We start from the raw sequence: 57,671 nt of genomic DNA on the forward strand, positions 1-57,671 counted from the left end.
GCGAAGGCGAACAGGTGCTTGTCGAGGAGGTAGAGGTCCTGTGTCAGCGGTGCGGGTTCCCGTTCCTCCACCCACTTCTCTGCGTAGGCCCGGAAGCTCACCGCTACGGCCAGTTCGTCTCCCGAGCATGAACCTGACGCACCTTGAGTTCCACTCTGGCGAATTTTCTACGGCGCCAGATGCTGGTACATACAAGGCGCCCGCATCAGGCCCAAAGCCACAGGCCGCGCAGTCCATGCGAGCGCTTGTCTGGACTCCTGATGCGGTGCTCAGGAACGAGCGCCCTCCCGGGCCGTCCTCGGGCCGTGGAAGGGCGCTCAATGGTGACCGACGTCGACAACTGCCGACAGCTCGGCAGCAGGTCAGAGCGTTGATCGAGTAGGCGGCCGCAGGTCACGGCCGCGTGATCAGTTGGGTGATCACTGAGACGCCTCACAGGCTGACGACGACCAGGGCGGTGTCGTCTGTGACGCCTTCGGCGGGGATCAGGTCGTTCATCACGGCATCGGCGAGCGCACCGGGGGTGGTGAGTTCCTTGTGGCGGATCAGGGCGTCGGTGAGTTGGCTGAGTCCGGTGTCGATGTCCTGGTGGCGGCGTTCGATGAGTCCGTCGGTGTAGAGCAGGAGGGTGCCGCCGTCGGTGAAGGCGGTGGTGGCTTCCGGCCGAGGACTGGACTCGAAGACGGCATCCAGCGGCGGATCGGTCGCCTGGTCCAACAACTCCACTGTGCCGTCGGTACGAAGAAGGACCGGAGGGGGGTGGCCGGCGCTGGAGTAGGTGATGAGGTGGCGACTGAAGTCGATGAAGGCGGTCACCGCGGTGGTCGACTCGGCGCCGGTGACGCAATGCGCGTACCGGCCGAGGACCTCGAGGGCCTGTGCGGGGCCAGTGGCGACCAGGGAGGTGGCGGACAGGGCACTGCGGAGCTGGCCCATGATGCCTGCCGCCTCCAGACCGTGGCCGACGACATCGCCCACGGCCACGGCGATCTTGTCGCCGTCCTGAAGTTGGACCAGGTCGTACCAATCGCCACAGACATTGAGGGAGCCGACCGCGGGCCGGTAGCGGACGGCGAACCGGTGAGGGCCGATCGGGGGCGGAACGGGGAGCATGGCGCGCTGCAGGGCGAGGGCGACCTCACGCTCGCGGGCGTGAGCGCGACGCAGGCGCTCGTTGATTTCGTGCAGCTGACGCATCCGGCTGAAGAGCTCGGCCTCGAGCTGGAGTGGGCCGTCCGGCCCGCTGCTGGCGCGCAGGAGTTCAGTAACTTCCTCGACGCGGTGGATCACCAGGGCGATCTGGCCGTCGGGCGCGAAGACGGGCGCGTTGACCACGCTCCAGTAGCGTTCCTCCCAATGGCCGGGGCGCTGCGCGGATTCCACGTCGTAGCGCTGTAGGTCCATGTCGATCTTGCGGTTGGCCAGGACCTCGCGCAGGGATGCCTCCAGGTGGCGGGCATCGGAGGCTGCTGGGTCCCGCGGGCTGCCGGGGAAGGCGTCGAAGAGGTAGCGGCCCACCACCTGGTCGCGGCTGCGTCCGGCCTGGCGCAGCCACGCGAGGTTGGCGTCGGCGAAAACCAGCTCGGGCGTCAGCAGAGCGACCGCGCCCGGCAGCGCTTGGAACACTGACGCGTAGTCGATAATCATGGATTCAGAATATGGACACATGGTGCGATTCACGCTTACCGGCATCCTCCTGATGGAGACCCGGGCCTTCCTGCGTCGGCGACAACCCGATCAAGAGGCTAAGGCCAGTCGCCCATGAACGCAGGTGAACGCCCCCGTACGGAACCCTCGACCCACTACGAGCCGGCGCCACGCACCACGGCCTGGGCCAGTACCAGCTCACGGACCAGTGGCGGAAGTGGTAGCCCGCTCACCGACGCGACCCTTCTCGGGGCAGCTCGGCTTCGACACGGAGCCAGACGCCACCGAAGGACGCGGCGCCACCGACCTCAGAGAACTTCTGGTTGCATGCCGATCACCATGCCGACGGGGCCAACCCCATGGGGTTGATCCCGTCAGGTCCTCGGCGGCCGGCTCACCGCTCGTGGACTCGGATCCTCTCGGCAGGAGCTTGGGCCCTACTCAACGGTCGGCCTCATTCCTCGAAATCCCTCATCACCTCGGACGGGCCGCTCTTGCAAACCCTTTGTGAACCGACTCGCTCCGGCGATGTACTGACGTCCTCCCGTGAGTCTGCCGAGTGACGGAGGTAGTTGCTGTGACGGGTTATAACGCGCTTGCCGAGGTGTACGAGTGGCTCATCTCGGACGAAAAGCTGGCCCCGGCCGACTTCGCCGCGTCGTTCGATGACGTCCTCAGTCTCCTGCCGCCGGACGCGCACGTCCTCGATTGTTCGTGCGGAACGGGACAGTTGGCGGTCGGACTCGCCGGTCTTGGCATGCAGGTTGTCGCAACTGACGCCAGTGAAGCGATGGTTCGCCGGACTGCCGAGTTGTCCGAGGAGTTCGGGGCATCGGTCCGGACAGTGCGGGCGGACTGGCAAGAGTTGCCCGAACACTTCGATGACGCCACCTTCGACATGGTGTTCTGCGTTGGCAACTCGCTGCACCATGCCGTGGGCGCGAGAGGCAGGGTTGCTGCTCTGGAGTCGATGTCGCGGCTTCTGCGCCCTGGCGGGCGCTTGGTACTCACCTCCCGTACCTGGGAACTCGTGAGGGCCAGAGGTTCCCGGCTGGACATCAGTGACCGACTCGTCCGCCGGAACGGTCGCAATGCCGTCGTGGTCTACCGCTGGGAGATTGCGCCGCATTGGGAGAACGAGCACCACATCGAGATTGCGATTGCGCAAGTTGATGCGGCTGGGCCGGTTCTCGTCCGCTCGGAACTGCTGTCGTGCTGGCCGTACCGATACGACGAACTCGAAATCGAGTTGCAGAGGGTCGGACTCCGGACGGAAATGAGCACGTTCAACCCTGATGCCGAGAACTACATGGTGGTGGCGAGCAAGGTGGAGACAACGGGCTCGCAGTCCCTGGCCGGAGCGCGCGGTTGCTCGCAGGAGGCTTGGTCGATGTCGCGGCCGAAGGACGACGTCACGGTGCCGCCGTCGTAGGAGGAGTACCAACTGCCGCCTTAAAGACGGCAGCCTGCGCCGACCGTGGGCGGCTCGACGGCTTCGTGGAGGAGGACCTCCGCGCGGGCGTGGCAGCCGTCCGTTGGATCGTCGCCGGCGATTTGGTGGCGGAAGCTCGCACGGATCTGCGCAGGCACAAGCCTCCCTCAGACCCCGGAGCCAGGTCATCCGCGGGGAAGCCGGGTGGCGGGCATGAATCGCTGTGTGCTGTGTGCTGTGTGCGCGGGGACGACGGGAGCGGCCATCAGTCGTTCGCCCCCGCCGACGTTCGCCGTGCCGCGCTCCGCGGCGAGCGGGAAGCGTGAAGCGTGAAGCGATCGAGGCGGAAGGATTTCTGGATCTTCGCAGCAACCTTTTCGGCCTGGCTGACCACTCAGTGCTGTCCGGCCAAGTGGTCCGGTCAGACGCGACGGCTGAAGGAGAGAGCACACGCATGTCCCCTGAGGGAGAGCACAGTCATGTCCCTCGCCCACCCACGTCATCCGCGGCGTCCCGCGCCGGCGGCCGCCGCGCCCGTGGTCGCGCCCGTGGTCGCGCCCGTGGTAGCCGCCCGATGCATCGTGGCCGTCGGTTGTTCGCGCGTCGGGGTTTCTGGGCGGCGGTCGTCATGGCTGTCGTGGCCGGCTCCGCCGTTGTGGTCAACAGCGCCTCAGCGGAAACCCTGGATCTGAAGACGTGGTACGTGCTGGTCAACCGCAACAGCGGCAAAGCGCTGGACGGCCGCGCCTTCGCCAAGAACGACGGCGCGGCCGTGGTGCAGTGGAGCCGCCACGGCGGAGCCAACCAGCAGTGGCGGTTCATCGACTCGGGTGACGGGTACTACCGGCTGCAGAACCGGAACTCCGGCAAGGTGCTGGACAACCGCAACTGGTCAAAGACAGCCGGTTCCGGCATCGTGCAGTGGGGTGACCTGAACGGCACCAACCAGCAGTTCAGACTGGCGAAGTCGTCGGACGGCCACGTGCGTTTGGTCAATCGCTTCAGCGGCATGGCCGTCGAGGTCCGCAAGGCCTCCAAGGCTGACGGGGGCGAGGTCGTCCAGTACAGCGACCGGGGCGGCGCCCATCAGCAATGGCAACTCGTCCCGGCCGGGAAGGTCGACAGCGCCACGAGCCAGGCTCCGAGTGCCTCGCGCCCGCCGGCGTCGGCTCCTGCGGACGGTGGCGGCAGCTCGACGACGCGTTTCATGGGCAGCAGCAAGGTACTCATCGGCGGTTCGATGTCTGACGCCTCGGCGGCCGCCGCGCCGTTCGACGTCCGCTACGCCTATGTGCACAGCCCGCCCGCGCCCTCGTCGGACTACTACTCGGCATCGCGTTGCCGGGATGAGTGGAAGAACTGGTGGGGCTGCTGGGGCGGTAGCACCACGGAACCCGGCAGTTACGTGACCTGGTCGGACAACCAGGCGGCCAAGGCGACTTACCAGGGCAGCCCGCGTCCGCAGAAGTTCTTCTGGACGTGGTACTCACTGCGCGACCTCGGGGACCTGGCAGGCGAGGGCGACGGCCCGGGCGAAGTCAAGGCCATCAACAGGGTCGACCTGCTCACCCGGTACATGAACGACTACCGCTTCTTCCTCCAGAAGATCGGCGACTCGCCCGACATGATCGACCTCGAGCCCGACTTCTGGGGCTACGTCCGGTCGCTCGGCGATCCGCACAAGGTTTCCGCGCAGGTCTCGGCCGCGAATCCGAAGGATTGCGGATCGCAGGAGAACAGCGCCGCCGGACTCACCCGCTGCCTGATCTCGATGGCGCACAGGTACGCGCCGAACACCACCGTGGGGCTGCACCTTTCCTGCTGGGACTGGCAGAGCAACATGCAGAAGTGCGGCCAGGACTACGCCAAACTCGGGGCTCGGGGCGCCGACTTCCTGGTCGCCGACGTGTCGGACCGCGACGCAGGCTGGTACGCACAGCCGGCCAACGGCGGCCATGACAACTTCTGGACCGACAAGAAGGCCGAAGCCGCGCTGGGGTTCTACAAGACGATGGCCGAGTCCGTGGGCAAGCCGGTCGTCCTGTGGCAGATCCCCGTGGGCAACATGACGCAGAACAACACCCTCAACCACTACAAGGACGACAAGGTGGACTGGTTCTTCGCGCACATGGACCAGGTGGCGGACGCGCATGTCGCCGCCCTGCTGTTCGGTGCGGGGCACCATGAGCAGACGTCGGTCGAGACCGACGGCGGAAACCTGATCCGCAAGACGACCGCCTATCACAACTCCGGTGGTGTGGCGCTCAAGTAGGCGCCAGGACACGAGGTGCGAACCCGGCCCCGTCTCTTCGACGGGGCCGGGTTCGTCCTCTTCGCCGGGCTGAGGACCTCTCGGCCGGTGCCGGCCGTGCTGCCGTCGGTGCGGCGCCGACCGGGTCGGAGTCCAGGCGGCCTTGGCGAAGGAGACGACCGTGTTCGTCCTCAGACAGTCGCCAGACAGTTGCCAGACAGTCGCCAGGCAGTCGCCAGACAGTCGCCTACCGCACCAGGCAGGGGCGCTTGCCGTCGAACTGCCAGTCGCGGATGAGGTATCGCATGGTGACGGCATCATCACGTGCGCCCAAGGCCTTCTCCCGGTAGAGGTCGTGGGCCGCGAGGAGCCGGTCCATGTCGAGGCGGACGCCCAGCCCGGGGCCGTCCGGGACGGCGATCTCGCCACCGACGATGCGCGGCGGGTCGGTGGTGAGCCGTTCCAGTCCCTCCTGCCAGATCCAGTGTGTGTCCAGGGCGTTGTACTCGCCCGGAGCCGCGGCGCCGCAGTGGGTCACCATGGCCAGGGAGATGTCGAAGTGGTTGTTGGAGTGGCAGCCCCAGGTCAGACCCATCGCGTTGCACAACTGCGCTACGCGCACGGAGCCCTGCATCGTCCAGAAGTGCGGGTCGGCCAGGGGGATGGAGACCGACTGGAGGGCCAGGGCGTGGGCCAGCTGGCGCCAGTCGGTGGCGATCATGTTGGTCGCGGTGGGGAGCCCGGTTGCGCGCCGGAACTCGGCGAGGATCTCCCGTCCGGAGTAGCCGCCTTCGGCTCCGCAGGGGTCCTCGGCGTAGGCGAGCGTGCCGACCAGGGGCCGGCACAGCTCGATCGCCTCGCGCAGTGACCACGCGCCGTTCGGGTCGAGGGTGATCCGGGCCTCGGGGAAGCGGCTTTTCAGGGCGCGTACGGCCCTGACCTCCTCGGCACCCTCCAGGACGCCTCCCTTGAGCTTGAAGTCCCGGAAGCCGTAGAGGTCGTACGCTGCCTCGGCCTGACGGACGATCGCTTCCGGTGACAGGGCCTCCTCGTGCCGGACCCGGTACCACTCCACAGGGGAGTCGGGTTCACGGACGTACTCCAGATCGGTCCGGTCCGGATCGCCGACGTAGAAGAGATAGCCCAGCACCTTGACGGAGTCCCGCTGTTGGCCGTCGCCCAGGAGCGCCGCGACGGGCACGTCGAGGTGCTGCCCGAGGAGGTCGAGCAGTGCCGACTCGACGGCGGTGACCGTGTGGACAGTGGTCCGCAGGTCGAAGGTCTGAGCGCCCCGTCCGCCCGCGTCGCGGTCGGCGAACCGGTCGCCGATCTCGCGCAGGACGCGCTTGTAGTCGCCCACCTTCGCCCCGACGACCAGTGGCTCGGCGTCACGCAGCGTCTGCGTGATCTTCTCCCCGCCGGGCACCTCGCCCAGCCCGGTACGTCCCTCGGAGTCGGTGAGGACGACGACGTTGCGGGTGAAGTAGGGGCCGTGCGCGCCGGAGAGGTTCAGCTCCATGCTGTCCCGGCCGGCGACCGGGTAGACGGAGAACGCCGTGACGGTCGGCTGTCCGATGTTCATCGGGTGCCCTTCTGCGGTGAGGTGGTGCGGGGGATCGGAAGTTTCCGGGTCGGCGGGTGGCGGGCCCGGGAGGTTCGCGCGTTCAGACGCTGAGGACGTCAAGGGCCCACTCGGCCACCAGGACGCCGCCCAGGCCGAGGACGGCCAGCACCGTCGTATAGGTGGTACGGACCTTGATCGCTTCGATGACGGAGAGGTTGAAGTACTCCTTGAACAACCAGAATCCCGGGTCGTTGACATGGGAGCAGGCGATGGAACCGCAGGCGACGGCAAGCACCATCATCTCCGGGTGGACCCCGCTGTCCGCCAGGAGCGGCAGCACAACGCCGGAGGCCGTGACGACGGCGACCGTCGCCGAGCCGAGCGCTATGCGGAGGATGACGGCGACGAGCCAGGCGAGGACGATCGGCGAGATGGACCAGCCGTCCGTGGCGTCCTTGATGTAGTCGGAGATCCCGCCTTCGACGAGGACGTTCTTGAAGGCACCGCCGGCGCCGATCACCAGGAGGATCATCGCCATCGCCTGGGCCGCCGAGGTGCAGGAGGCGCCGACGTCGTCCAGGCTCCGGCCGATCCGCGGTCCGAACGCCCAGACCGCCAGGCACAGGGTCAGCAGCAGCGCGATCGGTGCCGAGCCGATGAAGGCGACGAAGTGCAGGAACGGGCTCTCGGCGGAGGTGGCCATGTCGGTCACGGCGGCGGCCACGATGAGCGCCACGGGGAAGAGGGCCACGAACAGCGACCAGCCCAGCCCGGGCATCTCCTCGTCGGTGAACTCGCGTTCGCTGACCAGGCCCTTGGGGATGGAAGGGGTCATCGCCTTGATGAACGGAAGGCGAGGCCAGGTCAGGGCGATGAGCGCACCGGCGGGAACGGCGATGAACAGGCCGTAGAACAGCGTCAGTCCGACGGAGGCGTGGAAGGTCGCGGCGACGGCGGTGGGGCCGGGGTGCGGCGGCAGGAAGCTGTGCATGGTGGACAGGGCGATGGACATCGGCAGGCCGACCCACAGCAGCTTCGCCCCGGTGACCCTGACCAGGGTGAACGCGATGGGCACGATGATGATGAAGGCGACCTCGTAGAACATGGTCACGCCGATCAGCATGGACGTGACCACCATCGCCACCTGCACCCACCGTGGGCCGAAGGCGTGGAGGAGCTTGCCGGCTATCCGCTGTGCGGCACCGGAGTCCCCCATGACGCGGCCGACCATGGCGCCGAGTCCGATGGTGAGCATGGTGTCACCGATCTGGTCCCCGATGCCTTCGGAGAGGACGTCCGGAATGCTCGCCACCGGGATTCCCCGGACCAGTGCGACGCCGACCGCCACGAGCAGCAGGGCTGCGAAGCCGTTGAGTCTCAGCCTGGTCATGAGGAGAAGCAGAATCAGAACGCTGATCCCGACTACGAGGAGAGGCATGGCAGTTCCCCTTTGAACTGGTGATTGAGCAGTCGGAGACTCCGTCGGTTCTGCGTACGGTCCGATCGGTGTCCGGCGTGATCGGCCGCACGCCCCGGAGGAGCGGTAGGGCGCTGACGCGTGGCAGTTGCGGGGGTGATGCGAGCGGCACGGTAGGGCGGCGGCCTGTGGGTGCCGGCCCGGGGAGAAGCGAAGGCGGACGGGCGGGTGGCGGCCCGGGGCTGCTCCGGATCCGGCTCCGGTCCAGGCCCAAGGTCACCTGGCGGGCGCGACGGGCGCCCGCGGGTGCGTCGGGCGGGCACGAGGGGTGCCCGGGTGCGTCGGGCGGGCACGAGGGGCGCCCGGATCCATCAGGCAGCCACGCGGGGCGCCCGGATCCATCAGGCAGCCACGAGGGGCGCCCGGATCCATCAGGCAGCCACGAGGGGCGCCCGGATCCATCAGGCGGATCACCGTACGGCGCCGACCAGGCTCAGGCCGTGGTCCAGCACCTTCTCCAGGTCGGCGAGGTCGATCGGGCCGGGGTCGGTGAGCGGGGCGCGCACCGGGCCGACCGGCAGGCCACGAAGCCGGGCGGCGGCCTTGACCAGGGAGACGGCGTAGCCCGGCACCCGGTCGCGCAATTCGACCAGCGGAACGTAGAACTCGCGCAGGAGCCTGGTCACGCCCGGGTCGTCCTCGTCCCGCAGAGCGGCGAGGAAGGCGTTCGCGATCTCGGGTGCGAAGGCGTGGACCGCGGACGAGTAGGCGGGGACGCCGACGGCGGCGTACGCGCGGGCCTGGATCTCGGCGGTGGCGGCGCCGTTGAAGAAGAGGAAGCCGTCGGGCGCGGCGAGCGTGAGGCGCTGGAGCCGGTCGAGGTCGCTGTGTCCGTCCTTCAGGCCGACGACGGTGGGGATCCGCGCGATCCGTCGCAGGCTGTCGGCGGTGAAGGCGACCTGGCCGCGCTGGTAGGCGATGAGTGGCAGCCGGGTACCGGCGGCGATCCGGCGCAGCTGCTCCACCAGACCGTCCTGCGGGGCCCCGACCAGGTAGTGCGGCAGGACCAGCGCGGCGTCCGCACCGGCTTCCTCCGCGATACGGGCGAACCGCAGCGCCTGCGCCCAGCCGTAGCCGATGCCCGCGACCACCGGCAGCCGCCCGTCGGCGACCTCGACCGTGGTCCGCACCACCGCCCGGTACTCGTCCTCGCCCAGCGAGAAGAACTCTCCGGTCCCGCAGGCCGGGAACACCGCACCAGGTGCGGTGGCCAGCCGGTCGGCGAGGTACGCCCGGTACGCGTCCAGGTCGAGGCCGCCGTCCTCCCGGAAGCTCGTGAGGGGGAAGGACAGCACCCCGCTCGCCATTCCGTCTCGGAGTCGCTGGGCGACCCCGGCGACCTCCGCGCTGATCCCTGTCATGATCTCATCCCTGTATGCAGATGGCGTCCACGTATGAAGATGGAGGTTAGGTTGGTGAACAGGACGGGTCAATGGGCGGTGCGTACACGGATGGACGCGGATTTACGATGGGCCCATGTCGGAGGGGAGAGGCGTCCGCGGCGTGAAGTCGGCGGCCCGGACCGTCGCGCTGCTGGAACTGCTCGCCGCGCGGGGTGAGCAGCCCTCGCGGCTGGACCAGCTCGCGAAGGACCTGGGCGTGCCGCGCAGCAGCATGTATCAGCTGCTCCAGACCCTCGTCGACTGCGGCTGGGTCCGCACCGACGCCACCGGCTCCCTCTACGGCATCGGGATCCGCGCGCTGCTCACCGGCACCAGCTACCTCGACGGCGACCGGCGCATCCGTGCGGTCCGCCCGTACCTCGACGAGGCGTCGGACGCGCTCGGCGAGACGATCCACATGGCGCGGCTCGACGGCGCGGACGTCGTCTACCTCGCCACCCGGGAGTCCCACGAGTACCTGCGCACCATCAGCCGGGTCGGCCGCCGCGTCCCGGCCCATGCCGGCGCCCTCGGCAAGGCGCTGCTCGCCGAGCGCGCCGACGACGAACTGCCTTTGATGGACGAGCCGTTGACCGCCCTCACGGAGAACACGCACACCGGCCGGGCCGCACTGCTCGCCGACCTCGCCCAGGTGCGCGAGCGCGGCTACTCCATCGACCGCGAAGAGACGGTGACCGGGATCGCCGGCTTCGGTTTCGCCCTGAGGTGCGACACACCGGCCACCGACGCCATCAGCTGCTCGGTTCCGGTGGCCCGGCTGACCGGTGAGCACGAGGTCCGCATCGTCTCCGTGATGCGGGAGACCCGAGCGAAGATCGAAACTCACCTGCCGCCCGTCTCAGGCGCACCCGACTGGCGCTGAGGCGGCGCGTACGCCCGGTCCTCGCCCGGCCGCCCGCATGCTCAATCCGCGCCACCACCCGGCACCGGCCGAGCCGCGTGCCGGGCCGTGGAGTTCATGGCCAGGTGCGGCGGGTCGCTCGCCCGGTCGATCGCCGTCTCGACGGCCGCGATCCGGTCGGCCAGGAGGCCGAGCGCGGCGACGGCCCGGGCGAGTTGGCCGTCCTCGGGGCCGCCGAGGGCCTGAGCTCGGACGTGGGCCGCCTTCAGCTCGGTCCAGCGCGCCGCCTGCTCGGCGGTGAGAGTGCCGCGCAGTTCGGCCAGCTTGAGGAGATTGGCTTCGGCACCGGTCGTGAGGGTCTGGGCCTCGGCCCGGTACTGGTCCTCGACCAGCGCGGCGAGTTCGACGTCGTTCATGACGGGCTGGACGCGCTGGGCGATCTTGTTCATGGTGCGGTAGGAGCCCTGGAGCCGGAAGGGCGGTTCCGTGCGGGTCGTGTCCGACTGGGCCGCTGAGGCGATGTACGCGGCGTTCACGGCCAGGACCGTCTCCCGGGCGGTGAGCAGGTGGCGCAGGACGGCCAGGATCCGTTCCAGTTCCGCGGGGGCGTAGGGATGCGTCAGGCGGTCCGCGCGAGCCGTCGGGTCGTCCTGGGCCAGCCGGATGAGCTGGTCGAGGTCGGCGCGGCCGCGGCCGGCGAGCGGGGCGAGGACCGGGTTGGCGGTGAGGGCGTTCTCGATGAAGGAGGCCGCGAAGTGGTCGTCCTTGCCGGTCAGGACGTCGCCGAGGTTCCACACGTCGGCGCGGTTGGCGAGCATGTCGGGCACCTGGAAGCGGCTGCCGGACTCGGTGTAGGGGTTGCCGGCCATGCAGACGGCGAAGCGTTTGCCGCGCAGGTCGTAGGTGCGGGGTGCGCCGTCCCACACGCCGTCGATGCGGCGGGTGGCGTCGCAGAGCGGGATGAACTTCTGGAGCAGTTCGGGCGAGGTGTGCTGGATGTCGTCAAGGTAGAGGAGGGTGTTGTTGCCCGCCGCCAGCGCGAAGTTGATCTTCTCGACCTCCTGGCGGGCGGTGGCGTTCGGGGCCTCGGCGGGGTCGAGCGAGGTGACGGTGTGGCCGAGCGCCGGGCCGTCGACCTTCACGAGGATCATGCCGAGCCGGTCGGCGACGTACTCCATGAGGGTCGTCTTGCCGTAGCCGGGCGGGGAGATGAGCAGGAGCAGGCCGCCGGAGTCGGTGCGCTTGGACTCGCCCGTGGTGCCGAGCTGCCGGGCGAGGCTGTCGCCGATCAGCGGGAGGTACACCTCGTCGATGAGCCTGCCGCGTACGAACGCCGGCATCACGCGGGGCCGGTGGTCGTCCAGCCGGAGCCGGGCCCGTTCGGCGTCCACCAGGGCGGTTCGGCGGTGCTGGTAGGCGCGGTGGCCGGGGACGTCGTGGGTCCGGAAACGCCGGGTGCGGGCCAGGAGTTCGTCGATCCGGAGCGTGAGGGCGCGGTCCGTGATGCGGGGGTGGGCGCCCAGGAGGCCCGTGACGGTCTCCGTCAGCGGTGCGTCGGACGCGTAGCGGGTCAGGCCGGGGCAGAGTTCGGCGGCCGCCGCCTCGGCCAGGTCGCCGGGGGTGAGGTCGGTGCCCGTGGCGGTGGCGTACGCCGTCAGCCACGCCTCGACCAGTTGCCCGCGGGCAGCGGGGTCGGTGAGGGCGGTGAGGTCGTCGTCGTAGGCCGGCGTGCCCACGGTGCGGCGGAACTTGTCCAGGAGGGTGCGGGTGCCGGCGCTGATGACGAAGCCGTCCGGTCCGGTGGTCAGTTCCTCGAAGAGGTAGGCGGCCGCGGCTTCTCCGCCCGCGACGTCCGCCAGCTCCCGCCGCAGGTCCGCGATCGCGGGCGTCGGGCCGAAGGTGTCCCGGGCCCGGGCGAGGGACACCGCGCGCCGGGTCCAGCTCTCGCGCTGCTCGGCCGTCGTGCCGTGCGCCCAGAACAGGTGGGCGGCGGCTCGGGCGGCCGGTTCGTGGCGCAGCGGACCGGCGCCCTCGTGCAGGCGCAGCAGCGCGGTGAGGATCACGGTCGCGTCGTGGTCGTGCACGCCGCGCTCGTAGCCCTCGTCGTACGCCGTCTCGGCCGCCTGCCGCACGAGGGCGGGCAGGTCGGCCTCGGCGAGGGCCTCGGGCCCGTGCTCGTCCAGCAGGCGGGCGGCGAGGTACTCCGCGCGGTAGACCTCGGGCGACTCCGAGGGCAGGGGACGGTCCCAGTACGGGCGCGTGGCGGTGAACGCCGGGTCGGTGACCGGGGAGCGGTAGTCGGTGCCGGTCAGGGCGAAGGCCAGAGCGCCGCCGTGCGGGACGAGGGTGAGGTCGAGGGGCTGGGTGTTGACGGCGAAGCGGTGGGTGCCGAGGCGGATCGTGCGGCCGTCGTCGGCGTAGAGGTCGGTGCGATCGCGCAGCGCCCGGAGCGCCTCCTGGCGGGTGGCCTTGAGGCGGCCGTCGAGCTCTTCGGCCCTCACCTGGTCGCCCAGGTCGCGTAGTTCGCCGGCGATGCGGCGGACCTTCGCGGGCAGCGGGTCGGAGGTGAAGTACGTGGCGACGGCATCGGCGTCCGGCTGAGCAGCGGCCCGGCGGGCGACGGTCCCCAGGACGCGGGTCGCCGAGTCGGCCAGGCGCTCGGCGCGCCGGGCGCGGGCGTCGGCCAGGGTCTGCTTGCGGGCGGAGAACACCTCGTGGATCTCGTCGCGCCTGACGGCGAGGGTGGCGAGGAAGTCGTCGAACTCGGCGAACCGGGACTCCAGGTTCTCCACCTGTACGAGCAGGCGGGCGAGTTGCTCGTCGCATGCATCCGGGCTGCCGGCAGCGGCGAGCGCGCCGCTGACGGACTGGCCGAGCAGGGCGAACTCGGCGGCGAACTCGGCCCGTCCCTCTTGGTCGAGGAGGGCGCGGCGCCGGCCGTCGAGGGCGGCGCGGGCGCGGTTGACGCCTGCGAGGACGGCGGCGACCCGCTCCAGGATCGCGGTGCGGACGGTGGCGTCGGCGATGTCGAGGCCGGCGACGACCTCGGTCACCGTGCGCAGTCCGTCCGCGAGTTCGTCCATGCGGGCGGCGACGGGCGCCGCCTCGGCCACGGTGGTGATCTCCCCGGCGTCGGTGAGGAGCCGCTCGACCTCCGCGTGGTGCTCGGCGAAGGCGTCCTCGCGGGCGAGGTGCGCCGCGGCGCGCCGGCCGAAGGCGGCGACGTCGGACGCGGTGGCGGCGACGAGGTCGTCGATGCGGGCGGTGTCCGCGTACCGCATGTCCTTGAGGGTGAGCAGCCGGCCCTGCGCGTGACGCAGGTCGGTCAGGCCGGTCACCCAGGCCGCCGCGCCGCGTGGGGCCTCGCCCCGCAGCCTGCGTACGACCTCGGCGACTCGCGCGGCGGCTTCGGCGAGTGCGTCCTCGGCCTGCTGGGTGAGGGCCTGGACGGTCTCGAATTCGGTCAGGACCTGTCGTGCCGTGTCGCGCAGGTGAGCCAGCGGGGTGTGGAGGTCGCCCAGACCGGGATCGGACAGCCAGTGGTGGGTGTCCGCCGCCCGGGCACAGGCGGCCAGCAGCGCCTCGTACACCTCGCGCGTGGGGCTCGTCCCGGCGACGGCGCCGGTGATGGACAGGCAGTCGGAGATGCCGCGCACGAGGTCGGCGTTGCCGACACGTGCCAGAGGGCCGGTGCCGACCGGCTGGGCGGCGGCGTGGGTGTCCGAGACGTACGGGGAGTTCCACAGCTGCACGGGGTGGACGCGCTGCGGTTCGGCGGTGGCGGCCCGCAGGAGCACGAGCGCGCCGTCGTCGAAGAGCGCCCAGCCCCGGCAGGGAAGGGGGCCCGCCATCTCCTTGCGGATCGTGTTGTAGGGCAGGAGGAGGCTGCGGCCCTCGGCGCGCCCGTGGAAGGCGTAGAGCACGTCCTCGCCGTTGGGCGAGCGGATCTCCCGATCGAACTCCAGCTCCGCCGTGTCGAGTTCGTACGTCTTGTGGGTGCCCGCGGCCAGGCAGTAGCCGCCCGGGAAGACGATCCCCTGGTCCTCGGGCAGGCGGCGGCAGGCCCGGCCGATGCCGTCGAGGCGGACCACGGTTCCGGTGAGGGTGTTGAACACCAGGTGGCGGTCGGTGTCCTCCTTGTAGGGGCGCACACGCAGCAGGATCAGAGGACCCACGCGCGCGTGCGCGATGTCCGCGTCCGCCAGGGACTGCAACGGCTCGTCGACGGGCTCGGTGTAGACGCCCTCCGGCACTTCGGTGTCGTCGTCGGTCTTGACGGTCAGCACGCCGCCGACCGTGGAGACGAACACCTCGCCGCGTACGCGGACGTGCGGGTGCCGTCCGAGGACATGGTCCTCGCGCGTGCTGTCGGTCCATTCGACGTCGTGGGACGGCGGCAGGACATGGTCACGCTCGCCCCGCGCGTCGAGGAACGTGACCTGTCCGGCGTCGGACAGGCTCCAGCGCAGCACCCGCGTGTCGTCCGCCTTCTCACCGGTGCGGAAGACGGCGAGCAGCCGGCCTTCGGTGCGCATCAGCCGGAGCAGGCGGGCCTGGCGGTAGTAGCGGTGCAGCGCGGCGAACTCCCGGCGGAACGCGGGGTCGTCGAGCAGGCCGGGGACGGCGTCCTCGGGCAGCCGCTCCAGGTCGCGGTCGTACAGGGCCAGGACGTCGCCGACGCGCGTGTCCGCCTCCCGGCTCGGGACGGTGGTGCAGCCGAAGAGCAGCACGTCGCCCACGGCGACGACGTCCCGGGGCAGCGCCGCGTGCTCGGTGCCCAGCCGCTCCGTGCCGGCGAGCTCCAGCCGCGTCGAGCCGAACTCCTCGCCCCTGCGGGCGTTGAGCGCCTCGGCGCGACGGGCGAGCTCGGCGGCGTGCGCGGTGAGGCGGTCGCGCAGCACCTCGTACGTGCCCGCGTCCACGGGGTCGTACGTGCCGGTGTCCGGGACGGTCGTCATGCCATGCCTCTCAGGATGTCGGGGAACCCGGTCCGCAGCCGCCGTCCCCTGCGCGGCGGCTGCGGACCGAGAGGACGGGTCAGGCGTGGGCGGCGCTGCCGTTCAGGGCGCTGAGCGGCCTGTCAGCCAGACCCAGCTCGCCGGCCCTGTCGAGCAGTCGCTGGAGCTGCCCCGCGTCGGACCCGCCGGTCTTCATCAGCTTCATCAGCAGGGCCGAGACGGTCAGGTTCTGCACGTCGGCCGTGGAGACCGGGCCGAGGACGCGGCCCAGGTCCTCGGTGAAGCTGGAGGTGCCGTCCAGCCAGGGCCGGGCCAGGGCCTGCACGGTCTCAGAGTGCTGGACGAACCCGTCGACGCCCTTGCCGAGCGCGATCGAGGACATCAGCCGGTCGAAGAAGACCGACTCGCCGCCGACGATGTTGATGTCGGCGCTCTCCAGTCCGGTGGCGAGCACCGTCGCCTGCGCCTCGGCGACCTGCCGCTGCACGTCGAGACCGGCGAGGCGGATCTCCTTGTCCGCCTGGAGGCGCAGCCGGTACTCCTCGTGGCCCCGTGAGGCGTCGTCGAGGGCGGCCATGGCGGCGGCCTTCTGGGTCAGCCCCTCGGCCTCGGCCTTGAGCTTCTCACCGATGGCCGCGGCCTCCGCGAGTGCCTGGGCCTGCGCGCCTTCCGCCTCGGCCCGCAGCCTGGCCTCGGTGGCGGCGGCCTCCGCACGGCCGGCCTTCTCGATGACCTCCGCTTCCTTGTCACGGACCTGGACGGCGGCGAGCCCCTCGGCGGCCGCCTCGGCCTGGACGCCCTCGGCGAGGCGGAGCTTGGCCTGCGCGTCGAGGTCGGCCGTCTTCAACCGGGCCTCGGCCAGCGTCAGTTCCTCGGCAGCCCGGTGCGTGGCGGCCTGTTCCGCGGCCTCGGCGGCCTTGATGTCCTTGACCAGCTTCTCCTGCGCCTCGGCTTCGGCGGCGATGATGACGGCCTGCCGCTGCCGCTCCGCCTCCTCCACGGCCCGCAGCTTCTTGATGGACTCCTCCTGCTCGGCGACCGTGCGGTCCACGGCGACCCGCTCGCGGATGACCTCGGCGATGTCCCGCTTCTCGGCCTCGACCTCCTTCTCGGCGGCGATCCGGGTCAGCTGCGTCTCCCGTTCCCGGCCGATGACTTCGAGGAGCCGGTCCTTCTCGATGCGCTCGCTCTCGACGGCGATGACCCGCTCGCGGTTCTTCGCGGCGACGGCGATCTCACGGGCCTGGTTCTCGCGCTGCACGCCGAGCTTCTCCTCGGTGGCCAGGAAGGCGCCCTGCGCCCGCAGCCGCTCCTCCTCCACCACCCGCGCGGTCTCGGCCTCTTCCCGGGCCCGCACGGTCGCGATCTCGCGCTTCTGCTTGATCTCCGCGTCCGCCTGCCGGCGCTCCAGCTCCAGGATGGCCTCGCGGGCGTCGACGTTCTGCCGGGTGATCTCCTTCTCCTCGGTGCGCTGCGCCTCGTTGGTGCGTACGTGCTCCACGGCCGTCAGCTCGGTGATCTTGCGGATGCCCTGGGCGTCGAGGACGTTGGCCGGGTCGAGCTGGGCGACCGGCGTCTGCTCCAGGTAGTCGATCGCCGCGTCCTCCAGGTGGTACCCGTTGAGGTCGACGCCGATGACCTCGATGATCCGGTACCGCAGCTCCTCACGCTTGGTGTACAGGTCGGTGAAGTCGAGTTGCTTGCCGACGGTCTTCAGCGCCTCGGAGAACTTCGCGTGGAACAGCTCCTGCAACGTGTCCCGGTCGCTCGCCCGCGCGGTGCCGACGGCCTGCGCGACCTTGATGACGTCCTCCACGGTCTTGTTGACCTTGACGAAGAACGTGATCCGGATGTCGGCCCGGATGTTGTCCTGGCAGATCAGGCCGTCCTTGCCGGTCCGGGTGATCTCGATGGCCTTCACCGAGATGTCCATCACCTCGGCCTTGTGCAGCACGGGCAGCACGACCTGCCCGGTGAAGGTCACGTCGACCTTCCGCAGTTTGGAGACGATCAGTGCCTTGCCCTGCTCCACCTTCCGGAACAGCCGGGAGACGAGCAGTACGGCGAGCAGGGTGACGGCGACGAGCACGCCGACGCCCAGGAGGATGACAGTCATGACGAACGTCCTTGAGGCGTGAAGGAGAACGAGACGGGAGGCGTCGGCGGCGGGGCCGACGGACACTGCTCAGGCGGCGTGGTCCAGGTGGTCCCGTACCCGGCCGCGGGCGGACGGGACGGGTTCGTCGGGGAGGAGCCGGTGCAGGGGGCGTACGAACAGGCAGGTCAGTCGCCATGCGACAGGCAGGGCCGCGACGGGCAGGACCATGCGCAGCAGCCCGGTGGCGGCACAGCGCGGCGCGCACACGGCCAGCAGGAGGACGCCCCCGGCGCTCAGGATCCAGGCCACCACCGTCAGCACGGAGACGGCCACTGCCACGGGTACGCCGCCCATGCCCCAGGCACGGAGGTCCACGTCCGCGTCGAAACTGCCGGCCGAGGTGAAACCCGCGGCGACGAGGAGCCAGAAGCACAGCACCACGACGAGGGCGGTGGTCAGGAGGATCGTGGGCGGGCCGGTGATGACCGACAGCAAGGTCTGCATGCCGTACCCCCTCCGTCCTCATGGCTCCTCGACCGCACTCGGCGGCGCACCGCTCGCCCGGGCTTCCGGTGCCGGATACCGGCAGGTGTCCGGCACCGGAGTTCCCCGTGGTGCTCCCCGCAGCCCATGCTGCATCTCCAGCGCCCGCCCGCGCATTGCCGGTTTCCGGCAGTGTTGTCTAGGCTCTGCATGCCGGTCAGCCGCCGGGAGTCAGTCAGCGGCGCGTCGAGAACTCGGGGGCACCGTGTCGGAGTTGGGGATTCCGGAGCAGTATCTGGAGGGATACGCCCGGATACTGGCCGAGGTCGCGGCCTCCGGTCGGCGCCTCACACGCGAAGAACTCACCTCCCGCCGGGCCCTCGGAGAGCAGGCGGCTGACGCCGGCCACGGACTGCGGGCCCTGGTCAGCGCCCATCTGACCGCCGCTCGCGCGGCCTGGCCGGCGACCGCCGCCTCGGCCGACAGCATGCTGGCCACCGTGCAGCAGGTGGTGGACGCCTTCGCCGAGGGCTTCGAGCGCGCCCAGCGCCAGGCCGTGCGGCAAGAGGAAGCAGCGCGCCGGGAGTTCATCGACGACCTCCTGTACGGCCGCAGCGACCTCGGACGCCTCGCCGAACGCGCGGAACGCTTCGGCCTGCGCCTCTCGCACGCTCACGCCGTCGCCGTCGCCGAGGGCCCGACCGCCTACGAGGAGGGCGATCCCGTCCCGCGCCAGGTGGAGCGTGCCCTGATCGCACGCTTCGGCGACCGCAGCATCCTGCTCACGACCAAGGACGGGCGGCTGCTGTGCATCGCCCCCGGCCCCCAGGACGAGGTCCTCGCCCACTTCGCCAAACAGGCCCACGCCGCCACCGGCGGCGGCCGGGTCGCCATCGGCCGCCCCCAGCCCGGCCCCGGCGGCGTCGTCCACTCCTACGAGGAAGCGCTCAACGCCCTGGAGATCGCCGACCGCCTGGAGCTGGAGGACCCCGTGCTGCGGGCGGCCGACCTGCTCGTCTACCCCGTCCTCACGCGGGACCGGCAGGCCATGGCCGAACTGGTCATCGCCACCCTGGGCCCGCTCACCGCGGCTCGTGGCGGCGCCCAGCCGCTCCTGGACACCCTCACCGCCTACTTCGACTCGGGCTGTGTGGCGGCGGAGGCGGCCCGCCGTCTCACCCTGAGCGTGCGGGCGCTGACCTACCGGCTCGAACGCATTCACCAGTTGACCGGCGCCAACCCGGCCGATCCGGCCCACCGCTACATGCTCCAGACCGCGGTGATCGGAGCACGGCTGCTGGACTGGCCGGTGCGGGAACTCTGACGTGCCCCGCGGACGCGGTCAGGTCCGCGCCAGTTCGGCGGCGCCGAAGGAGACGTCGAAGCGGTCGCACCAGATGCTCACGCTGGTGAACCGGGACAGGTCGACGTCGGCGGGCACGGTGTAGTTCTGGCTCCCCTTGTTGCCCTTGAGCTTGCCGAGGCTGACGTACGCGCCGTCGTCGAAGACGTGCCAGCCGGCCCGCCCCTCCTTCACCGGTGCGTCGGTGAGCCACACGCGCAGGTCCGGGCCGTTGCTGGTGTCGAGGTTCTCCAGCCGTACGACGTGGGAGCCGTCGGCGAGCCGTACGAGCTGCACGCTGCCAGAGGTGGCGTGCTCGTGGCTGATCAGTTCACCGCCCGCCAGCGTCCGGGTCCGGGGGGCCGGGGAGGGCGACGCGGAGGACGACGCGGAGGACGCTCCGGCCGGAGGAGCCGTGGGGGCCACGACACCGGGCAGGGCCTCCTGAACGGTTTCGTCCTGCCACAGCTTCCACGGCTGGAACCAGTACAGCCCCAGGCCGACACCGGCGACCGCCGCCACCAGCACCCCAGTGACCCATGGCCTGCCCGGCCTCTTGCGTCCACGCTCCATGCCCGCCTCGATTCCTGAGTGCTTCCTCCGCTCCATTCAAAGGGTCACGGGGGCGGCATGGACCCCGCCGCGGATGACGGAAGTATTACGTCACCGCGGCGTCGGCCGGCCTGCCCGTCCTCTCGATAGATGTCCGGTGAACGGATCTCACCCTCCGCATAACGGTCCGATATCGCTCGCTGGCACTTTCGACCATTACTGCACGTGATGTGATCCACACCACTAAAGAATCGGCAAAGGGCGTGGTAGAACTGCGCAACTCCGCAGGTGGCACCGCTCGACGCCACGGTGCGGAGCGGTCGGCATGCTCCGGCAGCACGACCAGGGTGATCACGATCCGCATCCGCGGAGCGCCCGCCCAGGGTCGCCGATCGGACAACGGCGTTCGTTCAGAGACCGCACATCGACCGGTGGCACGTCCCCAGTGCCCCGGGCTCGCACCATCGAGGTAGCAACTGTGTCACTCGACTCCGTCACCCAAAACGTCGACGAAGCCGTCAGCGATTTCTTCGAACCGATAGCCAAGTGGCTCGGAGACGTCGTCTTCTACGCGGTCCCCGTCGCCGGAACCGAACTCCCCCTCATCGTCGCCTGGCTCGTCGTCGCCGGCCTGGTCTTCACCGGCTGGTTCGGCCTCGTACAGGTCCGCAAGTTCAGACTCGCGCTCGACGTGGTGCGCGGGAAGTACGACGAGAAGGGGTCGGCCGGTGAGGTCAACCACTTCCAGGCCCTGACCGCCGCCGTCTCCGGCACGGTCGGCCTCGGAAACATCGCGGGTGTGGCCGTCGCCGTCTCCATCGGCGGCCCCGGCGCCACGTTCTGGATGATCCTGTGCGGCCTGCTCGGCATGGCCACCAAGTTCGTCGAGGTCACCCTCGGTGTGAAGTACCGCGAGGTGCACGCCGACGGCACCGTCTCCGGCGGCCCGATGCACTACCTGCCCAAGGGCCTCAAGGACCGCTTCGGCAGCGGCGGCGCCAAGCTCGGCAAGGTGCTCGCCGTCCTGGCCTCGATCATGGTCCTCTTCTTCGGCCTGTTCGGCGGCAACCTGTTCCAGACCAACCAGAGCTACGCGCAGGTCGCCTCGACCTTCGGCGGCGAGGACGGCTTCCTGGCCTCCTCCGCCGGTGCCGTCCTCTTCGGCCTGGTCGTCGCCGCGCTGGTCGGGCTCGTGCTGCTCGGCGGCATCCGCTCCATCGGTTCGGTCACCAGCCGACTGGTGCCCGCGATGGCCGGCATCTACATCGTGGCCTGCCTGATCGTCATCCTGAGCAACGTCACCGCGGTGCCGGACGCCTTCCAGGAAATCCTGCGGGGCGCCTTCGAGGCCGAGGGCGTCGCCGGTGGTGTGCTCGGTGCCCTGATCATCGGCTTCCAGCGCGCCGCGTTCTCCAACGAGGCCGGTCTGGGCTCCGCCCCGATCGCCCACTCGGCGGTCAAGACCAACCACCCCGCGAGCGAGGGTCTGGTCGCCCTGCTGGAGCCGTTCATCGACACGGTCGTCATCTGCACCATGACCGCCCTGACCATCGTCATCGCGAACCCGGCCAGCTGGGGCGAGGCCCGCGAGAGCGGCGAAGCCGTCGGCGTCACGATCACCTCCGACGCCTTCGAGACCGTGCTGCCCTGGTTCCCGGCCGTGCTCACGATCGCGGTGCTGCTGTTCGCCTTCTCCACGATCCTGACCTGGGGCTACTACGGCCTCAAGGCCTGGTCGTACCTGTTCGGCAAGAGCAAGACCAGCGAGACCGTCTTCAAGGCCGTCTGGAGCCTGTTCGTGGTCCTGGGCGCCCTGATGTCCCTCGACTCGCTGATCAGCCTCGCCGACTCCGCGCTCTTCCTGCTGTCGGTCTTCAACATCATCGGCCTGTACCTGCTCGCCCCGGTCGTCAAGCGCGAGCTCAACTCCTTCCTGGAGTTCGTCCGCGCCCGCAAGGCCGGTGAGATCGGCGACGACGGCGACGAAGACCAGGAGTCGGTGAAGACCACCGTCTGACCGCCCCCCGGCGGCCCGGCTCCGGTACGGGCCCGTGCTCACCTCGCGCCTTGGTGGGTACGGGCCCGTACGTCTGCCCGGGAACGACCGCCTACGAGCGACCGCCGGGCTCCGCCTCTTCGCGCCGCCGGTCCAGGTAACCGATGGCCGGGGTCGCCAGGACGCCGTGCAGCACCACCGAGATCACCACGGTGAGGGCCACGACGGCCCACAGCTCCCGCTCCAGCCCGCCGAAGGAGTCCTGCCCCAGCGCGTAGGCCAGGTAGAACAGCGAACCGATGCCCCGGATCCCGAACAGGGCGACCACGGCTCGTTCCTTCTTCCCCATGCCGGTCCGCAGCTGTGCCAGCCACCCCGTGAGCGGCCGCACGACCAGCAGCACCAGCACGCCCAGCACCACGGCCGCCGGCGTCAGGGCGGACAGGGCGCCGGCCACCAGATATCCGCCGAGCAGGAACAGCAGCACGGCCGTGAGCAGCCGTTCGATCTGCTCGGTGAACTCGTGCAGCACCTTGTGATAGCCGTGGCTGCGCTCGGCGGCCCGGATGGCGCAGGCGGTCACGAACACGGACACGAAGCCGTAGCCGTGGAGCACCTCGGCGATGCCGTACGACACGAAGGTGGCTCCCAGCGCCACGAAACCCTCCATGTGCTCGGACAGCCGCAGCGCCGGCTTGCGGGCCCGGAAGAACATCCACCCCAGCAACCAGCCGACCCCGCCCCCGACGGCCAGCCCGACAGCGCACTTGACCAGCAGGTCGGTCAGGGCCCACGAACCGATCCAGTCCGCCGACCACCCCGTCCCGGCCGCCGCGGCGAGGGCGATGGCCGCGTAGACGAACGGAAAGGCGAGTCCGTCGTTGAGCCCGGCCTCACTGGTCAGGGAGAACCGCACCTCGTCCTCGTCGCGCTCGGTGCCGAGCGGCTCGCCCACCCGGACCTCACCGGCCAGCACGGGATCCGTCGGTGCGAGCACGGCGCCCAGCAGCAGGGCGGCGGCAGGTGGCCAGTCGAGCAGAGCCCCCAGGCCAGCAGGGCGACGACGGCCACGGTCAGCGGCATCGTGATGCCCAGCAACCGCCACGTACCGGACCACCGGCGCCAGCCGAAAGGCCGGTCGATGGCGAGCCCGGCGCCCATCAGCGACACGATCACGCACACCTCGGTGGTGTGCTCGACCCACAGCCGGTCACGCACGGGGTCCACGGCCGGCATGCCCACCGGCAGGAGCTCGATGAGAACGCCCGCGGCGAGGAAGACCATGGGCAGGGACAGCGGCCGCCGGGAGACCACCCGGGGCAGCACGGCCGCACCCAGGGCTCCCAGGCCCAGGCAGACGTAGACCACGTCCGAAAGCGTCACCGCGACCCTCCTGCCCGACATGACCTTCTCCCAGGCCACGTGTGTACCCCGTTACCCGCGACGCCTCGCCCGAGTTCGTGCACGTCCGGTCCTCGGTCCATCCGTCCGCGCCGCGATCCGCGCTCGCGCGGGTCGGCTGGGAGGGACGAAAGGGAGGGGAGGGAGGGGAGGGAGGGAGGGACGGGAGGGAGGCCGCCCGTGAGCGGAGCCTTCCTCCGGACGGCGGCTGCGCCGCTCCGCTCAGGTGCCCTTCCGGAGCCGTTCGGTGATGAGACGGCCGATCTCGGGGGTCACCCGGTCATGCGGTGTCTCCACCCTCAGCGCGGCTGCCAGGTCGATCGCGTGCACGTCGAACACGGCTTCCGTGAGGTCGGCGAGAGCGGCAGCGGACGTACGGACCCGCCGCCAGGCGACCAGGCAGAGCACCGCCGCGATGGCGAGAACCGGCCACCAGAACGGCGCGAGCGCCACATACAGCACGGCCCAGGACCCGGTCAGCACGGCGGCCGAGAAACCGTCCCGCCCCGTTCTGACCGCCTCCTGCACCGTGTCCGGCACGACCAGCCAGAGTCGGGGCCAGCAGGAGTACAGGTCCAGGCCGTACTCGTTCCTCACGCGGACTTCCACGGCCCGCAGGCGATCTCCCGTCCAGGTCGGGCAGCCAGGCGGTACGAGGGCGATGGCGTTGCGTGCCGCGACGAGATCGTCACGCGAGGGGCGGCGCGCCCCTGCCGCCGGTGCCGCCGCACGCACCCGCTCGTGTGCCCGGGACCAGCGTCGGCTCCGGCGTTCCGTCAGCCGATGTTCCAGTGGCCGGGCCCAGCCGGGCCATGCGCCACAGCAGGCGCGTTCGACGGGGCCGGCGACCGCTTGAGCGAGCAGCCCCGCCCCCGCGGTGACGAGCAGGATCGCCCCGACACCGAACGCCACCGAGACCGCACTTGTCAGCGAGGGCGGAACTCCGGCCTCGGACAGCCGAGCCCGCCCCTGGCTCCTGAGGCCGGCGAGACCGACCGGCAGCCACCCGAAGGTGACCGCCATGAAGGCGGTCACCGTGTACAGCAGGCCAGGAACCGCGAGCAGGGACACCCACCGCTCGGCCAGCCGTGAGCCGAGGGCGGAGAGGAAGCCGGTCACCGCGGTGCTTTCAGGCCTGGGGGAGAAACGTCAGAGCCTCCGCGTGCAGATGGCACACCGGCAGTTCCTCTCCGGGTTCCCGCACCTGCTCGCGTCCGCACAGGGACCGCGGGCACACATACGTCCCGTCGACCGGGCTGCCGGATCCGGAGGACCAGGGCCGCGACCACGGGGTGGTTCCCCTGTCGACGGAACCCGAACCGCCGGCGTCGGGGACGGCGATGCCCAGTTCACCCATCAGAGGGACCAGTGTCTCGCCCGATCTCGCGGCATCGGCCACCCTGTCGAGCAGCTCAAGGCGGTCCGGAGAGGACCTGAGAGCCCGCCGGAGCTCGGGGAACTCGGCGCACAACTGGGTGAGTACATGGTGATCAGGATGCAACCGTGCCCCGCATTCGAACGCCAACTCGCTTGTACAGCAAGCAGTTTGAATGCCGTTACAGTAGCGGGATCCGAGAGTCGGCACACGCAAGGCTTCCCCCATGGCTCTGTTCCGTCGCAAAAGCGTCAAGCCCCCTGGACCGGTGGCCGAGGCACCCCTGCCGTCCACCGCGCGGCTCCCGCCCTGGGTGACCGACGGGGATCGCGTCCGGCCACTGCTGCGGGTGCAGATCGTCCCGCCCGGGCAGGTGCCCGCGGGATGTGCGCCGCTGTCGAAGACCGTCCTCCCCGGGGAACTGACGGCCCTCGTCGAAGTCGCGGGCGCGATGGCGGTGCAGCCGGAACACCTGCGGTGGTGGGGCATGGAGCCCGAGGACATGTGGGCCGTGGCGATGCACAACATGCGGGCGCAGGAACCCGACATGCAGAGGGGCCCTGTCTGCGGCGTGCTGACGGGCGACCGGCACACGGCTGCTCAGCTCGTCCGGCTGCACGAGTTCGTCGACCTCCCCGAGGACGGGGCGTTGGTGTGGATCCCCCTCCCTGTGCAGTTGATCTTCTTTCCTCTCGCCACTGGTGCGTTGTTCGTCGAGAGTCTCCAGAAGCTGGCCCTGATGCGGGCGGAGCTGGAGGGGATCATGGGCGGGCCGGAGGCATTGGCCCGGCATGGGCTGTACGGCGACCTCGTCTGGTGCCGGGGCAGGACGCTGGAGGTGGTGCGGGTGTCGTACGTCCACCACGCCTCCGGCAAGGCGGACTTCCGGCTCACCGGCTCACCGCGGTTCAGCACGTTGTGGAACCGGCTCCTGCGCGAGCAGGCCGACAGCAGGCGAGAGCCGTAGCGGTGGTACCGCATCGGGCCCTCTCCTCGGCGCTGGATCTCATCGACCGCCTCCAGGAGCGGGAGGACGCCGAGGACGTGCTGTCCCCCGACACCGACCGCCTCATGTCCCGGCTGCGCAGGTGCCTGTGGTTCCGGACGGACCGCCCGGCCCTTCTCCAGGCGCTCGGCTGGCTGCACTGGTACCGGCACCGGGCGTTGCTCCGGCAGGGCGCTCATGACCGCGCCGCGGCGGAGCTCGACGCCGCCCGGGACTGTCTGGCACCGGTGTACTCCGCCGACCCGTCGGCCGTCCCGGAGGAACTCGAAAGCAGCCTGCGCCGAGGACAGGTCCTGCGGACGGCACCTGCGCGGGTGCGGGAGCCCCTGCAACAGCTGAACGCGGCCATGGCGGCGTTCTCGTCCGCCCGGGACGACGACGACGCGGAGTCCCGCGACCGGACGGTCGCCCGGATGCGCGAACTGCTCGACCCTCTCCTCGACTCCCCGCAGTACGCCGGGATCAGTGCGACCATGCTCGGCACCGCCCTGTACCGACGGGCCGAGTGCGGCGGCGGGGAGCGGGAACGTGCGGTTCTCGACGAGGCGGTGCTGTGGTTCCGGCGGGCACTGCCGACGCCACGCCGCTCCGCCAACGTCGAAACCCTGCTCGGCACCGCGCTGCTCCGGCGGTTCCGGCTGGCCGGAGAACAACAGGACCTCACGGAGGCACTCAGCCTGCTGCGCACGGCTGTGCGCGGCGGTTCCTCACCGAGCACCGATGCGGCGGCGTACGCGGAGCTGGCGTCGGGGCTGCACAGGCGGTACGGCATCACCGGCAGCAGCAGCGATCGGGCCGAGGCGACCGAGGCGAGCCGTGCCGCGTTGCGGTCCGGTGCCTCCGCCGGGCGCAGGTCGGACACGCTCGGGCTGCTGTCCACGCTCCTGCGCGTCAGGGGCACCGAGCTGGGCGACAGCGACTCCCTCCAGGAAGCGGTCGAGGTCGCCCGGTCCGCGCTGGTCGGTCTGCCGGAAGAGCGGCAGGGCAAGAGCCTGCTGGCTCTCGGCCGGGCTCTCGTGGCACGGGGGCAACTGCCCGGGGGCCTGGCCTACCTCGACGAGGCGGTCGACGTGCTCCGCCGGGCCGTCGCCCTCCTGCCCGAGGGCCACGCCGAAAGGGCTCTGGCACTGGGGGACCTGGCCTCCGTGCTCGTCGAACGTCACCGCCCCGACAAGGACAGGGAGCGGGATGACCGGGACCTGAGTGTCGCCCGGATCGAGGAGGCGATCGAGCTCTGGCGGGAAGCCCTGGCCATCCCCTCGGCCGGCGCCGATCGGGGCCTGCTGTGGACGAACCTCGGCTCCGGACTGCGGGCCCGCTACGAATGGACCCGGGACCCGCGGCTGCTGGACGACGTGGTCGACGCCTACCGGTGCGCCGTGGAGGCACCGTGGGACCGGCAGGGCCCCCGGGCACACGCGTGGCACGAACTCGGTAACGCACTGGTCGTGAGGTCCAAGGCGCGGCATGCCCCTCAGGACCACGCCGAGGCCGTCCGGGCGGCCCGCGCAGCCGCCACCACGCCTGACGCCGCCCCGGGACTGCGATTGGACGCCGCCTCCGTGTGGGGCGCTCGTGCCGCGGAGCGAGGAGACTGGGCCGAGGCCCTCGAAGGCTATCGGGCCGCACTCGCCGCGCTGTCCCGCGTCTCGTCACCGGCTCTGTACCGCTCCGACAGCGAGCAACAGCTGTGGGGATCCTACGAAGTGGCGTCCGACGCCGCAGCTGCCGCGCTCCAGGTCGGCGAGGACAGGGGGGAGGAGGCGATGGAACTGCTGGAGGCAGGCCGGGGCATCCTGCCTCGTTCCGCTCTGGGTGCCGGGGGCTCCGAGCTCTCTGCCGTCGCCGCCGTGGCCCCGCGCCTGGCCGCGGAACTGTCCGCGCTGGCCACCCAGTTGGCAGGCCGCCGGCTTGCGATGGACCGACGGCACGAACTCGCCGCGCAGTGGGACCACGCGGTGCACTCCGTTCGCCGTCTGCCGGGCTTCGAGCGCTTCCTGCTCCCCCCGGCAGCCGCCGACCGGCAGGTGGCCGCCTCCGCCGGTCCCGTGGTCACCGTGAACGTCAGCGATCACCGGTGCGATGCGCTGATCCTGACCGGACCGGACGTCACGATCGTCCCCCTGACCGCGTTGCACCAGGCCGACCTGGTGGAGCGCTGCGAGCGGTTCACCCAGGCACTGTCCGTCGCGGAGAGTGCCTCGGCCGGCCTGCTCTCCAGCCTGGCCGCGCAGGACACGCTGCGTGAGACGCTCGCCTGGCTGTGGGACGTGGTCACGGAACCCGTGCTGAAGGCCCTGGGGCTGACCCGCCCGGTGAGCGAGGGCGAACCCTGGCCGCGGGTGTGGTGGTCGCCCACCGGCTGGCTGAACCGACTTCCGCTGCATGCCGCCGGGCACCACGGGCAGGGCGGTCCCGGCGTGCTCGACTTCGTCGTCTCGTCCTACACACCTACCGTCCGCGCCCTGATCAACGCCCGGACCCGGACTGCGGCCACAGCGCGGGATGCTCCCCGCGTCCTCGCCGTGGGCGTGGCACACACACCGGGGTACGCGCCGTTGTCCGCCACTCTCCAGGAGGCCGGGTCGCTCGCACAGGATTCCGCCCTGCCGCCGCTGCTCGGCGAGCACGCCACACGGCGGGCGGTCCTCGACGCCCTCGCACGCTGCGACTGGGCTCACTTCGCCTGCCACGCCCACGCCGACGAGGCATACGCGTCGGGCAGCCGGCTGATCCTGCACGACCAGCCGATCACCGTCATGGACATCGACCGGCTGCGTCTCGAAGGCGCGGAACTGGCCTACCTGTCCGCCTGCTCGACGGCTTCCGTCCGCACCGCCCTCGCCGCGGAGGCCCTGCATCTGGGCACCGCATTCCAACTCGCCGGTTTCCGGCATGTGGTCGCGACCCGCTGGAACGTACCGGACCGGGTGGCCTCGCACATCGCCCACGCGTTCTACGAGAACCTGCCGCGCCGGGCGACGCCGCCTTCCGGTTCCGTCGCCGCCGCTCTCCACCATGCTGTGCGACAGGCCCGGGACGCGGAGGCGCAGGTGCCGAGCCGGTGGGCCGCCCACTATCACACCGGGCCCTGACCGACGAGTGCACCAGCCTGTGCTCGCCGTGCGGGCTCAACGGCGTCCGGGCCACTGCACGTCCACGACGTAGCCGGGGAGGACTTGGTCCTCCCCGCCGGCACAGAGCCGGTTGCTGATTCAGTCGTCGGACGCCCGCCCCCGGCGCGGCACCTGCGGGGACTTCGCCGCCTCCGCCTCCGCCTTGGCGTCGCTCACCGCCGCGGCGGCCTGCTTCCCGGCCTCGTCGGCGGCCGCGGCGGCGTCGAGGGAAACCGTCGAGGGCGCGTCGAGCTGCGGGACGGAGGGCTCGTGCGCGGCCCCGTCGCCGGCCGTGGCCGGTTCCTCGGGGTGCGCGGGGCGGGGAGGACCTGCCGTCGACTCGTCGCCGAAGGCGCGGGTGACGGTGCGGACCGCCTCGGTCAGCTCCCCGGGGATGACCCAGAAGGTGTTGTTGTCGCTCCTGGCCAGGTGCGGGAGCGTCTCCAGGTACTTGTAGGCCAGGATCTTGGGGTCGGCGTTGTTGCGGTGGACGGCCTGGAAGACGAGCTCCACCGCCTTGGCCTCGCCGTCCGCCCGCAGGATCATGGCCTGCTGGGTGCCCTGTGCCTCCAGGATGTCCTTCTGCTTGGTGCCCTCCGCGGTGAGGATCTTGGCTTGCCGCTCCCCCTCGGCGTGCAGGATGGCCGCCCGCTTGTCACGCTCGGCCCGCATCTGCTTCTCCATCGCCTCCTTGATGGTGTGCGGTGGATCGATGGCCTTGATCTCGACGCGGTTGACGCGGATGCCCCACTTGCCGGTGGCGTCGTCGAGGACGGCGCGCAGCCGGGAGTTGATCTCCTCGCGCGAGGTGAGCGTCTCCTCCAGGTCCATGCTGCCGATGACGTTGCGCAGCGTGGTCACGGTGAGCTGGTCGATCGCCTGGAGGTAGTCGGCGACCTCGTACGCCGCCGCCCGCGGGTCCGTGATCTGGTAGTACAGCACCGTGTCGATGTTCACCACGAGGTTGTCCTCGGTGATCACCGGCCTGGGGTCGGACGAATAGACCTGCTCGCGCACGTCGAGTTTGGTGTTGATGCGGTCGGCCACCGGCAGGACCAGGTTCAGGCCGGGCTGGAGCGTCCGGCGGTACCGGCCGAACCGCTCGATGTTGTAGCGGCGCGCCTGCGGGACGATCCGCACGGTGGAGGCCACGAGGAAGACGATGACGAGGGCCGCCACGAGAATGGGGATGACAACTGGATCCACAGTGCCTCCATTGCTGTGTGCTCAGCCGTTCAGGGAAGGAGCTCGCGGGGGTAGACGATGGCGGTGGCCCCTTCGATCTCCATGACGTCGACCAGCGCTCCCACCGGGATCACATGGCTCTCGTCGAGGGCGCGGGCGGACCATTCCTCGCCGGAGAGTTTGATCAGACCGCGGGTCGCGGTGACCTCCTGCATGACCTCGGCCCGCCTGCCGATCAGCGCGTCGCTGCCGTCGCGGATGAGGGGCTGCTGCCGCATGTGCCGCAGGGCGACGGGACGGACGAGGACCAGGCCCGCCGCAGCCGCTGCCCCCAGGGCCAGGAGCTGCCCGAGCAGACCGATGCCGACACCGGCGACCACGGCGGCGACCAGCGCGGCACCCGCCAGCAGCCCGAAGACCAGGGTCAGGGTGAAGAACTCCGCGGCACCCAGCGCCGCGGCAGCGAGCAGCCACAGGAACCACGGCATCGATTCGCCCTTCTTTTGGGGCTTTCTCCACCAAGTTACCGCCCGGACACGCCGGGCCGAACAGACACGGCAGCCGTGGTTCTCGCGCGTCGGGATCAGCGGGGCTCCGGGGAGCGGGCGGACGCGGGAGCGGCGTCCTCGGCCGGCGCGGGAGCGGTGTCCTCAGCCGGCGCGGGAGCGGTGTCCTCAGCCGGCGCGGGAGCGGCATCCTCGGCCGGCGCGGTCACGGCGTCGTCCCGCGCGGCCTCCGTCACCGGGGTCCGGGGCGCCGGCAGGTGCGGGGCGGGCCTCGGGGTGGTGCGTACGTAGCCGTAGATCACCGAGGTCATGGCCAGGATGAGCAGGGGCCCGGACACCTCCGGACGTGCGGCCATCTCCGTCGGCAGATAGCGGTACGACACCAGGAGCGCGGTGAAGACCGCGGTGCCGTAGGCGACCAGCAGGATGCCCGGCCGGTCCCAGCCGCGGTCGAGGGAGCGCAGGGCCGCCTCGATGGTGAGGGCGAACACCACACCGGCGATGAGGTCCACGCCGTAGTGGTAGCCGAAGCCCAGGGTCGCCGCGAGGGTGACGACCAGCCAGAACGTACCGGCGAACCGCAGCGCACGCGGTGCCCTGCGGGTGTGGACGAAGATCGCGACCGCCCAGGCGGTGTGCAGGCTGGGCATGCAGTTGCGGGGGGTGATCCCGTCGTACGTCATCGGCTGCGGGGTGGTGACCGGCAGCGGGGTGTGCGGCCACAGGTTGACCGCCGCCCACTCCACGCCGCCGGTGCCGGAGGCGCCCGGCCCGTAGGCGAAGACCGGGCCGACCACGGGGAAGATCATGTAGAAGGCCGGGCCGAGGAGGCCGATCACCAGGAACGTGCGCACCAGGTGATGGCTGGGGAAGCGGCGCTCGACCGTGACGTTGCGCAGCTGGTGGAAGGCGACGACGACCGCGGCCACCGCGAGCTGGCCGTAGACCAGTTGGAGAAGAAGACCGCTGTAGGGGTCGGTGGCCTCGACGATCCGGCCGGCCGGCCAGGAGGGGTTGCCCAGCGCGTGGTCGGCGGTCGCCACGTACTGGTCGAGCACCGTCGGGCGGGTCTTCGCCGTGATGAACAGCCAGGTGTCGCCGACCTTGCGTGCGGCGACCAGCAGCAGGCCCAGCCCGACACCCTTCAGCAGCAGGACACGGTCCGGGCCGGTGCGGCGGGTGACGGCGATGACCGCGGTGCCCAGCATCACCCACAGCGCGCCCGTGCCGAAGACGTGGCCGCCCGTCATGTCGGCTTCCACCGCCCACCGCACCGGCAGGAGGACGGCGTCGATGCCCAGTGCCGCGCCGGCCGCGATGAACCGCTGCCGCCAGGTGAGCACGACCATCATCAGCCCCAGACCGCCGTACAGCGGCCCCGGCTTGGGGGCGAGGACGAGGCCCTTCACCTGGTTGGTGATCGGCCCCGGTTCGCCGTAACGGCGTGCGGCGATCTCCAGGGCGATGAGGAATCCGAGCGTGACCACGCCCGCCGCGCCCCACAGCAGCACGCGCCGGCGGCGCCCCGCACCCCGCGAACTCACGTCACCTCTTCGCGAAAACACCCGCGATGCTCTGGCTTTCAATCTTTTGGCCGATTCTTCCGAATGGCTGGGCAGATGGAGAGCGATGGAGGGACCATCGCGAGTTCGAACATGCTATCGGAGGGTGCCGGTCCTGACCGGCCCAGGTGGCTCCGTCCCCTCACGAACTCACCCGTAGCGCCGTCCGCACCAGGTCCGCGACCGCCCGGGACCTGCTGTGGGGTGGCCAGGCGATCACCGTGGTCACCGTCGGCGCGTCCGGCACCGGCACGGCGGCCAGCCCGTCGCGCAGTTGCGTCCGGCAGGACTCCGGCGCGATCCAGCAGGCGCGGCCGAGGGCGATCAGCTGGAGGAGCTGGGCGTGGTCGCGGGCCCGGGGGCCGGGGCCGGCCGGGTAGGTGCCGTCGGGGCCGGGCCAGCGGGGCATCGGCAGGTCGGGGAGGCCGGTGACGTCGGCGGTACGGAGGTGGGGCCGGCCGGCGAGGGGGTGCCCGGCCGGGAGGATGGCGACCTGCCCCTCCGTGCAGAGCTCTTCGGTGTCGAGACCGGCCGTGGTGTCGAACGGCAGGTGCAGCAGCGCCACGTCGGCCCGGCCGTCGCGCAGCATCGGTCCCTGCTCGCCCATGCCGCACAGGAGCAGCTCGACGCCGGCCGCGTCGGGCTCGGCGGCGTGGGCGTCGAGCAGTTTCGCCAGCAGCTCGCCGGACGCACCGGCCTTCGTGACGAGCACCACCCCGGCTTGGCCCGCCGGGGTGTGTGCCGCGCGGCGGGTGCGGCGTTCGGCGGCCTCGACGGCTTCGAGCGCCGCCCGGGCCTCCGTCAGGAGCACCGCTCCGGCCTCCGTCAGGGCGACCGAGCGGCTGCTGCGTTCCAGCAGGACCGCCTTCAGGCGCCGTTCGAGCCGGCCGATCGCCCGCGACAGCGGGGGCTGCGCGATCCCGAGCCGCTGGGCGGCCCTGCCGAAGTGAAGCTCCTCGGCGACGGCGACGAAGTACCGCAACTCCCTTGTCTCCACGCCGTGATGGTACTGCTCCACCCTGTTCCGAGCTGGGCCGATACCGGTGCGGTATCACCGCCCACCCGATCGGTGTTGGCCCGCCACGACCGGGCGCGGACAGGATCGGCGGCATGAGCGAACAGACGATCGCGCTGGTGACCGGCGCGAACAAGGGCATCGGATACGAGATCGCGGCGGGCCTGGGCGCCCTCGGCTGGAGGGTCGGGGTCGGCGCCCGGGACCGGGAGCGGCGCGAGAGCGCTGTGGCCAAACTGCGGGCGGCCGGTACCGACGCCTTCGGCGTACCGCTCGACGTGACCGACGACGCGAGCGTGGCCGGGGCCGCCGCACTGGTCGAGGAGAGCGCCGGGCGTCTCGACGTGCTGGTCAACAACGCCGGGATCACCGGCAGTGCGGCGCAGTTGCCCACCGAGGTGGACCCGGCGACGGTACGGACGGTCGTGGAGACCAACGTGATCGGCGTCATCCGCGTCACCAACGCGATGCTGCCGCTGCTGCGCCGCTCGCCGTCACCGCGGATCGTGAACATGTCCAGCGGTGTGGGCTCACTGACCCGGCAGACCACTCCCGGCAGCGACACGGGCCCGATCGCCGCCGCCTACTCGCCGTCCAAGACCTTCCTCAACGCCGTCACCGTCCAGTACGCCAAGGAGCTGCGGGACACGGGCATCCTCATCAACGCCGCGTGCCCCGGCTACTGCGCGACCGACCTCAACGGGTTCCGCGGGGTCCGCACCCCGGAGCAGGGCGCCGCGGTAGCGCTCCACCTCGCGACGCTGCCCGACGGCGGCCCGAGCGGCGGCTTCTTCGACGACGAGGGCGAGGTGCCGTGGTAGACCCGCCGGGTCCGCGGCCGGTTCAGCCGAAGGGGACGGCGTCCGTCGCGGAGGTGTGCCAGTTGGTGACCACCGGCTGGTCGACGGTGATGGTGCCGACCTTCAGGGAGACCGGGTTGGAGTCGTCGTCACCGACGGCGACGATGATGCTGTCCAGCTCCTTGCCGCCGTCGCCGTCGGTGCTCTTGGGGTTGACCCCGGCGTAGGCGGTGGTGTTGCCGCTCAGGGTGATCTGCTCGCCCACGGCCTGCTCCGCGGGGCCCGCCTCGGTGCCGTCGGATCCGAACGCCACGGTCGGCAGTGCGGCGGGCAGGACACAGGTGATGCCCGGCTTCGCCTTCGCGGAGATCAGGATGTAGCCGCCTGCCTGGGTCTCGGACCGGGTGTTCCAGGAGATGTCGTTGGCGCCGCAGCTCTGTCCGACCGGCTCCCGCTTGCCGTTGCCGGTGTCGGCGCCCGAGCCGGCCGCGTCCCCGCTTCCCTGGCCCGTCGTCCCGGAGCCCTTGCCCGCCGCGGAGCCCTTGCCGGTGCCCTGTCCGCTGCCCGCGGCCGACGCGCCGGACGGGGTGGCCGCGTCGCCGGACGCGGTGGCGGACGAAGAACCCTGCGCGGCACCGGCGTCCGCGGCCTTGTCCGAGTCCTGGCAGGCGGTCATCAGAAGGGCGCCGCTCACGAGGGCCACGGAGACGAGGAAGGCCTTACGACGGTTGCCGGACATGAAATCCCCTTGTTCATCGACTGGTTGAGGCCGTGGTCGGTTCGGCCTCCCGGTGTCTGTCGATCGTCAGGAGGGCGCTGTGAGCCGGGGGGATCCCGCCGTCACCGTTCCCGCACAGCGCTGTCCCCGATCCGTGACATGCGCACGCAGTTGCGCCGCGGCGGGGCCGAACGGGCGATGTGACCTTCGTCGCGACAGCGGCGTTCCGGTGTCACCTCCGCCGTGACGTGCATCGACGGAGGTCACACGGCTGGTGCAGGAGGGGGCGACAGGAAGAGCCGCGCCCGCGGAGGGCAATATCTGTGCCCGCAAAATGAGAAATAGGAACGGGGCCCGCCGAATATTCCCCGATCGCCCGCCGGGCCACACTTTTTGAACCGCACGGCGCCGAAGCCACCGTGCTACTGTCGATCTCAGTTGCAGGTGTGGTTGCCAGAAGGTTCATTTCCTACGGGGTAATCATCACGGCGACACGGAATTCACAGACGGTGAATTCCTGAAACCGCCTCCGAAGGAGAAACAAATGGCTACCGGCACTGTGAAGTGGTTCAACTCGGAAAAGGGCTTCGGCTTCATCGAGCAGGACGGCGGCGGCGCCGACGTCTTCGCCCACTACTCGAACATCGCCGCCCAGGGCTTCCGCGAGCTGCTGGAAGGCCAGAAGGTGTCGTTCGACATCGCGCAGGGCCAGAAGGGCCCGACGGCCGAGAACATCGTGCCCGCCTGACAACGGCGCTCGCGCATATCTCGCAGCTGGGGCCCGCACCTGAAGGGGTGCGGGCCCCAGCTCGCTGTTTTTCCCGCCGGCCCGACCCGGCCCGACCCGGCCCGACCCGGCCCGGCCACAACGACTTCGGCTCGTCTCGAGATTCTCTGCGCCGCTCATCTGCTGCGGATTTTCCTTGCCACGCGCCCATCGAGGAAGGTCCCGCATGAAGCGTGCCCGCACATCCCGCCCCTACGACCGCTTCGGAAAAGGCGACGGCACCGGCCGCCGCTCCGGCGGTCCGCGCCGCTCCACGAGCTACGGAAACCGCCCCGCTCCCCAGGGCGAGTTCGCACCGCCGAAGACGATCACACCCCCGCTGCCCGCCGTCGAGTCGTTCGCCGATCTCGCCCTGCCGGCCCGGCTGTTGGCCACGCTCGGCCATGAAGGGGTGACGGCGCCGTTCCCGATCCAGGCGGCCACCCTGCCGAACACCCTGGCCGGCCGTGACGTCCTCGGCCGTGGCCGCACCGGCTCGGGCAAGACCCTCGCCTTCGGTCTCGCCGTACTGGCCCGGACCGCCGGGCGGCGCGCCGAGCCGCGGCAGCCGCTCGCGCTGGTCCTCGTGCCCACGCGCGAGCTCGCCCAGCAGGTCACCGACGCGCTCACCCCCTACGCCCGTTCCGTGAGCCTGCGGCTCGCCACGGTCGTCGGCGGGATGTCCATCGGCAGGCAGGCCAGTGCGCTGCGCGGCGGGGCCGAGGTGGTCGTCGCGACGCCCGGGCGGCTCAAGGACCTCATCGACCGGGGCGACTGCCGCCTGGACCAGGTCGACATCACCGTTCTCGACGAGGCCGACCAGATGGCCGACATGGGCTTCATGCCGCAGGTCACCGCGCTGCTCGACCAGGTGCGGCCCGGCGGGCAGCGGATGCTGTTCTCGGCCACCCTGGACCGCAACGTCGACCGGCTGGTCCGCACCTACCTGCACGACCCCGTGGTCCACTCCGTCGACCCGTCCGCGGGCGCCGTCACCACGATGGAGCACCACGTCCTCCATGTGCACGACGCCGACAAGCACCGGGCCACCACCGAGATCGCGGCGCGGGACGGCCGGGTGATCATGTTTCTCGACACCAAGCACGCGGTGGACGCGCTGACGACGCACCTGCTGAGGAGCGGTGTCCGCGCCGCGGCCCTGCACGGCGGCAAGTCGCAGCCCCAGCGGACCCGGACCCTGGCCCAGTTCAAGAGCGGCCACGTGACGGTCCTGGTGGCGACCAACGTCGCGGCGCGCGGCATCCACGTCGACAACCTCGACCTCGTCGTCAACGTGGACCCGCCCAGCGACCACAAGGACTACCTGCACCGCGGCGGCCGCACCGCGCGGGCCGGCGAGTCCGGCAGCGTGGTCACGCTGGTGACCCCGGGCCAGCGTCGCGGCATGAGCCGGCTGATGACGTCGGCGGGCATCACCCCGCGGATCGCCCAGGTGCGCTCCGGCGAGGCGGAGCTGAGCCGCATCACCGGTGCCCAGGCCCCTTCCGGTGTCCCTGTCGTCGTCACCGCCCCGCGCACGGAACGCCCCCGCGGCGCGTCCGCCCCGTCCCGGGGCCGACGGGGCCGCCGCCCCACCGGCCAGGGCCGTCCCGCCGGCGAGGCGGCACGCCCGAGGGCGCAACGGCGGACCGGCTCCGGCTCTGCCGCGTAGCGCCCGGCGCCCACCCGCCCCCCACCTCTCGGCAGGAGACACCCATGACACCGGCCCGGACGCAGCACCCCGCCACGGCCCATGCGCCGCACATCCGTGACGACATGACGGTCGAGGTGGCCCTGTCCCTCATGGCCGGTGCCCGGGTCGATCACCTCGTCCTCTGCGACGGGGACGACCAGAGCACGGGCGTGGTCACCCTGGACCGGCTCACGGAACTCCGGGACGCTCCCACCTACACGGACCGGGTCCGCCTCCGGGACATCCCGGAGAGCTGACACCCAGGCGGGTGACCGCCACCGAGACCAGTGAGGGCCCTGCCGACGCGCGTCGGCAGGGCCCTCACTGCTGCATCCGGGGCATGGCGGTCCAAGATCGGAGGCAACAGGATGCCTGTGTCTGGCGGACCCCAAAATCTATCTTTGTCAGAGTAGACATTCGCTTATCGCTGGGGTTAGCCTTCTTCTCGTAGACATGGTCAGAGGAGAACCGAGGAAGGACGGAGGAGCAGACGCCATCAGGATCGCCCGGCCGGGAAGCTCTCGGTCCGGGTACCGCAAGACCCCGGATTGGATGGTGGTCCCCGGTCACGCAGCCGCGATCCCCGCACCCCTCCCGCAAGCGGGCCGGGTAGCGGAAACAGAAGGTCGGCGCAGCATGAGGGCCGACAGATGGTGTTGAATTTCCTTCGGGGCCCTGGTGCCGTACGGCACCAGGGCCCCTCGACGCGTTGCACTACGAGGTGACATGCCAGCTGATACTCCGCTCAGCGATCGTCTGGACGACGACGACTACCCCGCCTACACGATGGGCCGGGCCGCCGAGATGCTCGGCACGACCCCCGGCTTCCTGCGTGCCATCGGGGAGGCCCGTCTGATCACTCCGCTGCGCTCGGAGGGCGGACACCGCCGGTACTCCCGCTACCAGCTGCGGATCGCTGCGCGCGCCCGCGAGCTCGTCGACCGGGGAACCCCGATCGAGGCTGCCTGCCGCATCGTCATCCTGGAGGACCAGCTGGAGGAGGCCCAGCGCATCAACGCGGAGTACCGCCGCGCCGCGCAGGACGCGTCCGGCACGGCGGATCGCGGACCGAGCTGAACGGCTGATCGCCGACGGGTCCGTCACCCGCGCCATGAGACCCCAGGTCGGCGGCCTGGGGTTTGCTGCTGCCCCGGCCGAGCGGCCGGGTGCCTGCCCGTCCGGAGCCCATCCGGGGCCCCCGCTGATCAGGTCAACCGTCCCGGTCCCTTGACTCATCAGGCGGTAGTGGCGATTCTCGTCGCACACTTTGCGAGGTCATGACAACACGACCGAGCGACCCGCCGACCGAGGGACGAGGGCTGTGACCAGTTCCGGACGCCCGTACCGCCGACGCAAGAACCTCACCGTTGTGTCGCTCCTCCTGCTCGTGCTGTCGATCGCGCTCGGCCCCACCCCGAGTGCGGCGGCCGGGACCGACTGGTGGGAGCCGACCGCGCGGCCCGCGCCGGACTCCCGGGTCGGCGTCACGGGCGAGCCCTTCACGGGCACGAACGCCGAGGGCGAGGTGCGCGGCTTCGTCGACGCACACGACCACATCTTCTCCAACGAGGCCTTCGGCGGCCGTCTGATCTGCGGGAAGCCGTTCTCCGAGCAGGGTGTGGCCGACGCGCTCAAGGACTGCCCCGAGCACTACCCCGACGGCTCGCTCGCGATCTTCGACTTCATCACCAACGGCGGCGACGGCAAGCACGACCCGAACGGCTGGCCCACCTTCAAGGACTGGCCCGCCCACGACTCGCTGACCCACCAGCAGAACTACTACGCCTGGATCGAGCGGGCCTGGCGCGGCGGCCAGCGGGTGCTCGTCAACGACCTCGTCACCAACGGCGTGATCTGCTCCGTCTACTTCTTCAAGGACCGCTCCTGCGACGAGATGACGTCCATCCGGCTCCAGGCCAGGCTGACGTACGACATGCAGGCCTTCGTCGACAGGATGTACGGCGGGCCCGGCAAGGGCTGGTTCCGGGTCGTCACCGACAGCGCACAGGCCCGCGAGGTCATCGAGCAGGGCAAACTCGCCGTCGTCATGGGCGTCGAGACCTCCGAGCCGTTCGGCTGCAAGCAGGTCCTCGACATCGCGCAGTGCAGCAAGGCGGACATCGACAAGGGGCTCGACGAGCTCCACGCGCTCGGCGTGCGCAGCATGTTCCTGTGCCACAAGTTCGACAACGCCCTGTGCGGGGTGCGGTTCGACTCGGGCGCGCTCGGGACGGCCATCAACGTCGGGCAGTTCCTGTCGACCGGCACGTACTGGAAGACCGAGACGTGCAAGGGCCCGCAGCACGACAATCCCATCGGCAACGCGGCGGCACCGGCGGCCGAGAAGAAGCTCCCGGCGGGCGAGGAGGTCCCGTCCTACAGCGCCGACGCGCAGTGCAACGTGCGGGGTCTCACCGACCTCGGCGAGTACGCGGTCCGCGGCATGATGAAGCGCGGCATGATGCTGGAGATCGACCACATGAGCGTCAAGGCCACCGGCCGGGTGCTCGACATCTTCGAGGCCGAGTCCTACCCCGGTGTGCTGTCCTCGCACAGCTGGATGGACATGGACTGGACCGAGCGGGTCTACGGCCTCGGCGGCTTCATCGCCCAGTACATGCACGGCTCCGAGGGCTTCATCGCGGAGGCGGAGCGCACCGAGGCGCTGCGTGACAAGTACGGCGTGGGCTACGGCTACGGCACCGACATGAACGGCGTCGGCGGCTGGCCGGGACCGCGCGGGGCGGACGCCCCGAACAAGGTCACCTACCCGTTCAAGAGCGTCGACGGCGGTTCGGTCATCGACCGGCAGACCACCGGCGAGCGCACCTGGGACCTGAACACCGACGGTGCCGCCCACTACGGCCTCGTCCCGGACTGGATCGAGGACATCCGCCGCGTCGGCGGGCAGGACACGGTCGACGACCTGTTCCGGGGCGCCGAGTCCTACCTCGACACCTGGGCGGCCTCCGAGAACCACGAGGCGGGGGTCAACCTGGCGACCGGTTCCGCCGCGTCCGCCAGCTCCTCGGAGTGGAGCCTGTTCACGAGCTACAAGCCGCACCGGGCCGTCGACGGTGACCGCGGCACCCGCTGGGCCAGCGACTGGAGCGACGACCAGTGGCTACAGGTCGACCTCGGCTCCGCCCGGACCGTGGGACGGGTCACCCTCGACTGGGAGCGGGCGTACGCGAAGTCGTACCGGATCGAGCTCTCCGCGGACGGCACGACCTGGCGGACCGCATGGTCCACGACCGCCGGAGACGGCGGCCTGGACACCGCGCGCTTCGCCGGCACCCCGGCCAGGTACGTCCGCGTCCACGGCCTGGAACGCGGCACCGACTGGGGCTACTCCCTCCACGAGGTCGGCGTCCACAGCCGCTGACGTGGAGCCCCTGTCGTGGGTGTCGCGGGAGAACTGACGGGACCCTCGCCTGAATCGGTTGTCATGGGAACGGCCCTGAGGGGCATTCGAACAAAACAAGTCGAAAGTGAGGAGAGTGCGGCCCGTTCGGTCCGTGCCATCGACAACTGGGAGTTTTCCATGGCGAGTTACGGCGGTTCCTCTGCCGCGTCCTCCGGTTCGCGCACCAACGGCCTGGCGATCGCGAGCCTGTGCTGCGGCATCGTCGGCCTGTTCTTCCTGAACATCATCCTGGGCCCGCTGGCCATCGTCTTCGGTGCCGTCGCCCGCCGGCAGGCCTCGGTCAAGAACGGTGCCGGAATGGCGAAGGCCGGCATCATCCTCGGCATCGTCGACGTGGTCCTGTGGCTCGTGCTCCTGGCCATGGCCAGCAGCAACGGCGGCTTCAGCTGGTACGTCGGCGGCTAGCGTCCGTCGCGGTCCTCTTGCGGGCGCGGTACGCGGCGGCCTTGATCTTGTTGCCGCAGGAGTCCATCCCGCACCACTGGCGCCGCATGCCCCGCGAGCGGTCGATGTAGGTGCGGGTGCACTCCGGGTTCTCGCACTCCTTGAGCAGGGGCACGTCCGGGCCGCTCAGGAGCTCGACGGCGTGCCGCGCCACCAGGGAGAGGGCCTCGTCGGGCGTCGCCTGCGTCCAGCGCCCCGACGGGGTGAGCTGGGGCACGGCGGGCGGCGTGCGGGCGGCGTTGTTCACGACGGTCAGCGCCGCCCCGTCGTACTCCTCCCCGAGCCGGCGGGCGGTGACCAGCGAATAGACCGCCTCCCGCACGGCCCTCGCCCGCTCGACGTCGGCCTCCTGGCCCGGGGAGACCGCGTCGACCAGGCCGGACTCCACGTACCAGGCGTTCAGCCGGTCCGGCGTCACGAACATCTCGAAGCGCACCGAACGGCGGGCCCGGAGCGTGGCGGCGAAGTCGAGCGCCGGGTTTCCGCAGACGAAGACGTGATCGAGGTTCACGTCACCATTCTGACCGGTGACCACACCCTCGGCAAGCCTCAGAGGTGATCGGCGTCGACGACGGCCCGCGCGAAGGCCGCCGGGGCCTCCCGGGGCACGTTGTGGCCGGTGCCGGGCAGGGTGCGCCCGCCCCCACGGCGCCCACACCCACGCCCGCTCCCAGCGCCCTGCCGAGAACGCGCCTGTTGATCACGCGGACCTCCGTGGTGTGACGTGCAGCGGCTGGTGCGATGCCTGACTGCTGCACGCCTGTCGTCACCGGTCAAAAAGGCGGTGGTGACGTTCGAGAAGAGGTGGTGGCTCCGCGTCAGGAGTCGTAGGGTCCGTCACCGGTCGCGGCGTCGGGCCGGACGTGACCGCCTGTCAGGCGGCGGTAGGCGGCCCGGGCGTGGACGAGACGGGCCAGGGCCGTGCCGATGAGGGTGGCGGTGAGGAGGCAGGCCAGCCAGGTGGTGTCGCGGTGGCCCGCCCAGGTGAGGACGCCCGCGGGCGGTATGGCGAAGCCGTTGAGGAACAGCCAGCACAGGAGCGCCGTGCCGGGGGCGGCTGTGAAGCGGGCGCACAGCCCCAGCAGGGCGGCCAGCAAGGACAGTGCGGGCAGGGCCAGTTCGGTCCGGTCCGGCCCCACCACGGAGTTGAGGAGCGCCACCAGTACCAGAGCCCCGACGCCGGCCCCCGCCCAGACCAGCGGCGTGGCCACGGGCTGGGGGACGGGCCTGGCTCCGGCGCCCAAGGGCTTCCACTCGATCATGCTGGCGCTTCCTTCCGGTCCACCTGGACGGAATTCTCCCCCGGTCTCCACGCCGGCCCCCGGGGTGCTCGCCAGAGTCCCACCACGGCCCCCTCCGGGAAACAGCCCTTCCGGACAGCCGCGAGGAGCGAGCCAGGGCTTCCTGCCGGGCGGGACGGGACCTCATGGGGACCGGGGCCGGAGGAGGGTCTTCCAGGTCCCCTGCCCGATGGGTCAAGCGCGGGCGGCGGCCGCCTCCTTGGAGGGGTCGGTGGCCGGTGGGACCGGGCGGGGCCTGCGCTGGGTGGCGCGGCGGGCCAGGGGTTCGGTCCAGCGGGCCGCCAGGGTACCGAGGATGACGAGGATCAGGACGTAGGCGGTGGCGAGCGGTCCGATGCGGGGCTCGGCGCCGACCGCGAGACCGGCGATGACGATGGAGAACTCGCCGCGTGCGACCAGCGTGCCGCCCGCGCGCCATCGGCCACGGGGCGAGATCCCGGCCCGGCGGCAGGCCCAGTAGCCGGTGGCGATCTTCGTCAGGGTGGTGACGGCGGCCAGGGCGAGCGCGGGCAGCAGTACGGGCGGGATGGCGGCCGGGTCGGTGTTCAGCCCGAAGAAGACGAAGAACACCGCCGCGAACAGGTCCCGCAGCGGGGTGAGGAGGCTGCTGGCGCCCTCGGCGACCTCGCCGGACAGGGCGATGCCCACGAGGAACGCACCGACGGCCGCGGAGACGTGCAGCTGCTGCGCGAGCCCGGCGACGAGCAGGGTCAGACCGAGGACGGCCAGCAGGAGCATCTCGGCGTTGTCCGAGGACACGGCGCGGCTGACCAGGCGGCCGTGCCGCAGCGCCACGTAGAGGACGGCGCCCACGGTGCCGAGGGAGATCAGCAGGGTGACCGCGCCGCCCGCGAGGCCGACCCCGGCCAGCAGAGCGGTGAGGATCGGCAGGTAGACCGCCATGGCCAGGTCCTCCAGGACCAGCACACCGAGGACGACCGGCGTCTCGCGGTTGCCGAGCCGGCGCAGATCACCGAGCACCTTCGCGATGACCCCGGACGAGGAGATCCAGGTGACCCCGGCCAGGGCGACGGCGGCGACCGGCCCCCAGCCCAGCAGGAACGCCATGGCCGCTCCGGGCGCGGCGTTGAGCACGAAGTCCACGGCCCCGGAGGGGTACTGGGTCTTCAGTGTCGTGACGAGTTCCGAGGCGCTGTACTCCAGGCCGAGCAGGAGCAGCAGGAGGATGACGCCTATCTCGGCGCCGGTGGCGACGAACTCCTCGCTGGCCCGCAGCGGCAGGATGCCGCCCTGGCCGAAGGCGAGTCCGGCCAGCAGGTACAGGGGTATGGGCGAGAAGCCCACCCGTCCGGCGAAGCGTCCCAGGAGCCCCAGGGCGAGGATGATCGCCCCGAGTTCGATGAGCATGGCGGTGGTGTCGTGCACGGGCGTCTGACCTCCGTTGATCGGGTCTGCGGCGTCTGTGCCGGCGGGCGTGAACGCCCTGGGTGCGGCTCGGTGAGCGGTGGGATGGGGCAGGGCCTCGTGCCGGGCGGCGGAGCCGGACACGGGGCAATGCGGCGTCGGCGGCGTGCTCCACTCCGGCGGACAGCGCTGCGAGCACGCATCCGGCCCCGCCCCTGGGCATCAGGCGTCAGGCGTCCGTCTGGCGTCGACCGTCACGCGGCGGGCAGCACGCGTCGCGCGTCAGAAGGAGAGGAGACCGCTCACGCGCAGCGGTCGGTATCGGGAACGCCGTCACGGGCGGCGTTGTGGACGCGGACAGGCACCACTCGCCCCATGTCACGCCCCCCTCACGCCGGCCCGGAAAGCCGGGCGGCCACTGTCGACGAACCGAGCGGCCGGCGCGCCTGTGCGCGGCGCCGCTCAACCGAGCGTAAGAGCTCGGTAAAGAATCCTAGCGCACGCCAACCCTGCGTGATCGCACGGAAGTTCAGGTCCTACCCCCGTGCGGCCTGCCGCACGGCGCGCGGGGACGCGCCGAGTTCCTTGCGGCAGGTCTTGTTGAACGCCTGGAGATCGGGGATTCCGACCGTCGCCGCGACGGCCGGGATCGCCAGCGTCGAGGCGATGAGCAGGTGGCGGGCGCGCTCCATGCGGCGGCGCCGGACCCAGCCGACGACCGTGTGCCCGGTGTCCTCGCGGAACAGCCGGGTCAGGTGCGTGTGCGACACCCCGGCGGCCCGGGCGATCACGGGGACGCTCAACGGGTCGGCCAGGTGCTCCTCGATGTGCGCCATGGCCGCCCGTAGCGCCGGGTGCCGGGACCCGGAGGGCGTCTCGGCGGCCTCGGCCAGGCCGGTCGTGCGCCACAGTGCCGTCCACAGCTCCGCGGAGGCCCGGGCCGGGGACTGCGCGCACGCCGCGATCGTCTGCCGCAGCAGGGCGCTCAGCACCGCCGCCTCCGCGCCGGCGTCCTGCATCGCGGGGAGCCGGCGACGCTCCCCCTCGCCCGGCAGCCGGAAGTGCGCATACAGGTGCTCGCAGCGCGGTGCGTCGTAGTGGAAATGCACCTCCGTGCCGGGCGGTACGAGGCTGAGGTGGCCGGGGCGGATCGGGTACCGCGCGCCGCCGAACTCCAGCGCGCCGGAGTAGCCGTAGAGGTGGAGCTGCCACAGGTGCGGAAGGCGGAAGACCTCGTGCGGGCCGGCGGAGCCGTGCACGCCCACGCCCGCGTGGACCAGGTCCGGCGGCAGGCCGAGGGGCAGTTCCACGAAGTTCGGCATGGTGGAAAATTACCAGTACTTGCCGATTACGCCCCACGACAGCATGCCTCTGCGCTCCTACGGTTGCGTCATGCCAACCACGAAACAGCTGCTGAGCTCCGCCGAGGTGGCGCGCTTCACGGCCCATGGCTTCCTGCGTCTCGACGGCGTCGTGCCCCGAGAGATGAACGAGGAGGCGCTCGGCGCCTTCGCCGACGGGGCGCTGCCCGCCGTGCCGTACGGAACTGCGCTGCCGGTGGCCTTCCCGGAGGGTTCCTTCGCCCGACGGCTCCTCGAACTGCCCGCTGTGGCGGGCGCGCTGGAGAGCCTGGTGGGCCCGGACCCGGCCGTCGACCACCACTTTGTCCACACCCGCCCGCCCCATGAGGGCAGCGCGCAGCCGTTGCACGCCGACGCCCTCATCGATGTGCGGGCCGACGCCTTCGACGTGCAGCTCATGTACTACCCGCAAGAGGTCACCGCGGGCATGGGCGGCACGCTCGTCGTCCCGGGCAGCCATCTGCGCCGCACCAACGAGTCCGACACCGGCCGCTACCAGAACCTGCGCGGCCAGACCAGGCTGACCTGCCCGGCCGGCACCGTGCTCCTGCTGCACCACGGCATCTGGCACGGCGGGCGGCGCAACGACAGTGACACCGTCCGCCACATGTACAAGATCCGCTTCAACCCGACCGTGCCGCAGGTGCTGCTGTGGGACACGCGGGACGTGGACTCCCCCGCCGTCCGCGAGGAGTTGCGGCGCACCTTTCCCTGGTACGAGCAGGCCACCGCCCGGCTGGAGATCCACAACCGGATCCTGCTGTGGCGCTCCCTGACCGCCGACCCCGGCTTCGACATCGACCACTGGGCGACCCGCATCTCCAACCGGCCCGCCGCGCACGCCGCACCGAGGAGCACCGCATGACCACCACCCGGCAGCAGGTTCTCGTCCTCTACCTCGACACCTCCGCCCTCGACTCCAGGGTCGTGGGCTGGGCCCGCTACGACGGCACGGGCTCGACCCGACCGACGACCGGCGACAGTGACGAACCCCCGTACGAGACGGGTGTCGGCGCCCTGGAGGACGGCTGGCGGCTCTTCCAGGCGGCGCAGCTCGTGCCGCCGTATCCAGGGGCAGAGCACGCGACGTCGTTCCTCAAGCACGAGTTCTTCTTCGAGAAGCTCGTGCCTCGGTGAGGACGGCCGCCGGAGCGCGCTTCGGCGGTGGTCCTCAGGTCGCGCGGACAGAACGAAACCCCGGGCGGGGACCCGGGGTCGGTTCGTTCCGCGGTGCGCCGGTTGTCAGACGAAGGCGCTCTCGCCTGTGATCGACTTGCCGACGATCAGGGTGTTCATCTCGCGGGTGCCCTCGAAGGAGTAGATGGCCTCGGCGTCGGCGAAGAAGCGGGCGATGTCGTGCTCCAGCAGGATGCCGTTGCCGCCGAAGATCTCACGGCTCCAGGCCACGACCTCCCGCATCCGGGAGGTGACGAACGCCTTGGCCAGGGAGGAGTGTTCGTCGCGGAAGATGCCGGCGTCCTGAAGCCGGGCGAGCTGGACCAGCATGCCCCAGGAGGCGGTGATGTTGCCGAGGCTCTTGACCAGCAGGTCCTGCACCAGCTGGAAACCGCCGATCGGGCGGCCGAACTGGCGGCGCTCCCGGGCGTAGTCCAGAGCCAGTTCATAGGCGCCGACCATGACACCGAGCGCCTGCCAGGCCACGCCCGCGCGGGTCGCCCGCAGGATCTCGGCGACGTCGCGGAAGGAGTTGATGTTGTGCAACCGGTCGGCCTCCGGAACCCGGACGTCGGTCAGGGTGATCTCGGCATTCTCCACGATCCGGAAGGCGATCTTGCCCTCGATCTTCACGGGGTCGAAGCCGGGCGTGCCCTTCTCGACGACGAAACCCTTGACGTGGTTGTCGTCGAGGTCGCGCGCCCACACCACGACGTGGTCGGCGAAGGTGGCGTTGCCGATCCACTTCTTGGCGCCGTTCAGGACCCAGGTGTCGCCCTCGCGCCGGGCGGTGGTGCGCATGCCGCCCGCGACGTCGGAGCCGCCGAGGGGCTCGGTCATGGCGAACGCGCCGATCTTGTCCATGGCGGCCATCTCCGGGAGCCAGCGGTCGCGCTGCTCCTGGTCGCCGCCGGACATGACGGAGTACATCGCCAGACCGTTGTGGACGCCGAAGAAGGTGGACACCGAGGCGTCGGTGCGGGCCATCTCCATGGCCATCGCGCCGTTGAGCAGGTTGCTGACGGCGGGCCGGTGCTCGCCGTAGCCCTCGTAGGGCAGACCGGCGAGGCCGCTGTCGCGGAAGAGGGTGATGAGCTCCTTCGGGAACGTGTCCTTGGCCCAGCTCTCGTTCACCAGCGGCTTGACCTCGTCGCGCATGAGGGCACGGGTCCTGAGCAGGAGCTTGCGCTCGTCGTCCGGCAGCAGGGCCTCGTAGGCGTAGAAGTCTGCGGTCAGCTGGTCCGCGAGCGGTTCCGTGGTGGTGGTCATCTCAGTTCTCCTCCTTGTCCGCGCTGTCGAGGGCGGCCAGGACAGCGAGTTGCCTGCGGTCGCGCGTCTCGGTGAGCTCCGAGTACGTGGAGGTGCCGTAGGCCTTTTCCACGGCTTCGATGAGCCGTTCCTGTGCTTGCTCCTGCTCCCTGTTCTGTTCCTCGTTGTGTTCCTTGTTCTGCGACGGGGTGCCGAGGCCCGCGCCCGTCCGCTGCATCGACGTGCCGATGTGCTCGACCAGGTGCCGGTAGCCGCCGGGGCCGCCGCCCAGGTGCGCGCCGAGGAACGGCCCGACCGTGGCCCAGCGCAGGCCCAGTGAGTTGATCACGACCTGGTCGAGGTCCTCCGGGGTCACCACACCCTCCTGGACGAGGTACGCGGCCTCGCGGCTGAGGGCGTTCTGCAGGCGGTTGCCGACGAAGCCGGGGATCTCCTTGCGCTCGACGACCGGGGTGCGGCCGACGGAGGTGTAGAAGTCCACCGCGTCCAGCACGGCGTCCTCGCCGGTGCGTGTCCCGGGCACGACCTCGACGAGCGGGACCAGGTGCGGCGGGTTGAAGGGGTGGCCGATCAGCACCCGTGCGGCGTCCTCGTCGGACAGCTCCCCGGTGAAAGCGGTCGACGGGATCGCCGAGGAGGAGCTGAGCAGCAGGGCGTGTGCGGGGGCCTCGCGTACGAGGGTGGCGAACAGCTCCTGCTTGAACCCTGCCCGCTCGGGGCCGTTCTCCTGGACGGCGTCCGCGTCCCGGACGGCTTCGGTGACGTCGGCGGCGATGTGCACACGGTCGGCGAGGCCGGTGACGTCCAGGCCGCGGGCGGCCAGGTGCGGGGCGTACGTCGCCAGGGCCTCCTCCACGGCCCCGGCGAGGTCGGGGCGCGGGTCGGCCACCCGGACGGTCAGGCCGTGGGCGGCGAACAGCGTGGCCCAGGACAGTCCGATGGTCCCGGCGCCGATCACCGCGGCGGTGCGGAAGGCACGGGTCATGACGCGGCTCCCTTCAGGTAGTCGTGGACCGGCTCGACGCCGGACAGCGTCAGGTCGGTGAGGATGTGGCCGGCGGAGACCACCTCCAGCACCGGCAGGTCGGCCAGCGGGGCGAGCACGTGCTGGAACAGCTGGAGCCGGGCGGGGCCGGTCCAGGCACCCTTGACGGTGACGTCGGTGATGCGGGTACGGACGAGTTCCTGCACACGCGGCCGACCGTCGTAGCCGGGGATCGTCTTGAGCATGAAGGTGGGCACGGTGATCTGCGCCGCGGCCTCGGCCCGGTCCAGTTCGTGGTGCTTGTAGCCCATGGTCGCGGTGGCGACCCGCAGGCTGCCGTGGTCGAGGGTGCCGACGAGCGCGCCGGAGTCGACGTACAGCGCCGGGGAGCCGATGACCTTCGGGTAGGCGGAGACCTCGCGGCCGGAGGCGGTCGCCGGGAAGTTGTCGAGGTGCATCGCGTGCAGGTACTCGCCCCGCTCGCCCTCGAAGCCGACCGCTATCGCCTGGCCGGCCTCGGTGTAGGGGCCGTAGCCGCTGACGTCACCCATCTTCATGACCTCGAACCGGACCAGCGGCTCGTCGATCCGCAGGGGCTCGGGGACCACGGCCCGCAGCGCGTCGGGGTCGGTGCGGTAGACGACGTTGAGGTACTCGCGGTCGGTGAAGCGCGGCACCATCGGCGCGTATGCCGGGCTGGTGAGGGGGGTGGTGACGTGCTCTCGTACGTCCTCGGCCTTCATGTCCGGCTCACCGCCCGGTCCACCGCGCGGGGCGGCGCTCGGCGAAGGCGGTCATGCCCTCGCGGACGTCGTCCGAGGCCATCAGGGTCTTCATCTCCCCGCGCTGGAAGGCGAAGGCCTCCTTCTCGGACGCTCCGTCGGCGGCGCGGACGACGCGCTTGACGGCCGCGAGGGCGAGCGGGGCGTTCGCCGCGACCCGTTCGGCCAGCCGGAGCGCCTCGGCGACGGCCTGCCCCGTGTCCGTGACCCGGTTGGCCAGGCCCAGTTCGCCGGCCCGGCGGCCGTCGACGGGATCACCGGTCAGCAGGAACTCCATCGCGAGGTGATGCGGAATGCGCCCGGGCAGCCGGATCACGCCGCCGCCCGCGGCGATCAGGCCGCGCTTGACCTCGGGCAGGCCGAACCGGGCGTCCTCGGCGGCGACGATCAGGTCGCAGGCCAGGGCCAGTTCGAAGCCGCCGCCCATGGCGAAGCCCTCCACGGCGGCGATCAGCGGCTTGCCCGGCCGGGCCTCGGTCAGGCCGCCGAAGCCGCGGCCCTCGACCTCGGGCGACTCGCCGCGCAGGGCGGCCTTGAGGTCCATGCCGGCGCTGAACGTGCCGCCCTCGCCGGTCAGGACGCCGACCCGCAGGGCGGGGTCGGCCTCCAGCTCGTCGAGTGCGGCGGCCAGCGCGGTGGCGGTCGCCGCGTTCACGGCGTTGCGGGCCTCGGGGCGGTCCAGGGTGATCAGCAGGGTGGAGCCGATGCGTTCGGTGCGCACGACGGCAGGTGCGGGGGTGCTCATGACGGTCCTCCTGTGGTGATCAGCGGGTGGTGGCGTCGAGTTCGGCGAGGACGTCCTCGGTGTCCTGGCCGGCGACCGGTGCGAGCCGGCGGATCGAGCCGGGGGTGGCGGAGAAGCGCAGCGGGATGCCGATGGTGCGGACCGTGCCCTCCGTCGGGTGCTCGGCGGTGTCGAGCAGGTGGCCGTCCCGGACGTAGGGGTCGTCGTGGGCGCGGTCGAGCTCCAGCACCGGGGCCATCGGGATGCTGTGCTCGGCGCACACCTCCGCCCACTCCTCGGTGGTCAGCGCCGGGGCGCAGGCCGCCAGCAGCGCGGCCAGGTCCTCGTGGTCGGCGCTGTCGATGGCGTCGCCGTTCACGCGCGGGTCCCCGGCGAGGTCCGGACGCCCGGCGGCGGTGAAGAAGTCCCGGTAGTTGTGCGGGTTGTACGGCATGACACAGGCCAGGCCGTCCTTGGTGCGCACGGCCTTGTGGCCCTTCAGCATCGACAGTGCGAAGCCGGTGGGGCCGGTCTCGGGCACGTGGGTGTGGCCCGCGAGGTGCTCGACCAGGTTGAACGCGATCAGCGTGTCCGTCATGGGGATCTCGATGAGCTGGCCCTGGCCGGTGTTGTTCCGGTGCAGCAGGGCGGCCAGCACGCTGTAGGCGATGGTCAGCGAGGAGACCTTGTCGCCGATGATGGTCGGCAGGTAGACGGGCTCGCCGAGTGCGCGGTCGGCGATGTCGACCAGGCCGGAGGCGGCCTGCACGGTCTCGTCGTACGCGGCGTTCCCGGCCCGGTCCGAGTCGCTGCGGAAGCCCTGGGCGTGCGCGTAGACGAGGCCGGGGTTGCGGGCGGCGATGTCGTCGTAGGACAGGCCGAGGCGGTGCAGGGCGCCGGGGCGCATGTTGGTGATCAGGACGTCCGCGGTGTCGATCAGCCGCAGTGCGCGTTCGCGGTCGGTGTCGTCCTTGAGGTTGAGGGCGACGCTGCGCTTGTTGCGGTTGACGTTGAGGTTCAGCGGGGTCATGCCCGGGGTCGTGCGGTAGTGGCCGTTGCGCACGGTGTCGGACGGCGACTCGATCTTGATCACGTCAGCGCCCAGGTCGCCGAGGATCTGGGCGGCGTAGGGGCCCATCACCACGGTCGAGAGGTCGATCACCCGGACGCCGTGCAGCGGGCCGGCGACGGTGTCGGTGCTGTCCGTCATCGGTTTCTTCACTCCTTCGCTCGCCATGTATGTGTATCTGGAAACTAAGTTAGCGCGGAGATTCTCCGAACGGAAACCAATGGTGTGACCGAATAACGAAAAGCGGCATGACCGCAGTGGTCATACCGCTTTTCGTGGAGATTTTATGGCGATTATGAGTGGAGCGGGTCGGCGAAGATCTCCCGGGCAGCCGCCGCAACTTCTTGCAGGTCACCGCCGTTCGCCCGGTCCTTGCGCCAGATCAGCCCGGTCTCCAGACGAGGATGGAAATCGGAGAAGGGAAGGACGGTGACGTTGTCGAGACGGTAATTCTGCACCGGACTTCTGGAGTCCAGCATGGAAATGGAGAATGCCAGACCACTGGAGACTATTTCGGAGATCCCCTCGAATGTGGCACTGCCCAGTTCGATGCGCTTCTTGATGCCGAGTTCGGCGAGCTGCTGGTCGAGGCCACGGAAGTAGGCGTTCGTCACCGCCGTCGGGGAGCCCGCGTAGGCGAGGTCCGCCAGTTCCGCGAGGGCGACGGACTCGCGCCCGGCGAACCGGTCCCGGGGCACGACCGCGCCGAGCCGCTCGGACATGACCGGCAGCCGCTCCAGCGCCGGGTCACCACCGGCCGGGAGCCGGGCCAGGGTCAGCGCCAGCCGGCCGTCGCACACGGCGTCGACGAGGCGGTCGGTGCCGCCGGGCCAGCGTTTGATCTCGAACCGGTCGCTGACCCGCTCGGCCAGGGCGTCCATCCGTTCCCGCAGGTCGGGATGGACACCGGTGGGCACGCCGAGCAGCAGGGTGGTGCGCTGCGGCCGGGCCGTCTCGTCCAGCCGCCAGGTGATGGAGTCGACCTGCTCCAGCACCCCGCGCGCGATCGGCAGCAGTGCGTTTCCGGCCGCGGTGAGCCGTACGTGATGGGTGTCCCGGTCGAACAGCCGGTGCCCGAGCTCGTTCTCGAGGTCCTTGATCCGCCGGCTCAGCGGAGAGGCGGCCATGTGCAGTTTGCGGGCGGCGGTGGAGAAGTTCAGCTCTTGGGCGACGGCGACGAAATAGCGCAGGTGCAGGAGCTCCACGGGATCAAGCGTAAAGGGTGGTGCCCAGCCGGAGTGCCGCCACGATCCATGACCGGTCACGCGCCTGCTGCCCGCCCGGACGTCGGCCCCGGGGCGAGCAATGGCCGCACCCGCTGGATGACTTCGCCGCCTCGTTCCCGCAACACTCGAAGCAGCTCGCCGCACCCCCCAGGTCATCCCCTTGTCCGCGCAAGCACTGCGATCAACGAACAAATCGCCTAAGCTTGGCAGGAGTTGACTTGAGCGAGGGGTGAGGATGCGCTCTGCCGTCACCAGCTCCCCGGAAGGTCGGCCGACCTGATGTCCCTCCTCCCCGAGCCCGGGCCGGATGACCTCGATCCCCCGTCCGCCTCCTTGGCGGGGCCCGAGGGTGATGCCGTGGCCTGTGGGCCCGGTCCGGCCGCGCGTACGTGGATGGCCCGAATCGCGATGCCCTCCGTCATGGCGCTCGGTGGGGCCGTCGTCTCTTACGCCAGCGTCGGCGAGGGGTTCGCCGGAAGCCCGTCCCTGTCCCAGGTCGTCGCCACGGGACTGACGGCCGGCATCACCTATCTCGGTACGGCTGCCGTGACCGACCGCGGGGTTGCGGAGCCTGGTCGTGTCAGCGATCCGCACGGGGCTCAGGACATGCCGTCGGAACAGCCGACGATAGCCCTCTGCTACCTGCCAGGGGAGCGGACCTGGGCGGACTGGACCGCGACGGTACTGGTCCGCGCCGGGTTCACCGTCCTGCGAAGGGGCGGGCTGCCGACCCGGGACGACCATCCGGATCAGGCCGTAGAGCAGCTCCTGGACGGCGCCGACAGCGCCCTGGTCCTGCTTCCCGAGGTTCCGCCGCAGAACCTGGCCCATTACGCCGGATGGCTTCACCATCTGATCGCCGCCCATGAGGCGGGCGAGCCGATCATCTGGATCCGCTACGGATCACTCGATCTCTGGGGCGACGCGCGGTGGGGAGAGGCCGATCCGCTCTCGACGCTGCCCCACGACGCCTGTCTGAACCTGTCGTCCAGGGAACCGGATGTGGCTGCGTCCGCTCTGGTGACACGACTCCACCGGTTCGGCCTCACACCCGGGGGTGCGGTGACAGACGTGGCACTTCTCGCCGCTGGGCTCGGCTACCCCGCATGGGGCGCGGCCATCACCAACTTTCCGCCGCGCAACCCGCACTTCACCGATCGTGACACTGCGTTGGCCACGTTGGCACAGTGCTTGCTCTCTGACGACGGCGGGTCCCGCCCCGACGCCGGCGGCCTGGTGGGTCTGCCGGGAGTCGGCAAGACTGAGACAGCGCTGGAGTTCGGACACCGCTTCGGCAGCCACTACGACGTGGTCTGGTGGGTCAATGCCGAGCGTCAGGTGTCATTGAGCGGTCAGCTCTCTGAACTCGCACGGACTCTGGGGGTGGAGGAGGTCCCGGACCTGACGGTGGTGCTCACCCGGCTCTGGAGCGCTCTGCGCGAGCGGAGCCGCTGGCTCCTTGTGTACGACAACGTCGAGCAGCCCCCGGATGTCTCCACGATCTGGCCCCGAGCGTCGAACGGCGACGTGCTGATCACGTCGCGCAACCCCAACTGGGGCTCTCTGGGCGTGACCCGGGTCCCGTTGAGAGCCTTCGACGTGGACGACGGCGAGGCCTTCCTCCTCAAACGCACGCGGGAATCCGACCGCGAGGCCGCGCGGGACGTCACCGCCCGCCTCGGCGGTCTTCCCTTCGCCCTGGAGTACGTCGGCGCCTATGTGGAGGAGCGCCGTGCGTCGCTGGCCGGATACCGGTCCCTGCTGGGTGAGGGACCGCGCCACATGTCAGCAGCAGCCGACACGGATTGGTTTGCCTCAGCCATGGCCACTTCCTGGAATGTCAGTTTCGACTCAGCCAACGACGAGAACCCGCATGTCCGGGCGCTGCTCTCCGTCTTCTCCTTTCTGGCGCCGGACGACATTCCAAGAGACCTGGTGCCCGAGCACATCGGTGTCGTCGACGGGGAGCGAGGGGGGCTCCCGGCCACACGTGCCGAGTACGACCGGGCGCTGGTGGTCCTGGTCAGGCTGTCGCTGGTCGACGCCACGGAGGACCGCATCACCATCCACCGCCTGGCTCAGGAGTATGTGCTCAGTCGGATGGCCGGTCCCGAGGAACAGCGCTGGGCGGTCTGTTCGGCCCTGACCTTGGTGAACGCAGCGTTCCCCCTGGAACCTTTGAGCCCTGCGTCCTGGGTGACGTGCCGACGTCTCATGCCGCACGTTCTGGAACTCACCGAGGCGCGGGCGGCCCACTACCCACTGCTCCAGGAGCGCTGTCCCACCCAATTGGGATCACTGCTGCTGCGTGCGGGACGCTATCTGCACCTCCGGGGCGAACACCGTCCGGCCCGGGGACTGCTGGAGCAGTCTGTGGAGGTGGAGTCGTCACGAGTGGAACCCGACCGACTGGCGAGAGCCACGGCGCTCGCCGCACTCGGCCGTGTCTACTACCACCAGGCCGAGCTGGGGGAGGCCCGCCGCGTGACCGAGCAGGCCATCGCGGCGGTCGGCGAACTCGGCGAACTCGGCGACCAAGAACACTTCGTGGGCCGACTGCGCCTCCATCTGAGTCGAATCCTTCGAGAGTCGACCGCATTCGAGGAAGCCGAACAGGTCGCCCGTGAGGTACTGGAGCGCTTGCGTCAGTCCGACGGCGTACGGCCTCCGCTGGTAGCGGAGGCGTGGGTGACGTACGGAGACGCCCTGTGGAGGCGCGGCCGTCTCCAGGAAGCCGCCGATGCCTACCGCGAGGCGCTTGAGGTCCGTTCTGCCCTGCCGGACACCCCGGCCATCGACATGGCCACGTGTCACAAGCATCTCGGCATCATCAGCCGGGAACTGGACGACCTCGATGCGGCGGAGCAGGAACTGCGCACGGCGCGCACCCTGCTCATCGCAGACTACGGGGCCGATTACGGGGAGAACCACCGCGACGTGATCGATGTCGACGGTCACCTCGCCGAGGTCCTGCGACGCTCGGGGCGCCTGGAGGAGGCGTATGGATTGCTCCGGCGGGTTGTTGCGGTGCGGGAGGAGGAGTTCCAGGACCACCCGGATGTGGCGGGTAGTCTCACGAAACTGGGTGCGCTGCTGTGCGACCAGGGCCGCTACGAGGAATCGATGTCGGTGCTGGACCGGGCCGTCGCCATGTTCGAGCGGTGCATGGGCAACGAGCACCCGTACGTGGCCGACGCGGTGGTCGAGCGCTCACTGACCCGGCGTGCGGCGGGGGACCAGGAGGGCGCGGTCACTGACATCGGCAGGGCCGTTTCCATCTATGTGGCCCGGTATGCGGCGGGGCACCCCGATCTTGAGCGGGCACAGCGTGTGCGGCAGGCGATCACTCCGTAGGAGCCGGTGGGCCGTACTCCGGCCCGGTACGCACGCCGCTGGGGCGGCCGCCTTCCCCCTGCGGCCCGGATGTCTCGAACGTGAGGTCCGTGCCCTCGTGGAGGGAAGACACTTCCACACGGCGATGGCCTCCTGACGGCTGCCGAGCGGGTGAATACGAGCCTCTGCGCACAGCGACCGCCGACACGCCGGGATGACATGCCGCACACCCGACTAGCGATGGGCGGCAAACAGCGATGCCGAAGTTCCTCATTCAGGCCGGTTACACCACCTAAGGCTCCAAGGGCCTGCTCGGAGAGGGGGGCAGTGGGCGCCGGGCCGCGTGGAGCAGGTCGTCAGCGGGCTCGGGGGGCGGGTCGAGGCGATGTACTTCGCCTTCGGGGACGACGACGTCGTGATGATCCTCGACTTCCCCGACAGCGTCTCCATGGCCGCCGTCAGCCTCACCGTCAAGGCCAGCGGGACCGTCCGCACCCGGGCGACACCACTGCTCACCGTCGAGGAGATCGACGAGGCCGTCCGCCGAGAGGTCACCTTCCGGGCCGCGGGAGCGTGAGGGGGTGCGCGCCCGCTGCGAGGCGTCGCGGCCCGTCACACCGGCTCGGCCACCCGGCGGTGGCCGGAGAGCACGACGAGTCCGCCGATGACGGCGAGGCCCATCAGGGCGGTGCCGAAGAGGGTCGCGCCGGTGGGCAGGCCCACCGCGTCCATGAGGTAGCCGGTGGACACCGGCAGGAGGCCGGCCGGGAGGTAACCGCCCACGTTCAGCGCGGCGTTGGCCTCGGCGAGACGCTGCGCCGGGACGGTGGAGTTGAGCAGTGACAGGCCGCCGAGCTGGCCCATGCCCTGGCCGGCCCCGGCGAGCAGGGCGGAGGCGACGAGCAGCGCGACCGACGAGGCGTGCACGGCGGCGATCAGCGCGGCCATGCTGAGGGTGGTGCTGATCGCACCGGCGGCCAGGATGGTGCGCCGGGGCAGCCTCTGCACGGCGAACTGGACGCCGGTGGCGGCGAGGAACATGGCGAACGCCATGGCTCCGGCCACGATCCGGCTGGTGGTGCCGAGCAGTTCGGTCAGCAGGGTGGGGCCGAGCGACAGCACGAAGGACGTGGCGGTGATGCCGGGGGCGAACACCGCGATGCCCAGGGCGAGATGGATGCCGTTGCCGTGCGGCACGCCGGGCACGCGCACCCAGGCGCCCTTGCCGCGGCCGGCGGGACGGCGTACCGGCATGCGCAGCACGGCGAGGACGGCCGTGAGCAGCAGGACCGCCTCGACGACGAAGACGGTGACGGTGGGGCCCGGGAGCGTCTCGCTCAGCAGGCCGGCGAGCAGCGGGCCGAGACCGGCCCCGAAGACCATCGCGCAGGAGGCCGGCAGCGCGGCCAGCCGCTTGCGCTCCGGGCCCGCCACGTCCATCACCGCGGCCATTCCGGCGGAGACGACCGCGCCGACGGCGATACCGGTGAACAGCCGGGCGACGATCAGGGCGACGACCGTCGTGGCGGTCGCGAAGATCGCGCATGCGGCCAGGGCGAGCGCGAGGGCGGGCAGCAGCACGGGCTTGCGTCCCAGCCGGTCGGAGACGACGCCCGACACGAGCAGCGAGCCGAGCAGTCCGACGATGTAGAACGCGAAGACGACGGTCAGCGTGCCCTTGGAGAACCCGATGTCGCGCTGCCACAGCACGTACAGCGGGGTCGCCGCGTTGGACAGCACGAAGACGGCGGTGACCGGCCAGGCCGCCAGCCACACCCACCAGGTGGGCGTGCGGGCCGCGGCGGCCCGCTCCGGCGGTGCGGGCGTGGCCGGCTCCGGCACTGCGGCCGGCTGGTCATCCACCTGATGGGCGTCCACCGTCCCGGCGGACGAGGTCCGGCTCTGCGACATGGGTTGCTCCCTCGGCAAGCTAAGTACGAGTCCATTCGAACTTAACATGCAGTACGATTAAACTCGTACATAGGATTTCGGTTACAGGGAGTTGCCTATGTCTGCGACGGT

Annotated in this window: 45 protein-coding genes and 1 pseudogene (1 of these 46 running past the window's edge); 19 read left to right on the forward strand and 27 right to left on the reverse strand. The window is 70.8% G+C overall.

Features of this window, described 5'->3' with window-relative positions; all coding sequences use genetic code 11:
* Positions 1 to 432: 432 nt before the first annotated feature.
* Positions 433 to 1,647, reverse strand: a complete 1,215-nt coding sequence (locus GTY56_RS20670) for a PP2C family protein-serine/threonine phosphatase (protein WP_161366841.1) — start codon at positions 1,645 to 1,647, stop codon at positions 433 to 435.
* Positions 1,648 to 2,224: 577 nt separating this feature from the next.
* On the opposite strand from GTY56_RS20670, the gene GTY56_RS20675 reads away from it, so the two are divergent.
* Both GTY56_RS20675 and GTY56_RS20680 read left to right on the forward strand, forming a co-directional pair.
* Positions 2,225 to 3,079, forward strand: coding sequence for a class I SAM-dependent methyltransferase (locus GTY56_RS20675; RefSeq protein ID WP_346345527.1), 855 nt, complete (start codon positions 2,225 to 2,227; stop codon positions 3,077 to 3,079).
* A 628-nt stretch (positions 3,080 to 3,707) separates the two neighbouring features.
* The gene (locus GTY56_RS20680) at positions 3,708 to 5,351 is read left to right on the forward strand and encodes an RICIN domain-containing protein (protein ID WP_161366842.1); all 1,644 of its coding nucleotides are present in this window, start codon (positions 3,708 to 3,710) and stop codon (positions 5,349 to 5,351) included.
* Between the two features lie 226 nt (positions 5,352 to 5,577).
* Here the strand turns inward: GTY56_RS20680 and GTY56_RS20685 are convergent, their stop codons facing one another.
* From GTY56_RS20685 to GTY56_RS20695, 3 genes are all read right to left on the reverse strand, one after another.
* Positions 5,578 to 6,906 (reverse strand): enolase C-terminal domain-like protein, encoded by a 1,329-nt coding sequence (locus tag GTY56_RS20685; RefSeq protein WP_161366888.1) that lies wholly within the window; start codon positions 6,904 to 6,906, stop codon positions 5,578 to 5,580.
* 88 nt (positions 6,907 to 6,994) lie between these two features.
* Positions 6,995 to 8,332, reverse strand: a complete 1,338-nt coding sequence (locus tag GTY56_RS20690) for a gluconate:H+ symporter (protein WP_161366843.1) — start codon at positions 8,330 to 8,332, stop codon at positions 6,995 to 6,997.
* Positions 8,333 to 8,781: 449 nt separating this feature from the next.
* Complete coding sequence (locus GTY56_RS20695) at positions 8,782 to 9,732, reverse strand: 5-dehydro-4-deoxyglucarate dehydratase (RefSeq protein WP_161366844.1); 951 nt, start codon at positions 9,730 to 9,732, stop codon at positions 8,782 to 8,784.
* A gap of 115 nt (positions 9,733 to 9,847) precedes the next feature.
* Here GTY56_RS20695 and GTY56_RS20700 point away from each other — a divergent pair, with 115 nt between their 5' ends.
* Positions 9,848 to 10,636 (forward strand): IclR family transcriptional regulator, encoded by a 789-nt coding sequence (locus GTY56_RS20700; protein WP_161366845.1) that lies wholly within the window; start codon positions 9,848 to 9,850, stop codon positions 10,634 to 10,636.
* Between the two features lie 41 nt (positions 10,637 to 10,677).
* On the opposite strand, the gene GTY56_RS20705 is transcribed toward GTY56_RS20700, so the two are convergent.
* From GTY56_RS20705 to GTY56_RS20715, 3 genes are all read right to left on the reverse strand, one after another.
* On the reverse strand, positions 10,678 to 15,573 hold the full coding sequence (locus tag GTY56_RS20705) for a DNA repair ATPase (RefSeq protein ID WP_161366846.1): 4,896 nt from the start codon (positions 15,571 to 15,573) through the stop codon (positions 10,678 to 10,680).
* 79 nt (positions 15,574 to 15,652) lie between these two features.
* Positions 15,653 to 17,689 carry a flotillin family protein gene (locus GTY56_RS20710; protein WP_161366847.1) on the reverse strand — a complete coding sequence of 679 codons (2,037 nt, stop codon included), beginning with the start codon at positions 17,687 to 17,689 and terminating at the stop codon, positions 15,653 to 15,655.
* A 69-nt stretch (positions 17,690 to 17,758) separates the two neighbouring features.
* A complete protein-coding gene (locus GTY56_RS20715; RefSeq protein WP_161366848.1) occupies positions 17,759 to 18,175 on the reverse strand; it encodes a hypothetical protein in 417 nt (138 codons plus the stop codon).
* Between the two features lie 244 nt (positions 18,176 to 18,419).
* Here GTY56_RS20715 and GTY56_RS20720 point away from each other — a divergent pair, with 244 nt between their 5' ends.
* Positions 18,420 to 19,478, forward strand: a complete 1,059-nt coding sequence (locus GTY56_RS20720; protein ID WP_161366849.1) for a helix-turn-helix domain-containing protein — start codon at positions 18,420 to 18,422, stop codon at positions 19,476 to 19,478.
* 18 nt (positions 19,479 to 19,496) lie between these two features.
* Here the strand turns inward: GTY56_RS20720 and GTY56_RS20725 are convergent, their stop codons facing one another.
* Positions 19,497 to 20,069 carry a DM13 domain-containing protein gene (locus GTY56_RS20725; protein WP_161366850.1) on the reverse strand — a complete coding sequence of 191 codons (573 nt, stop codon included), beginning with the start codon at positions 20,067 to 20,069 and terminating at the stop codon, positions 19,497 to 19,499.
* Between the two features lie 457 nt (positions 20,070 to 20,526).
* On the opposite strand from GTY56_RS20725, the gene GTY56_RS20730 reads away from it, so the two are divergent.
* Entirely contained in the window at positions 20,527 to 22,065 is a 1,539-nt protein-coding gene (locus GTY56_RS20730; protein ID WP_161366851.1) for an amino acid carrier protein, read from the forward strand.
* Positions 22,066 to 22,156: 91 nt separating this feature from the next.
* Here the strand turns inward: GTY56_RS20730 and GTY56_RS20735 are convergent.
* The 3 genes and pseudogenes from GTY56_RS20735 to GTY56_RS20745 all read right to left on the reverse strand — a co-directional run bounded on the left by GTY56_RS20735 (position 22,157) and on the right by GTY56_RS20745 (position 24,802).
* Positions 22,157 to 23,427: pseudogene (locus GTY56_RS20735) on the reverse strand (cation:proton antiporter).
* Positions 23,428 to 23,667: 240 nt separating this feature from the next.
* On the reverse strand, positions 23,668 to 24,564 hold the full coding sequence (locus GTY56_RS20740; protein WP_161366852.1) for a hypothetical protein: 897 nt from the start codon (positions 24,562 to 24,564) through the stop codon (positions 23,668 to 23,670).
* A 10-nt stretch (positions 24,565 to 24,574) separates the two neighbouring features.
* Positions 24,575 to 24,802, reverse strand: a complete 228-nt coding sequence (locus tag GTY56_RS20745) for a hypothetical protein (protein WP_161366853.1) — start codon at positions 24,800 to 24,802, stop codon at positions 24,575 to 24,577.
* Between the two features lie 244 nt (positions 24,803 to 25,046).
* On the opposite strand from GTY56_RS20745, the gene GTY56_RS20750 reads away from it, so the two are divergent.
* Positions 25,047 to 25,787, forward strand: coding sequence for a hypothetical protein (locus tag GTY56_RS20750; RefSeq protein ID WP_161366854.1), 741 nt, complete (start codon positions 25,047 to 25,049; stop codon positions 25,785 to 25,787).
* A gap of 2 nt (positions 25,788 to 25,789) precedes the next feature.
* Entirely contained in the window at positions 25,790 to 28,921 is a 3,132-nt protein-coding gene (locus GTY56_RS41360; protein ID WP_161366855.1) for a CHAT domain-containing protein, read from the forward strand.
* 120 nt (positions 28,922 to 29,041) lie between these two features.
* On the opposite strand, the gene GTY56_RS20760 is transcribed toward GTY56_RS41360, so the two are convergent.
* The 4 genes from GTY56_RS20760 to GTY56_RS20775 all read right to left on the reverse strand — a co-directional run bounded on the left by GTY56_RS20760 (position 29,042) and on the right by GTY56_RS20775 (position 33,192).
* A complete protein-coding gene (locus GTY56_RS20760; protein ID WP_161366856.1) occupies positions 29,042 to 30,148 on the reverse strand; it encodes an SPFH domain-containing protein in 1,107 nt (368 codons plus the stop codon).
* 29 nt (positions 30,149 to 30,177) lie between these two features.
* Positions 30,178 to 30,615 (reverse strand): NfeD family protein, encoded by a 438-nt coding sequence (locus GTY56_RS20765; RefSeq protein ID WP_161366857.1) that lies wholly within the window; start codon positions 30,613 to 30,615, stop codon positions 30,178 to 30,180.
* Between the two features lie 95 nt (positions 30,616 to 30,710).
* Positions 30,711 to 32,177, reverse strand: a complete 1,467-nt coding sequence (locus tag GTY56_RS20770) for a phosphatase PAP2 family protein (protein WP_346345528.1) — start codon at positions 32,175 to 32,177, stop codon at positions 30,711 to 30,713.
* 160 nt (positions 32,178 to 32,337) lie between these two features.
* Complete coding sequence (locus GTY56_RS20775) at positions 32,338 to 33,192, reverse strand: LysR family transcriptional regulator (RefSeq protein ID WP_161366860.1); 855 nt, start codon at positions 33,190 to 33,192, stop codon at positions 32,338 to 32,340.
* Between the two features lie 113 nt (positions 33,193 to 33,305).
* Between GTY56_RS20775 and GTY56_RS20780 the strand changes: the two genes are divergently transcribed.
* Positions 33,306 to 34,031, forward strand: coding sequence for an SDR family oxidoreductase (locus tag GTY56_RS20780; protein ID WP_161366861.1), 726 nt, complete (start codon positions 33,306 to 33,308; stop codon positions 34,029 to 34,031).
* A gap of 22 nt (positions 34,032 to 34,053) precedes the next feature.
* Here GTY56_RS20780 and GTY56_RS20785 read toward each other — a convergent pair whose 3' ends face one another.
* Entirely contained in the window at positions 34,054 to 34,749 is a 696-nt protein-coding gene (locus GTY56_RS20785; protein ID WP_161366862.1) for a DUF4232 domain-containing protein, read from the reverse strand.
* 523 nt (positions 34,750 to 35,272) lie between these two features.
* On the opposite strand from GTY56_RS20785, the gene GTY56_RS20790 reads away from it, so the two are divergent.
* The 6 genes from GTY56_RS20790 (at position 35,273) to GTY56_RS20815 (ending at position 41,019) form a co-directional block, all read left to right on the forward strand.
* On the forward strand, positions 35,273 to 35,476 hold the full coding sequence (locus GTY56_RS20790; protein WP_020119326.1) for a cold-shock protein: 204 nt from the start codon (positions 35,273 to 35,275) through the stop codon (positions 35,474 to 35,476).
* A 205-nt stretch (positions 35,477 to 35,681) separates the two neighbouring features.
* Positions 35,682 to 37,166, forward strand: coding sequence for a DEAD/DEAH box helicase (locus GTY56_RS20795; protein ID WP_202510506.1), 1,485 nt, complete (start codon positions 35,682 to 35,684; stop codon positions 37,164 to 37,166).
* A 44-nt stretch (positions 37,167 to 37,210) separates the two neighbouring features.
* Entirely contained in the window at positions 37,211 to 37,444 is a 234-nt protein-coding gene (locus GTY56_RS20800) for a CBS domain-containing protein (protein WP_161366863.1), read from the forward strand.
* A gap of 469 nt (positions 37,445 to 37,913) precedes the next feature.
* Entirely contained in the window at positions 37,914 to 38,264 is a 351-nt protein-coding gene (locus GTY56_RS20805; RefSeq protein WP_161366864.1) for a MerR family transcriptional regulator, read from the forward strand.
* Between the two features lie 244 nt (positions 38,265 to 38,508).
* A complete protein-coding gene (locus tag GTY56_RS20810; protein ID WP_161366866.1) occupies positions 38,509 to 40,572 on the forward strand; it encodes a galactose-binding domain-containing protein in 2,064 nt (687 codons plus the stop codon).
* Between the two features lie 159 nt (positions 40,573 to 40,731).
* On the forward strand, positions 40,732 to 41,019 hold the full coding sequence (locus GTY56_RS20815; RefSeq protein WP_161366867.1) for a DUF4190 domain-containing protein: 288 nt from the start codon (positions 40,732 to 40,734) through the stop codon (positions 41,017 to 41,019).
* Here GTY56_RS20815 and GTY56_RS20820 read toward each other — a convergent pair.
* The 4 genes from GTY56_RS20820 to GTY56_RS20835 form a co-directional block, all read right to left on the reverse strand.
* Complete coding sequence (locus GTY56_RS20820) at positions 40,997 to 41,569, reverse strand: ABATE domain-containing protein (RefSeq protein ID WP_161366868.1); 573 nt, start codon at positions 41,567 to 41,569, stop codon at positions 40,997 to 40,999. The genes GTY56_RS20815 and GTY56_RS20820 overlap by 23 nt on opposite strands.
* 307 nt (positions 41,570 to 41,876) lie before the next feature.
* Positions 41,877 to 42,320 (reverse strand): hypothetical protein, encoded by a 444-nt coding sequence (locus tag GTY56_RS20825; RefSeq protein ID WP_161366869.1) that lies wholly within the window; start codon positions 42,318 to 42,320, stop codon positions 41,877 to 41,879.
* Positions 42,321 to 42,533: 213 nt separating this feature from the next.
* A complete protein-coding gene (locus tag GTY56_RS20830) occupies positions 42,534 to 43,745 on the reverse strand; it encodes a cation:proton antiporter domain-containing protein (RefSeq protein ID WP_161366870.1) in 1,212 nt (403 codons plus the stop codon).
* Positions 43,746 to 44,260: 515 nt separating this feature from the next.
* Complete coding sequence (locus tag GTY56_RS20835) at positions 44,261 to 45,046, reverse strand: AraC family transcriptional regulator (protein WP_161366871.1); 786 nt, start codon at positions 45,044 to 45,046, stop codon at positions 44,261 to 44,263.
* A 70-nt stretch (positions 45,047 to 45,116) separates the two neighbouring features.
* On the opposite strand from GTY56_RS20835, the gene GTY56_RS20840 reads away from it, so the two are divergent.
* On the forward strand, positions 45,117 to 45,950 hold the full coding sequence (locus tag GTY56_RS20840) for a phytanoyl-CoA dioxygenase family protein (RefSeq protein WP_202510507.1): 834 nt from the start codon (positions 45,117 to 45,119) through the stop codon (positions 45,948 to 45,950).
* Complete coding sequence (locus GTY56_RS20845) at positions 45,947 to 46,222, forward strand: hypothetical protein (protein ID WP_161366872.1); 276 nt, start codon at positions 45,947 to 45,949, stop codon at positions 46,220 to 46,222. The genes GTY56_RS20840 and GTY56_RS20845 overlap by 4 nt, the downstream gene beginning before the upstream one ends.
* A gap of 105 nt (positions 46,223 to 46,327) precedes the next feature.
* Here the strand turns inward: GTY56_RS20845 and GTY56_RS20850 are convergent, their stop codons facing one another.
* From GTY56_RS20850 to GTY56_RS20875, 6 genes are all read right to left on the reverse strand, one after another.
* On the reverse strand, positions 46,328 to 47,530 hold the full coding sequence (locus tag GTY56_RS20850) for an acyl-CoA dehydrogenase family protein (protein ID WP_161366873.1): 1,203 nt from the start codon (positions 47,528 to 47,530) through the stop codon (positions 46,328 to 46,330).
* Position 47,531: 1 nt separating this feature from the next.
* On the reverse strand, positions 47,532 to 48,515 hold the full coding sequence (locus GTY56_RS20855; RefSeq protein WP_161366874.1) for a 3-hydroxyacyl-CoA dehydrogenase NAD-binding domain-containing protein: 984 nt from the start codon (positions 48,513 to 48,515) through the stop codon (positions 47,532 to 47,534).
* A complete protein-coding gene (locus GTY56_RS20860) occupies positions 48,512 to 49,258 on the reverse strand; it encodes an acetoacetate decarboxylase (protein WP_161366875.1) in 747 nt (248 codons plus the stop codon). The genes GTY56_RS20855 and GTY56_RS20860 overlap by 4 nt, the downstream gene beginning before the upstream one ends.
* Positions 49,259 to 49,265: 7 nt before the next feature.
* Positions 49,266 to 50,042, reverse strand: coding sequence for a crotonase/enoyl-CoA hydratase family protein (locus GTY56_RS20865; RefSeq protein ID WP_161366876.1), 777 nt, complete (start codon positions 50,040 to 50,042; stop codon positions 49,266 to 49,268).
* Between the two features lie 19 nt (positions 50,043 to 50,061).
* On the reverse strand, positions 50,062 to 51,231 hold the full coding sequence (locus GTY56_RS20870; RefSeq protein WP_161366877.1) for a CaiB/BaiF CoA transferase family protein: 1,170 nt from the start codon (positions 51,229 to 51,231) through the stop codon (positions 50,062 to 50,064).
* 152 nt (positions 51,232 to 51,383) lie between these two features.
* Entirely contained in the window at positions 51,384 to 52,295 is a 912-nt protein-coding gene (locus tag GTY56_RS20875; RefSeq protein ID WP_161366878.1) for a LysR family transcriptional regulator, read from the reverse strand.
* A gap of 567 nt (positions 52,296 to 52,862) precedes the next feature.
* Here GTY56_RS20875 and fxsT point away from each other — a divergent pair.
* Positions 52,863 to 55,670, forward strand: coding sequence for an FxSxx-COOH system tetratricopeptide repeat protein (fxsT, locus tag GTY56_RS20880; RefSeq protein ID WP_161366879.1), 2,808 nt, complete (start codon positions 52,863 to 52,865; stop codon positions 55,668 to 55,670).
* A 322-nt stretch (positions 55,671 to 55,992) separates the two neighbouring features.
* Entirely contained in the window at positions 55,993 to 56,226 is a 234-nt protein-coding gene (locus GTY56_RS40680; protein WP_346345529.1) for a GYD domain-containing protein, read from the forward strand.
* Between the two features lie 35 nt (positions 56,227 to 56,261).
* On the opposite strand, the gene GTY56_RS20890 is transcribed toward GTY56_RS40680, so the two are convergent.
* Complete coding sequence (locus GTY56_RS20890) at positions 56,262 to 57,560, reverse strand: MFS transporter (protein ID WP_237524946.1); 1,299 nt, start codon at positions 57,558 to 57,560, stop codon at positions 56,262 to 56,264.
* Between the two features lie 97 nt (positions 57,561 to 57,657).
* Between GTY56_RS20890 and GTY56_RS20895 the strand changes: the two genes are divergently transcribed.
* Positions 57,658 to 57,671, forward strand: the start of a protein-coding gene (locus GTY56_RS20895; RefSeq protein WP_161366880.1) for an ArsR/SmtB family transcription factor. The gene runs 370 nt beyond the window's last position; 14 of the gene's 384 nt are visible here — the first part of the coding sequence; the start codon lies at positions 57,658 to 57,660; its stop codon lies beyond the right edge, outside the window.

The organism is Streptomyces sp. SID5643, assembly GCF_009872555.1.
In the GTDB taxonomy this organism is placed as follows: domain Bacteria; phylum Actinomycetota; class Actinomycetes; order Streptomycetales; family Streptomycetaceae; genus Streptomyces; species Streptomyces iakyrus.

Bases quoted from the DNA above. Each gene is read 5' to 3' on its own strand.
- GTY56_RS20670 (WP_161366841.1), bottom strand. From the start codon at position 1,647: ATGATTATCGACTACGCGTCAGTGTTCCAAGCGCTGCCGGGCGCGGTC.
- GTY56_RS20680 (WP_161366842.1), top strand. From the start codon at position 3,708: ATGGCTGTCGTGGCCGGCTCCGCCGTTGTGGTCAACAGCGCCTCAGCG.
- GTY56_RS20690 (WP_161366843.1), bottom strand. From the start codon at position 8,332: ATGCCTCTCCTCGTAGTCGGGATCAGCGTTCTGATTCTGCTTCTCCTC.
- GTY56_RS20695 (WP_161366844.1), bottom strand. From the start codon at position 9,732: ATGACAGGGATCAGCGCGGAGGTCGCCGGGGTCGCCCAGCGACTCCGA.
- GTY56_RS20700 (WP_161366845.1), top strand. From the start codon at position 9,848: ATGTCGGAGGGGAGAGGCGTCCGCGGCGTGAAGTCGGCGGCCCGGACC.
- GTY56_RS20705 (WP_161366846.1), bottom strand. From the start codon at position 15,573: ATGACGACCGTCCCGGACACCGGCACGTACGACCCCGTGGACGCGGGC.
- GTY56_RS20710 (WP_161366847.1), bottom strand. From the start codon at position 17,689: ATGACTGTCATCCTCCTGGGCGTCGGCGTGCTCGTCGCCGTCACCCTG.
- GTY56_RS20715 (WP_161366848.1), bottom strand. From the start codon at position 18,175: ATGCAGACCTTGCTGTCGGTCATCACCGGCCCGCCCACGATCCTCCTG.
- GTY56_RS20725 (WP_161366850.1), bottom strand. From the start codon at position 20,069: ATGGAGCGTGGACGCAAGAGGCCGGGCAGGCCATGGGTCACTGGGGTG.
- GTY56_RS20745 (WP_161366853.1), bottom strand. From the start codon at position 24,802: ATGGGTGAACTGGGCATCGCCGTCCCCGACGCCGGCGGTTCGGGTTCC.
- GTY56_RS20750 (WP_161366854.1), top strand. From the start codon at position 25,047: ATGGCTCTGTTCCGTCGCAAAAGCGTCAAGCCCCCTGGACCGGTGGCC.
- GTY56_RS20765 (WP_161366857.1), bottom strand. From the start codon at position 30,615: ATGCCGTGGTTCCTGTGGCTGCTCGCTGCCGCGGCGCTGGGTGCCGCG.
- GTY56_RS20780 (WP_161366861.1), top strand. From the start codon at position 33,306: ATGAGCGAACAGACGATCGCGCTGGTGACCGGCGCGAACAAGGGCATC.
- GTY56_RS20785 (WP_161366862.1), bottom strand. From the start codon at position 34,749: ATGTCCGGCAACCGTCGTAAGGCCTTCCTCGTCTCCGTGGCCCTCGTG.
- GTY56_RS20790 (WP_020119326.1), top strand. From the start codon at position 35,273: ATGGCTACCGGCACTGTGAAGTGGTTCAACTCGGAAAAGGGCTTCGGC.
- GTY56_RS20795 (WP_202510506.1), top strand. From the start codon at position 35,682: ATGAAGCGTGCCCGCACATCCCGCCCCTACGACCGCTTCGGAAAAGGC.
- GTY56_RS20800 (WP_161366863.1), top strand. From the start codon at position 37,211: ATGACACCGGCCCGGACGCAGCACCCCGCCACGGCCCATGCGCCGCAC.
- GTY56_RS20805 (WP_161366864.1), top strand. From the start codon at position 37,914: ATGCCAGCTGATACTCCGCTCAGCGATCGTCTGGACGACGACGACTAC.
- GTY56_RS20815 (WP_161366867.1), top strand. From the start codon at position 40,732: ATGGCGAGTTACGGCGGTTCCTCTGCCGCGTCCTCCGGTTCGCGCACC.
- GTY56_RS20825 (WP_161366869.1), bottom strand. From the start codon at position 42,320: ATGATCGAGTGGAAGCCCTTGGGCGCCGGAGCCAGGCCCGTCCCCCAG.
- GTY56_RS20835 (WP_161366871.1), bottom strand. From the start codon at position 45,046: ATGCCGAACTTCGTGGAACTGCCCCTCGGCCTGCCGCCGGACCTGGTC.
- GTY56_RS20840 (WP_202510507.1), top strand. From the start codon at position 45,117: ATGCCAACCACGAAACAGCTGCTGAGCTCCGCCGAGGTGGCGCGCTTC.
- GTY56_RS20845 (WP_161366872.1), top strand. From the start codon at position 45,947: ATGACCACCACCCGGCAGCAGGTTCTCGTCCTCTACCTCGACACCTCC.
- GTY56_RS20850 (WP_161366873.1), bottom strand. From the start codon at position 47,530: ATGACCACCACCACGGAACCGCTCGCGGACCAGCTGACCGCAGACTTC.
- GTY56_RS20855 (WP_161366874.1), bottom strand. From the start codon at position 48,515: ATGACCCGTGCCTTCCGCACCGCCGCGGTGATCGGCGCCGGGACCATC.
- GTY56_RS20860 (WP_161366875.1), bottom strand. From the start codon at position 49,258: ATGAAGGCCGAGGACGTACGAGAGCACGTCACCACCCCCCTCACCAGC.
- GTY56_RS20865 (WP_161366876.1), bottom strand. From the start codon at position 50,042: ATGAGCACCCCCGCACCTGCCGTCGTGCGCACCGAACGCATCGGCTCC.
- GTY56_RS20870 (WP_161366877.1), bottom strand. From the start codon at position 51,231: ATGACGGACAGCACCGACACCGTCGCCGGCCCGCTGCACGGCGTCCGG.
- GTY56_RS20890 (WP_237524946.1), bottom strand. From the start codon at position 57,560: ATGTCGCAGAGCCGGACCTCGTCCGCCGGGACGGTGGACGCCCATCAG.